Below are 57671 nucleotides of genomic sequence, written 5' to 3' on the forward strand. Positions count from 1 at the left end.
CTGCTGCCCCACTTGTTCCTGAGGAAGATTCAGTACTCAAAAAGCCTCCAAAAGTTGAATGAAACTTTGTGCTGAGCGGCTGATGAACATACAGCCGGGCTGGTTCTGATACACCAGGTTCAGGTCTCTATGCAGCCTGGGGTACCAGTGGTTAGATTACCAGGAATATGAGCTTATAAACATGATCTGTATCTTGTTTTACGATATTTTCCTGAGCCATCTTTCATGGCCATAACAGCAGGTACATGCCGCTACAGTTAAACCCGGCCTAACAGTTTTCAAAGCAGCTGCGTTTGCTGTTTTGCATACAAGACGGCCACCTGAGACGGAGCTGATACGGGCAGCAATATTGAAGTGCCTTATGGCACAACCGCTCTCCATACATAGTCGTCCTTTTGCCTGTGCCGAAGCTGGCCTGATGACATAAGCGTCATAGCCTGATCTGCAAATCATTTATTTAAAGCAGTCAAACCGGCCATGGATTGCTCATGCAGCTGAAACTCCCTGCAATGGCTGGGTCTGGCAGATGCTCGACCAGGCCATGGCTGGGTCTGGCAGATATTCGACCAGGCTATGGCTGGTTCTGACTGGTGCACGACCTGGCCATGACTGGGTCTGGCAGATGGTCGACCTGGCTATGGCTGGTTCTGGCAGATGCTCGACCTGGCCATGACTGGTTCTGGCTGATGCTCGACCAGGCTATGGCTGGTTCTGTCTGCTGTTCGTCCTGGTCAGGTATGGACCTGGATGATGTCCTGCACTCTTGATCGCAATGAGCATATGTCAAGTCAGGGCGGCATATTGACGCCATTACTCATGACAGGCTCTGCCCTGATTGTTCCTTATTTATACGTCTGGTTCACATGTCTGTGGATATCTGCGGAATGGAGTGCGGATGCTCAGCAGGAAGGATGTTTGGCCAGCCATGCTGTGTCTGGCTTTGGGTTTGATGAATCATGCAGCTCTGGCAGCTGTTACAGCATTGGCTGGAGTGTTTCCGGGTATGGGCTGTGAGTTGCAGTGCCGATGCAGTGGCTCTGCAGTTGTGCTGCAGTACGCATCATGTCCGGTGGTAGACAGTGAGTAAAGTCTTGCAGTAAGTTCAGTGAGTATGATCGTGCAGTAAGCATTGATGCTGTTTAATAAACGCACAAATTTTGGGATGTGAGCTGACCTTTTCAGGGCAGGTGCCATAAAAGTGGGCAATTTGTGCATTTGCAGGTCTTTTGCAGATAAAAATACGCAGGCCCTGCAGGAGGAGGTAGGCTCTGTCGCTTTATGCTCATGAAAAGCCCATTTACAGGCTCTGCGTCTTATGAACTTGTGATTAAATTTTGTACCATGAGGCCTGTTGCCTGCCTTCCGGGATACTGCTGTGGAGTATTGGGCAGGTACTGTGGGTATGGGGCACCACAATCCTGATAAACAGGCGCTGTGTGGAGGCCTGGCCTGATGGTGTGGCAGCTGCGGGCGACTGGCAGTGCCGGGGCTGAGCGAGTTGATGTGCTTTGTTCATTTAGGGAGCGGTCACGTCTTGACTGTCAGGCCGTTCAAACCTAAAAATAAAAGCATTCAGCAACAGCCAGCTGGCTGTGCTCAACGTTTTTCATGGGATTTTGTCCCTCAGACTGACTCCAGATCAGCATTTACTGATTCTGACTTGTTCCGAGGCTGCCCTACAGACGCATATAAGGCGCTTTCTGCTGGACAGATTCAGTTGTCAGCCTCGTGGTCACATTGCATAAAAAGGGTTTTTCATGAAGTTTTTCACCTCCAAGACCTTACTTGCCGCTGCCTTATCGGTGGTATTTGCAGCCGGCACTGTAGCCTCAGTTGCCAACGGCGCTCCAATGTCCCGCAAGGCTGAAGACAATCTCTTCTACGCCACCTCAACTGAGCCATTAGGCCTTGATCCTGCTCTGGTTGATGACAACGACTCAGGCAACATGAATATCAACATGTACGAGTCACTGCTCAAGTTTGAGCACAACGGTACCGGCATTCTGCCAGCCCTGGCCAAGAGCTGGACCATCAGTGACGACGGTCTTGTTTACACATTCAAGCTCCAGGAAGGCGTCAAGTTCCATGACGGCACCCCATTTAACGCTGAGGCCGTAAAGTTCAACTATGACCGTCAGAAGCCTGAAAACCGCGTAGCCAAGATGTCCTACGCCGAGCTGGTTCTGGGCAATGTAGTTGAGACCAAGGTGGTTGACGAGTACACCGTTCAGATTACCTTAAAGGAGCGTTCTACTCCGTTCCTGCGCAATATGGCCATGGCCTTCGCCGCTCCTATTGCCTCCCCGACTGCTCTTAAGAAGTTCAACAACAACCTGATGGAGAACCCTGTAGGTACCGGTCCTTACAAGTTTGTAGCCTGGGACAAGGGCCAGCAGCTGATTGTTACCCGTTTTGATGACTACTGGGGCGAAAAGCCACCTGTACAGAACATTGTTTACCGCATCATGAAGGAAACTGCCGCCCGTGTAGTTGCTCTTAAGAATGGTGAGGTCGACATCATCAACGGTCTCGATGCCAACGTAATTGATGAGATCAAGAAGTCCGGCAACAAGGTCTTCGAGACTGAGGGCAATAACACCAACTATATGGTTTACAACTGCCGTGACGGGTACATAACTGCCGACCGTGATGTCCGTGAGGCTATTGCTCAGGCCATTAACGTTCCAGAGATGGCCAAGTCTCTGTACAAGGAGTACTCAACCCCTGCTCACTCCTTCTTCCCACCTCTTCTTGAGGGCTACGACAAGAACAATCAGGCCCCTAAGTACAATCCTGAAGCTGCAAAGAAGACTCTTGCCGCCAAGGGTATCAAGGAGCTGACCATTCTGACCTACTCCAACTCCCGTGCCTATAACTCTGTTGGCGGCCAGGTACTGGCTGAGGCCGTACAGAATTACCTGAGCAAGGTTGGTGTAAAGGTCAAGATTGACGTATACGACTGGGGTACCTTCAGGGCCAAGATCTTAACTGACAAGTGGGATCTTGCTTTCATCGGCTGGATTGGCGACAACGGTGATCCTGACAACTACATCAACATCCTGGCCTCACCTGATCCAATTGCCAACCAGGGCTTATGGCAGAACAAGGAGTTCATTGACATCATTAACAAGGCTACCAAGGTACCTGATGGCAAGGAGCGTACTGCTCTGTACAAGAAGGCTGATGCCGTTCTGTTAAAGGATGTAGGTGTTCTGCCAATCTCCCACGCCAAGACCATGGCTGCCTACCGTCCTGTAGTTGAGGGCCAGATCATTCACCCTCAGGGCCATTTCTACTTCACTGAAGTAAGCAAGAAGGCCAAGTAATCAGTCATAACAGGCAAGCCTGGACCATACAGGGCAAAGTCTTATGACCGCCCACGGCCAGGCTCAGGCACAGTACTGATTAGCCGTCACCTCACGTAGGCTCACCTGCTGTGAGGTAAATTAAGGAAAGTCCCTGCATGCTCCGTCATTGCAGGGACTTTTCTTTTACTGCGCACCACTCACACTTCACTGCCAGGTCCTGCCCTGTCCCGCAAGGTCGTGCCATGCCCCGCAAGGTCCTGCCCCGCAAGGTCCTGCCCTGCCCTGCAATGCACTGACATCGCGGGCCACCACCATTGGCTGGCACAGGTCGGCGTCCGGCCTGCCACAGCTCAGGCTATTACAGGATATTGTCGTGCCCCCAAAACTGCACCAGAATCCCAGTCAACCGCTGTAATTCTCCTGTTCTTTACGCTTTCACCTGACGATACTGCCTTATCCCACGGCCCAATCCTGCACTGTACGCTGTCAGCACCTGTCCTTTACTGTGCAATATCAATCCATGCTGCCTGCTGTTAAGCACCTGCCTTAACTGATGCACTCATGAATTTATAGTCTGCAATTTTAATAATTACTCTACATAACAATTTATCTTGTGCCAGTTTCTTACTATGCTGGCATGACTTGCAGTGTAACCCCCTCCGCGCTGCCGCAGAGACTGAAGCAATATCATAATTAGCAGCGCCCGCCCATTATCACTATCATTCACGTGATGGTGACAGTACATACTCACAGAATGTAAACTGTCAACAGTCTGTCCGCATGAATAATTCAATTATGCTTTACATAATCTTTAAGACAGTAAAATCTGTAATGCTGCAGCCCGGATATTATTTAACATGGCCGGGCAAAGCATTGGTGCTTAATTTACCGGCCGATCCAGGCTGACCTGCTCTCCTACCTGCCATAACCACCCCCGTACCTATACCCATCCCCATACCCGTACCCCTGTCACTGTTTAAGGACCATGTCAGATCAACTTGTACTTTCATCTTAATTGCAGGCAGCTTTGTCTGGCCTGTTCTTGAGTATGTTCTGACACTGTCTGACACCCGGCGTTATATTGAACTGCCGCTCAATGACGGATGACAGAGACTTGCAGTCCCATACCCGGAAGCCATATATGTCAGCAGAGGAGTTTACTGCCCCACAAACCAGCTCGTGCTGCTGCTGATTTAATCTGCTGTTTCTTCCTGGAGCAGGGTCAGGACTGAGTGCCTCAAATCACCTTTCATCAGCAGTTTTAATCAGCGGTTAATGGCGCCGGTACTCGCCCCACTGCGCAATGGCTGCTCTTTATTATGAAAGTCCCCCGGGCTGGAGGATAAGAATGCGATAAACATCGCATTTATGATCGGAGCACGATTTAAGATATAGTGGCATCGATATGCCACTAATATCCCACTCCACCTGCAATTTAGCGTGCTAAGTGCGCACCTCTGGATGAAAGTGCCGTGCATGCGACACCATATATCAAAAAGTTGCCATAAATGCCGGTGCTACGCAAGTAGCATTCTTGATAAACCCCATAAATATGGGGTTTTTGCTGGTTTCGCCCCAGAAATTATGGGCGCAGTAAATCTAAGGACCTTGGTCCCCATAATTGACATTTACGCCTTTAGATATAAGCGGGAAGTCCAGCTATGGACTAACCCGCTCTATACAAGGAGCGGAGCTTCATCCTTTACCGAAGATTCAGTCAGATCGGAATTCCAGCCCCCAGAGGCTGCATTGTTGGCCTGCTTTGGCTTGGATTTGGTACGCCTGGATGTCCTGCTCATTTTGGAGGAGATAACTACAGCCGAATCATCTTCCCTTGCAAATAAAGGAGACAGCTCGAAAGCATCCTCTGCATTAGCAAACTCGTTAATTGAGCTCTCTGAGGACTGAACTGATGAGGCATCAGATTTGACTCTCGGGCCGTCGGCAGCTTGAGTGGCATCGACTGATGACTCATCAGCTGACACCGCAGCTTCAGCAACCAGAACACCGGCAGCTTCTGTGGCATCGACTGATGACTCATCAGCTGACACCGTAGCTTCAGCAACCAGAACACCGGCAGCTTCTGTGGCATCGACTGATGACTCATCAGCTGACACCGTAGCTTCAGCAACCAGAACACCGGCAGCTTCTGCGGCATCGACTGATGACTCATCAGCTGACACCGTAGCTTCAGCAGCTGAGATGTTGTAACACTGACTTGATGAAGCTGAGCTGGTTGACTCGTCTGAGAAAAGTCCATCTTCATCAGGAACCTCAGGTTTGGTCATCTTGTAAGGCTCGCCCGAGGCCATCATTGCATAGGCAATACGGAGCAATTTGTGCCCTAAGGCTACTTTGCTCTTCTTTGCCCCTCTGCGATGACACATGTTTTTGAAAAAACCGCTTAAACGATGGTCTTTAGATTTGGCAGCTGCATGAGCTGCCTCAATCAGGGCGTTTCTGATGTACTTATTACCCTTGGTAATACCAGTCCTGTAGCGAACGCCTGCAGACTCCTTATTGCCTGGGGCAATGCCTATCCATGAGGCAAGGTGATGTGAGGTTGGAAAATTAGATTTCCAATCAACTCCCAGTTCACTGATGAGGACCTGAGCAGTCCTCTTGTTAAATCCAGGAATAGTCATCAAGAGAGAGACCTGGACTGAAAAAGGCTCAAGAATGTTATCAAGCATTCTGCCAAGTTCTGAAATTTGACTGGTGATTAAGTCATATTGAGTGGTAAGATTATAGTAGAGCTGCTTGGCTACTATTTTCTCTGGACGAAACTGAACTAACTTAAAGATCTGTTCAGTTGGAAGCTTTAATCTTTTTCCGTTCTCTTCAATGAAGGAGATTAAGGTTTCACCAGTCATGCCGCTCAAGGCAGCACGGATGATCATCCTTGCTGCCTTACCATTCACATCAGAAAAAGCAACAGAAGCCTTCATACCAAGCGCTGTAAGCTTATTGTGCATTCGGTTACTACACCTGCTTCTATCATGAGTCAGGGTATGAATGTGCCTGCTAAGCAGCCTCGTCTCTCGTACTAGTGGTTCAGGAATATAAGACGACCTGAACATACCCAGCCTGCCGACAGTAGCCAGATGAGCAGCATCAGTCTTATCTGTCTTCCTTCCTGAGATTACCTTTACAGCATGTGCATTCAGGACATGTGATTTAGATCCTAGCCCTGCATCCTCAAGCTGCTGATATAAGTTGAACCAGTAGACACCGGTCGACTCCATGGTGATAACTTCAGGGTTCTTACAAAGGATCCAGTCAACAAGCCTCTTGAGCTCATCCAAATCGGCCTGTGTGGTCAAAATGTCCTGTTCAATGGTATTAGTGCTTGAATCTGACTTTTGATAGACAGCAACCATCTTATTGTTGTGGACATCAATACCAACTGCAGATGCATAAGATGACTCAAACAAAGCATGATTACTTGTATTCTGCTGACTCGCATAGCAGTCAGAGACAGCACACGGCATCTCAACAGGCGCAAATGTGTCTGGAATAATAGGCACATCGACGTTCATAAATTCTCCTAAGATTATGGAAATGAGCGCGCCACAAATATAAGCAGAAAGAGTTGCGAGGAAGATGACTTATTCCCTAAGTTAGCTACGCTAATTTAAAGAATGTTCGTTTTATTATACGGGCTGTTCCCGGAGCTAACAGAAGAGCTGCCAGGCTCCCAATCGTGGATTCGACAAACCCTCTCTTCAATTTTTTGTCGTGATCTTTGTCACAAAAAGAAACCGAAGTTCCTGAAAAGACGCGCTCAAACATTGAGGAGATTATTACACCCGATTTAAGTACTTAGAACAACCTAAATGAGAGAAGAGTGTGATGATTGATGTATTGATATGCGACTAATTGTTGGGCAAAAAAAATGGGGCAGCTGCTCACGGCAGTCGCCCCGGTCACCCAGCCATGACTTTCATGTATCGTTGGGTGTCTTAATAACGCGATCTGATATCGCATGTCGTTCTGAATTAATACATACTGATTTTTTGGAAATGCCTCCCAGTGTCCTGTTTACTATCGTGGCACGATAAACAGCTTTGCTTTCTATGTTGGCACGAACAAATCCATTCCAGTCGCTTTGAGTTCTGCCGGATCGTGAAAACCTGCAAACCTTCATACTGGCTCTCACAACTATTCATGACTGCGCTACAGGCACGTTATAGTGCACCTGAGAACCGTCATGAATCTGAACTGTGATCAGTCCGGGCAATGACTCGTTCATGTTTCAAACAACTTGACAGTACGGGTTGCTATCCACGGCTTCGACAGTGCTCTGGCCAAAGCTCTGTCCAGGCTCATCCATAGCGCTGACATGGCTCTGTTCAAAGCTCTATCCATAGCGCTGACATGGCTCTGTCCAAAACTCTATCCACAGCGCTGACAGGCTCTGTCCAAAGCTCTATCGCGTCGCGTCAATGGCACTGTTGCAAGGACAAGGCAGGGCGCAGAGACGATCTCAGCACGGGGCACTGTCTATGCAATGGAACGCTCTGATACCTGTAAGCTTATCCATGCAGCAAAAGCAGAGCCCTCACCTGCATAAAGCCAGTGAGGGCCCTGTTATGAGTAAATAAATGAGCTCTAAGCTATGCTGGAAGCGTACGCTGGGTCAGTCGCTGCCGTATCTGAAGCAAACTGTGAAACCACAGGTGGAGCTGCATCATGGCTTGAGCTGGCTATGCCACGGAGAACTTACTGCGGGACCTGATAGCTGGAGAGCTCCTTTCTGAGCTTTTCATAGTTCTGCTCGGCCTGCATTTTCTTCTCAAAAAACTCAAGGTTTTTATGAGTCTGTTTTGGCGGATTAGACTTTCTGAGTGTCTCTGCCTCGCGCTCAGCCATCTGAGTACGGGCAGCAAGGTCCATAACCTTGTCAAAGAGATCCTGACTGACAAAATCTACACGAGCAGCCTTGAGGCAAAGCAAACGCCACAGCTGTTGTGGAGGCTGGTGCCATGACTCCAGCCCCAGCCTGTCGTTACTGGCATAATCACTTATAAGCACTCCCTCGCCGTACACAGCTGCCAGCCTGCTTACTCCCGTCCCCCTGATAACAAAGATGGTCTTAACCCCCTTTTCCCATTTATCAAAACAACGGTCCAGCAAAGCTATGCATTTGTCAGGAAGTGCAGCAGCCAGAGGGATAACCTCACAGATTATCAGACAGCCATCAGAACCACCCTTGCTGGCCGGAGTACCGAACATGGCAGTTATTGATATCCGCTCAATATTGCTCTGCAGAGTTGAAGCATCTCTGGTAGAGACAGCTGAACTGTGACAAAAGAGCGCCAGATCCACCTGAGGTCCCTTGTATATGGCATTCACAGGCAAATTATTCATAGTAAGCTCCTTATTATGTCCCTGTCCTTTGAGGCCAGCATATATGGGGTATCAATACCTGAGAGTATATCAGCCCTGTATGTGATGAATAATTTCTAAAGTCTTTTGTACATACAACATTGTACAGTGCAACTGTGGCTCTGCACCATTGCAATTATGCAATTATTGACAGTTACAAAATTGCCCCGATCTGGCAGGTATGACACAACAGACGCAGACCATTAAGCAGAATCAAGCATCAGCAGGCATTGTTATACTTAAGTCCTCAAGGGCTATGACTGTCCGTGACAGGAGGCAGGCCTGACGGGCTATGACTTTCCGTGACAGGTGTCAGGCCTGACGGGCTATGACTTTCCGTGACAGGTGGCAGGCCTGACGGGCTATGACTTTCCGTGACAGGTGTCAGGCCTGACGGGCTATGACTTTCCGTGACAGGTGGCAGGCCTGACGGGCTATGACTTTCCGTGACAGGTGGCAGGCCTGACGGGCTATGACTTTCCGTGACAGGTGTCAGGCCTGACGGGCTATGACTGCTCGGGACAGGTATCAGTCCTGATTGGCCTTATCAAGCAGCTGGTTGAAGTTTTCAACCACGGCAAAACGTATCCTGTCTGACATGGAGTTGAAGAGCCTGTCGGCACACTCAATCTTCTGGCGCTCTACCGGTCTTAACTGATCCAGGGATACACTGCCCTTGGTTTCAGCTACCAGGCGGAAATGCTTTACCTGATCGCGGTCAAAGATTACGGCCCAGTCAGGAGAGTAATCACCGGCCGGAGTAGGAATCTTGAACTTGCGCGGCAGCTTGGCAAAGACACATACCTCGCGGGCATCATCCATCTTGAGCGCAAAGCGCTTTTCCACACTGTTTTCAGACAGGCCGTCCACTACCAGCACGTCAGTAATGTGCTTTCTGGCCTTGATGTAAGGGGTATCGGCCTTGATCTCGCAGTCGAAGGCATCGTTAATCATGGCCATGATATTGTTGCTTTTCAGATCATCTGTCTGATCGATGAGCTCATAGCAGATATTCTCTACCTGCAACTCCTGCTTACACATGCTGACAATCTGGCCCACAGCGGCAATGAAGCGCTCAGGGTTGACGGCAAAGAGACTGAGCTTTTCCTGGCTCAGGGAGTTAAGTACCCGGGCTGCGGTTCTACGGGTAACTGCAGCCGCCCTGGCCACGTCACCCACTATGTCGTACTTGACGCCGGTAGTTATGTGGCGCGCGTCAGAGCGCTGGTTGGAGCCGCGTCTGACAAAGGTCTGAGCATCAACCTGGCTGCCCTCTTCAATCTCAAAGCTCATCTGGGCTATTTCAAGGCCCTTGTTGAGCTGCTCCACAGCATTTCTGATCAGCACCTCGCTGTCATACTGAACTGTGTAGTAATAATTGCGGGAAATCTCCTTCCAAAGCATCTGGAAGTCAGGATTCTCGACATGGCTGTTGGTCCTGACATGAATGGTGGCCGAACGGTTTTCGTCGCGTACTCTCTTCTTAAGTACTTCCTCAACCTCCCAGGTAGAGCGGGCTGTCTGGACCATCAGTTCTTTCAGATGGGCCATGTCCTGATCAAGCTCAGGAACCTGGTTGTTCTCAATGGCGCTGCGGAATGCATCAGTAACCATGCCCTTGCCATCAATGAACTTGTGGGTGCGCATCCAGCTGCGCAGCATGTCAGCCTCATCCTCGGTTACCTTATGCTCAGAGCCGTCAGCAAGCATTACAGTCTTGCCGGTAAAGCTGTCGACAGTAATGGCCTTAGGACGGTCACGCAGCCCCTGAGTGGTTTCCTCCTGCAGGCTTCTGACAAAGTCCTCATAGCTCTCGTTGGCTATGACGGTAAGCAGGTTGACCTTGTGGATATCATCACCCAGAGCTTCGTAATCCATTCGCTCGCCGAGATTGTTAACGCACAGACGCAGACCACGGCCTACCTCCTGACGCTTGCTTATGGCGGAGTTGCTCTGACGCAGGGTACAGATCTGGAAGACGTTAGGATTGTCCCAGCCCTCACGCAGAGCCGAATGCGAGAAGATAAAGCGCACCGGCTGCTCAAAGCTCATCAGCTCTTCGCGATTCTTGAGGATCAGATCGTAGGCGGCTATACGCTCCTTGTCAGTGTCGGACTCGGTCTTCTTTTCCCTGGTATCGACAAATCTGTTGAACTTGTCTACGGAGAAATAGCCATTGTGAAGTTCTGCGGCATGACCTGAGGTGCTCTTAAGATAGTTGTAGTAGGAGCTTCTGGCTGAGCGCGGATCACTGGCACCTGAGTGCTCAAGTTCGGCCAGCTTGTCCTTTGTAAGGAACTCATACTCCTCTTCAAACATCTGAGCCAGAATGCCCGGATGAGGGTTCTTTTCCTCATCATAGACTCTGTAGCGCACTACCTCATCAATGAAGAACAGGCTCAGGGTCTTGATACCCAGATTGTAGAGCTCTTCCTCTCTGTTCAGATGTGAGCGTATGGTCTCGCGGATCTGCAGACGTTGCATGCTGTCAAGGTTGCTGTCACCGACCACCATGCCGGCTGAAATGACACGGCCGTCACTGAGGGTGATGCTGTTGGTGACGGCATCAATTGAGCTGATGGACAGCCCCTTGTACTGATTGAGTTTGTTAGACTCATCATACAGGCTGTCTCTTTCCTCCATGCGTCTGCGGGTACGCTTGATGCTGCCGTCCTTGTTCCTGGTCTCAATCTCTACATCGGCATAAGGTGGCCTGTCAGTAGAGGTAATGACACCGCCCATGTAGATATAGCCGTCAGAGCCGGTCATGTTAAGGGTCTGGAAGCCCTTGACACTGATGCGCTTGACCAGCTTCTGAGCATAGGCATCCACGGCATCAAGCGAGTAGATGCAGTTGTGCTTTGTCTTGTGAGTTGCCGAGTAGTTTATGGTAAACAGCGGCCTGAACTGTCTGATGCCTTTCTGGGTGGCCTTGCCGTCAGCCTTCTGCGGCTCGTCAATAATGACAATTGGTCTGGTGGCGGCCAGCACATCAATAGGCCGGTGCGAGCCGAACTCGTCACGCTCACTGTAGATAATGAGCGATGCCTTGTTATTAACCTTGGTCTCATCCATACTGGAGGCAAAGGCATGGGTGTTGATTATCATGACCTGAATGCCCGAGCCCTCGGCAAAGTGGCGCAGCTGGTTGAGGTTGCCTGAGTTGTAGACAAAATAGTTGGCTCTGCAGTGGTACTCCTCAAAGAAGTGCTCACTGAGCTGCTCGAAGCTGCGATTTGTGCCCTCACGAATGGCCAAGGTCGGTACTACGACCACAAAGCGGCTCCATCCATAGCGGCGGTGCAGCTCGAAAATGGTCTTGATGTAGACATAGGTCTTGCCTGTACCTGTCTCCATCTCTACATCCAGCTCACACCAGCCCATGGAACCGTCACCATACAGCTCCTTGCTGGTCAGCAGACCGGAACGTTTCTGGATGGCATTGATATTGGCCAGCAGCTGCTCTCTGGTATTGGGGCCAAGATCAAGATCAGCATTGGTCTCTATGAGACTCATCTGATCGCAGACACCCATATCAAAAGCATCGGGAACAGCACCCGCGCCGAGATTTTCCTTATGATGCTGACCTGCAAACACCTCGGCTGTGTTGTTGACCGCATCAGTCTGATACTGCTGTTTCTTGAAGATAAGTTTCATGATTATTCCAATCCAAAGCGCTTTGAATACAGGCTCATGCCTGCTGCTCAGCATATGTGCCCGACGGGCATGTCCCTGCAACCATAAAGCAGCAGGAGCAATGCGCCTTATGGCGCAGCCCGGTACTGCCATGCCTCAAAGGACACGCAGCCGGGCAACAGTAATGACCTAAGCCATTACATGGTCATTATGATTCCAGCCCAATGGTCAGTTACCACTGTTCTGACCAGGCATGGGGCCGATACCTCTGTTCCGGCCAGGCCGGCCATGCCCGGCCCAGCATGGGCATAGCCCGTCATGGACATGCCTGGGGCTCAGATAACTCTGATCTGGCTCATAGGGTTGACCGCCTTAAAGACCTGCATGATGTTGTCGGCAATGATCATTATGATTCAAGCCCAATGGTCAGTTACCACTGTTCTGACCTGGCATGGGGCCGATACCTCTGTTCCGGCCAGGCCGGCCATGCCAGGCCCGGCCCAGCATGGGCATAGCCCGTCATGGACATGCCTGGGGCTCAGATAACTCTGATCTGGCTCATAGGGCTGACCGCCTTAAAGACCTGCATGATGTTGTCGGCATCGGCATCAGATCCAAAGGCGGCATCGCACATGACAAACCAGTGCGGATTGAGGCCGGCTATGGCGCGGGCGGCCTCAACGCTGACCCGGTCATCAAAGCAGGCAGCCAGATAACCGCCGTCCACCACATGCACAGTATGGCCTGCAAGGTTCCTGACCTCAATTGACGACGACAGCTCAATGCCCAGATCGAGCATCACCTGAAAGAGCAGGTCTTCACCACTGCGATCTTCCTTGATGTTGAACTCGGAAAAGCCAGGCAGGCTCACTTCGTCAGCGCTGTAATAAACGTCCATCATGTTGGAGCTGTCGAGCTTGAGCACACGGAAACCTGTATCCAGGTCCCCGGCCATAAGCCCGGACTCTGCCTTAATTGCAGCACCGGCACGGCGGATACGCTCCTTGCCGATTTCACAGATGGTCTTATAACCGGCATTGAAAGCATCCTTATTAGGATCAGTTAGTTCTTGAATCTGAACCATGATAAATTTGCGATTACCATTGTCCTCTAAATTCTTCTTCAGAACAGCATGAGCTGTACTAGAAGAGCCAGAGAAGAAATCCACAATCAACGCCTCAGGATCGTTTATCGCATCAATAAAGTACAATATAAGATCTGTTGGCTTAGGAAAGTCAAAAACTTTAGCATCGAATAGTGAATCGAGCTCTTTTGTGCCAGCGTCAGAACCCTTAATGTTATCGGGCAAGTGAGTGCTCACCGCATTCCGGCCGAAACGCTCTCCATACTTAGCTTCATCGTCTGACCTCCAATATCGCATTAACGGCTGTTTGGAGTTAAGGAAAGGGTAATCGCCAGGAAAAATGATTCTTGAGTTGAGAAGGTAATCGTTCAACGTGTCCTTGGTAATTCGCCAAGTTGCCTTAGGATTAGGTTTGTATACAGCGCCATTTTTTGGATCAACAAGATCAAAGAAGCTGTTAGGACGCTCAAGAGCTGTCTTCTGCTGCTTTAAATCATGAGTTCTCCAAGGACGTCCCGGGAAGTCTGGCGACTCGTAATACTTTCTTCCAGTCACCTCCTTGCTTGCCCTGAACTTGTCAGACTTGGCAAAGCATAGTACCCACTCATAGTCCTGGGACACACCAAATGGCACATCTGATTTAGCAGATCTTTTGCGCCAAGGGAAAATTCCAACGTAATTGATATCACCAAAGACCTCTGAACAAACTTTCAATAAATTTTCAATCTCATGATCATCAATTGATATAAAAATCACCCCATCTTCGGACAGAAGCTCACGAGCAAGCCTGATACGCGGATAAATCATGTTCAGCCAGTCACTGTGATATCTTCCATTGGAGTTGGTGTTTTTCACCAGTCTCACCCCTTCTCGGCTGAATTGGCCTGTCTGCACAAGGAACTCCTCTTTATCCATATAGAAGTCATCCTTGTAGACAAAGTCGTTGCCAGTGTTATAGGGTGGGTCGATGTAGACCATCTTTACCTTACCGGAGTAGCAGTTGCGTAAGACCTTGAGTACCTCCAGATTGTCTCCCTCGATGTAGAGATTGGAGGTGGTGTCAAAGTCCACGCTCTCGTCACGGCATGGTCTTAATGTAGCAGATGAGGGTTGGTTGGAGAGTCGCACAGCATCCATCTTGCCTGGCCATGTGAACTGATAACGTTCAACATTTTCCGGGATGCATTCTGGCGAAAGCTCTATCTTGAGCTTTTCAAAGTCGATACCGCGCACCAGTTGACCGTCCTGGTCTCTGGCCTCGGTAATACAGGAAGGGAAGTGTCGGGCAATGATGTCAATGTTGGCTGCTACGCCGTCAACTGACTGCATCAAGAGCTTATCCATGGAACACCTCCATGGTCAAACTCAGGCAGTTGACTGACTTAGAAGAAGGTGTTACCCCCCCCCCGGCAAAACTAAAACAAACAGCTTATTTAAGCCGTTTTCAATAACATTAGACATCATTGTTACCCTGAAATCGGATGTGGAACGATATGGTGGCAAGACGGCGTCATACCGCCATGCCATTTTGAGTATAGCACCCGTGATCCGCTACCGTCCATGCCTACAGATAAGGCATTTCCCGAAATCACTCTTCCCGTAAAGCTGCATGGACACTGCCATGCGGCCGCAGCTGCATTGATAGGAGCTCAGCTGAGTTTCCTTGTATTTGTGCCTCCCTGAACCGGCCGGGAGAGCTAAGCAGGACTGTGCCTTGCTGCAGCAGCTCCAACGGCGATGTTCAGACAGTTTCCTTGTATGTGCGCCTCCCTGAACCGGCTGGGAGAGCTAAGCAGGATTATGCCTTGCTGTAGCAGCTCCAACGGCGATGTTAAGACAGTTTCCTTGTATGTGTGCCTCCATGAGTCTGGTCAAATGACCTTAATCTGTGTTGCTCTACTTAAGCCTGAAAATACCTGCATGATGTTGTCAGCATCTGCATCTGAGCCAAAGGCGGCGTCGCACATGACGAACCAGTATGGTTTGAGGCCGGCTATGGCACGGGTGGCATCCATGCTGACTCTGTCATCAAAGCAGGCAGCCAGATAACCGTCGTTGACCACATATACAGTATGGCCTGCAAGGCTCCTGAGCTCGATTGACGACGACAGCTCAATGCCAAGGTCCAGCATCACCTGAAAGAGCAGGTCCTCGCCGCTGCGTCCTTCCTTGATGTTGAACTCGGAAAAGCCATTGAGGCTAACCTCGTCAGCGCTGTAGTAGACATCCTTCATGTTGGAGCTGTCGAGCTTAAGCACACGAAAGCCTGTATCCAGGTCCCCGGCCATAAGCCCGGACTCTGCCCTAATTGCAGCACCGGCACGGCGGATACGCTCCTTGCCGATTTCACAGATGTTCTTAAAACCAGCCTCATATGCCTTTTTGGCATCATCTTTTTCAGGAACTACAGCCTCAGGGATCTGGACCATTATGAAGCTGAGCTTTGAGCCGCATCTGGCGTTTACTTTCATGACAGCATGAGCGGTTGTGGCCGAGCCGGAGAAAAAGTCCAGTACTATGCCCTCCCTGCAGGAAAGGGCAAGCAGGTGCTCTATGAGCTTTACCGGCTTGGGATAGGAGAAAGGCTTGAAGCCGAACAGATCGCTGATGTCTTTGCCACCATGGTTGGTTCGGCCATATTCTTCGCCTATCAGCAGACTTCTCTGAACCGCACCCTCCTCACTATAGTAGTTTTTGGTATAGACCTTTCCATCCTTGAACACCAGTAAATCGTAGTCTGCCTCAACCTTTTCCTTTGACCAGCGCCAGTACGCCTGTTTGCCCTTGACCGTTCTTGGGCTGTAAACCCTGCCATCAGGGCCGGTAATATCAAAAATCAGAGTTGGACCTCCACTGATGGAGGTCTTATCAAGAGTAATCAGACCATAGTGGCCATATTCGTCCTTTTCGGGGTATTTCTTGATGTCCAGCTGGCTGGTTTTGACAGGGAAGAGCTTCACACATTCAATGTTCCTGGCCACAACCAGAATGTACTCATGCTCAACAACAACATTGTCTGAATCATTGCCGCCTCCCTGCTTTTTCTTCCAGATCAGGCGGCTGACTATATTCCCCTCACCAAATACCTCTGCACAGAGCCTGCTCAGGTTATCGCTCTCATTATCATCAATCGAAATGAACATGATGCCATCTTCAGTGAGCAGCTCACGGGCCAGCTTCAGGCGCGGATAAATCATGTTCAGCCAGGAGGTATGAAAGCGGCCATTGGCGTCGCTGTTAACCACCCTCCGCTTACCGTCTGCTCCAAGCTGACCACTTTGAATAAGGAAATCCTTGCGGTCCATGCTGAAGTTATCTTCGTATAAGAAGTCTTTGCCGGTGTTGTAAGGCGGGTCGATGTAGATCATCTTGACCTTGCCGGCGTAGGTGTTGCGCAGGACCTTTAGTACCTCCAGGTTGTCTCCCTCGATGTAGAGGTTGGAGGTGGTGTCGAAGTCTACGCTTTCTTCACGGCATGGTCTTAAGGTCGCCGCAGATGGCTGGTTGGCAAGGCGGGCAGCATCCATCTTGCCAGGCCATGTAAACTGGTAGCGCTCAGCCTTGTCCGGAATACACGATGAGGAAAGCTCGGCCTTGAGCTTTTCAAAGTCGATACCGCGCACCAGCTGACCCTCAGGGTCGCGTGCCTCGGTAATACAGGAAGGGAAAAATCTGGCAATGATGTCGATGTTGGCCGCAACGCCGTCAACTGACTGCATAGAGAGCTTATCCATGGAGCACCTCCATGGTCAAACTCAGGCAGTTGACTGACTTAGAAGAAGGTGTTACCCCCCCCCCCGGCAAAACTAAAGCAAACGGCTTATTTAAGCCGTTTTCAATAACATTAGACATCATAGTTACCCTGAAATCGGATGTGGAACGATATGGTGGCAAGACGACGTCATACCGCCATTACTTTTTGAGTATAACACCGTGTTCCACCACCGTCCATGCCGATATATAAGGCATTTTCCCAAAGGCGTATTACCCGGTCACATACTGCTTGTCACCAGGTCACATACTGCGTGTCACCCGGTCAGCGCTGCGGCCGTGAGCCCATGGCCCCTGGTCAGGCTGACTGGTCACGGACACCAGGCTGCAGCTGCACTGTTGCAGGCCGGACTGGACTCAAGCCGGTCCGGGCACGACCTTGCAGGCCAGGCGGGCTGGGACTCGGGGCTCAGCTGAGTTTCATTGTATGTGTGCATCCCTAAACCGGACAGGAAAGCATCAGAAGGACTGTGCCCGCTGGCTTGCTCATACAGCAGTGTTGAGGACTGTTTCCTTCTGTGCGCATCGCTAAGAGCGGTCAGATGACCTTGATCCTGGTTCCCTCGCTGCAGCCTGCAAATACCTGCATGATGTTGTCAGCATCGGCATCGGAGCCAAAGGCGGCATCGCACATGACAAACCAGTGCGGTTTGAGGCAGGCTATGGCGCGGGCGGCATCAACGCTGACCCTTTCATCAAAGCATGCAGCCAGATAACCGTCGTTGACCACATACACAGTATGACCTTCAAGGCTCCTGACCTCGATGGACGACGACAGCTCAATGCCCAGGTCCAGCATCACCTGAAAGAGCAGATCTTCACCACTGCGATCTTCCTTGATGTTGAACTCGGAAAAGCCACCCAGGCTCACCTCATCAGCGCCGTAATAGACGTCTTTCATATTGGAACTGTCAAGCCTGAGCAGACGGAATCCGGTATCAACCTGTGACAGGCCATTATGGTCCCCAGCCTGCTGCCTGATTACGTCACCGGCTCGACGGATACGCTCGAGGCCAATCTGGCAGATATTGTTATAACCTGCCCTGGCGGCCTCTGACTTTTCATCGACCTGAGCTGGCAGCTGAACCAGAATAAAGCTTCTTTTGCCGCCATCTTCGCTGTTAAGCTGCATAAGAGCGTCAGCTGTGGTAGATGAGCCGCCAAAGAAGTCCAGCACAATGTCGTGACTGTCAGTCATAACAAACTTCATAAGCCATTTTATAAAGACATCGCTCTTGGGATTATCAAAGATCTTCTTACCACCGAGCAGATCTTCCAGTCTCCTGGTGCTGGTACGACCATCCTCAATATAAACACTGCGGCAGCGGGCCCGTACCGTCTCGATACGCTTCTTGATACGAGGCTGTACAGTATGGTCGGCGCCCCAGTAAACAAGCCCCTGATCCTCGTACTCCTCAAAGGTCTTTAAAGGCCAGCGCCAGCCATTGGCCGGAGTTGGGCATGGCTTGCCCGTAACGGGATGAATAATCTCGTAGCGGTAAGGACCGGGACGTGTGTCTGAGGAGTTTTGCGATATGGAAACTACACCCTGCTCATCAACAACGTTGTAATGAGTAACACCCTGCAACTGGCTTTCGTTCTTTTTGATAAAGGCGCGAAGCCTGTCCTGAATTTCCCTGACATCACTGCATGAGCTCTTAAGACGCTGATACTCATTCACAATGAGCTCCACTTCAGGAGATGGTGCCGTCCATGACGTCAGTGCGCTCTTATTGCGGGCATAACAAAGACAGTACTCATGCTCCGTTGTGATCATGGTAGGGTTGTTATCAGTAGCTGTTTTGAGAATGAGCGTGCCTACCAGATTATCTTCACCGAAGATCTCATTGCAGCACATCTTGAGACGCTCCACCTCATGCTCATCAATGGCTATGAAAATAACGCCATCATTTTTAAGCAGCTCACGGCTGATCTTCAGACGTGGATAGATCATGTTAAGCCAGTCAGTGTGATAGCGGCCATTGGCAGTGGTATTGCTGACCAGACGGCCACCAGCTGCGTCTATCTGGCCGCTCTGCAACAGGTACTCCTCCCTGTCCATGGCATAGTTGTCCTTATAGATGAAATCTTTGCCTGTGTTGTAAGGAGGGTCGATGTAGATCATCTTGACCTTGCCGGCATAGGTGTTACGCAGGACCTTTAGCACCTCCAGGTTGTCACCCTCAATGTAGAGGTTAGAGGTGGTGTCAAAGTCCACGCTCTGGTCACGGCATGGTCTTAATGTTACGGTAGACGGGTGATTGACGAGACGGGCAGCATCCATTTTGCCAGGCCAGGTAAACTGGTAGCGTTCTGCTTTTTCAGGGATGCATGAGGAGGAAAGCTCGGACCTGAGCTTATCAAAATCGATACCGTGCACCAGCTGACCGTCTGAGTCACGTGCTTCGGTAATACAGGCAGGGAAGTGTCGGGCAATGATGTCGATGTTGGCTGCTACGCCGTCAACTGACTGCATTGTGAGTTTATCCATGGAGCACCTCCATGGTCAAACTCAGGCAGTTGACAGACTTAGAAGAAGGTGTTACCCCCCCCCCGGCAAAAATTAAGACAAACGGCTTATTCAAGCCATTTTCAACAAAATTAGACATCATAGTTACCCTGAAATAGGATGTGGAAAAATCTTCAGTTAAGAGCCCTGCAGGCACTACGGTCTTTTGAGTATAGCACCCGTATTCCTGTGACGTCCATGCTGACAGATACCGGACTTACCTGCGTACATGATGTTTCCTGGTATCAGAGCACCTGGCCTGGCACTGGCCATCGCCGGAACATATGCAGTATGCCTCTGATGCAGGACTATGCTGAGTTATCAGGCTAAGAGCCTTTGCTTGTGGTCTATGCTGAGTTTTTGAGCGATGAGCTTTTGCCTGTGGCTTATGTTTATGGATTACGTTATGTGATTATGCCCGGGGATAATGTTGTCAGGTTATCACGCTCTTTGCCAAAGCTTTGGCCTGCTTGCACAGCACGATATGGGCACAGCACGGTATGGGCACTTTACTGCCAGGCAACTGGTCTGGCACCCTGCCGGCAGGAATAAAAAAGCACCCTTAGCGGGTGCCTTTGTTTAACTGTTCTTATATTCATCTATGGCCTTCTTGAGCTCCTTTTCAAGCATGTGAGGAAAGCCGGTTACCAGCAGTGGAGGCCGCTCCGATTCAGCATAACAGGCAAGATATGATGGCAGACCCGTTACCATGTCAGGTGTGAGACTGGAGTCCTTTAAGAAAAACAGATAGTGATCGCATAATATGTCACCGGTATAAATGGCCGATAACGGCTCATGGACCAGCTCTTTGAGCTTCTCTTCGTAGTATTCAAGCGGTACTTTTGGCATAGGCATTACTTTCCAAAACAGTTTATAGAGACCACATTGCATAACACGGTATTGCAAATGGTTTTTCTGAGTATAGCACCACTGTCAGAGCATCGTCCATTCCTAAATATAAGCCATTTTTTAAATGATTGTCACTCGGTCAAAAGCATGTAAATGCAGTACTTTCTACTACATTAACCTCCTTCAGTTCAGCTCACTTCACTTCACTTCACTTCAAAGGTTATTTTCCTGCCTGGAAACTCAAAAGCATGCATCATTGTGTTGAATGCTGTCGTGTCTGTGATTGTGTACCATGTTATTTTCCCCAGGTATCTTACCTGCCATTCTGTCCAGCTCGTTCTGTCTGAAAGCTGCCCTGCTCTATAAACTGCGTTTATCAGTATGGCTTTGAACACCTCCTGAGCCGACAACTGTACTTTAACCAGGCCATTTTGCTCTTCATCAGGACAGGGAAAGGGCCCCTTTCACTGGCAATGTCTTACTGTTTCATAATGCTCTATAAAGTATTATGAATATCGTCATAACCCCTCCCAATGCCGCCATAAATGCTACCCTCAAGTCTGCACAAAAAGACGATGCACAGGTTCATCATGAGCCGGTGCATCTGCAGTCCTGTGTAGCAGCTGTCCTTTACTTGAGCGAGGCCACGCTGTGATAATGGCCGACGGCCTGGAGCTGTTGGCATCACTGTGCGTGCTGCGCGGCCCTGGCTGCGCGGCCGGGCTGGGAGCTTTTCCCGGTGCAGCTGCCCGTGTCGGACACAATAAAGCCCCTGAGGCGGTAAGACGACAGGGGCTTTATTACTGGACATGGGAGGAGCGCATGGCTGTGGCCGTGGCCGTAGCGGCAGTCGTGCTGCAGTCGTGACTGTTGCGGCAGTCGCGCTGCAGTCGTGACTGTTGCGGCAGTCGTGCTGCAATTGTGCTGCAGTGCGGGCGCCCGCTATGGCTGAGCTTCGCTGCCTTCTTCCTCTTCTTCGGTTACGTCCACATAGTCAGGTCCATCAGGATTACGGTAGCCGTGGTCAAGCTCCGGACTGGTTACCGATACGCCCTCAATCCATACCTGAGAGCTGATGGAGTCACCATTGCGGTCAATGATGGTAATGGTGTGAAAACCGTTATAGCGCGGCTCAAAGTAATCAAGCTGTGGTACCAGATGATCATTTACCAGCATGAAATAAGGTGCAACACCACCGCTAAAGACCACATTAACGCGTCTACCACTGCCAGGAGACAGGCGGGTACCATCTGTAGGGAAGGTAAAGGTCAGTGGCAGCACAGGTTCAATGGTGTGATACTCCCCACGGCCTGATGCACCGGTAATGGATGACACGCCAGGCAGGTATTGACCTGGTGCGCCTGCACCGGCCGCAGCTGCGGCCGGTCCAGAGGCTGTGTTCATGTGACCCTGTTCGGCACGCCATGGCTCACCACTGCTCTGACTACGGCGGGTAACCAGACCAAGACGGGCAATGGAGACACGGTCAAGACCAGCCGGAGGAGTTGAGCGCAGGAGCACATCATCAGCTATACGGCGCTTGAAGCGGTCGTGAGAGGTAAGACGGCTCATGATCTCAAAGAGCAGAGGCGCAGCATGGTTATAGCCTGTGTAATTACCGGCCGGGTTGCCATCAAGACGGCCAGTCCATATACCAAGAGTGATGTTATTACTTGAGCCTACAGCCCAGGCATCACGGTTACGGTAGGAGGTACCTGTCTTGTATGAAATACGGGCAGCTGAGCGGTAATAGGCGCTTTCAAAGCCCGTTGGTGCCGGAGTACCCTCAAGCACATTGTAGACAGCACGGGCAGCCGGTGCCGAGAGCAGATGCTGATAATGCACATGAAGTCCGTGAACCACATAATTGCTGCCCGGTTCAGGGGTTGCGCCGGAAAGTGCATTTACCTGAGACAGGCTGGTGGTCGGTACCTCCTGACGGGCGGCGCCTGTTGAGGCATCAGCAGTCTTACCGGCATTGCTGGTATGGGACAGACCGGTATCTACGCCCTCACCATCCTCTGGTGCACTTGCCCGTCCCTCAGACACTGAAGTTGCAGCATTACCTGAGGACATGGCGGCAGCTTCATCTTTAAGGCGGTCAACCTCTGTTGCTGCTGTGGGAGCCTGTGAACCCACAGGAATATCGTGTCCGGTAACACGTGCAGCAAGTCGCCCCAGTGGGGCACGCGAGGCATACTTGTGGAAAACAGCTGAGCTTGGACGACGTGGGCTCAGCACGCGCAATGGTGCTATGCCGCCATCATGGGCCAGTGAGGCATACAGCTGAGTCAGATCAAAAAGCGTGATTCCGCAGCCACCAAGCACTACTGACAGGTCAGGCTCTGCACGGGCAGGCAGTACCAGTCGACCGGTAACGTAAGAGCCCGAGCTGTCAGCTGAATGCACATCAAGACCGTTTTCCATGCTGTTTAAACGGTTGATAAAGTTGTAAGGACCAATGGCACGCATTACCTCTACTGCTGGCAGGTTCAGCGAGGCCTGCAGTGCCAGTGAAGCGGTAAGCTCGCCATAGAAGCGGCGGTTATAATTGCGCGGCTGATAACTGTTATAAATGCGCGGGGCATCAAGCAAAATGGAGTTAGGGTGTAACAGGCCACGTTCAAAGGCCATGCCATAGGCAAATGGCTTGAGAGTGGAGCCAGGTGAGCGCAGAGCCAGTGCTGCATCCACATAGGAAAGATCCCTGCCCAGTGCGCCCACATAGCCCAGTACCTCAAAGGTATCGTTATCAACTACCACCATGGCAAGGCTTTCCTGTCCGTCCTCACCTACATAGATTTTGCGATACAGGGCAGCAGCATCAAGAAGCACCTTCTGAACGCGCGGATCAATGGTAGTGTAAAGCTCACGAGGCAGCGGGCCCTTTAAGGCCGCATCACTGCGCCCGTTTTTACCGGCTGCTCCTTCATGGATGCCGCCTCTGCCAGCATTGCCGGCCATATCACCATTGCCATTGACCTCATCCCTGCTACGAGCGCTCAGGTTGCGCTGATGTGAGAGCATGGCTACGGTTGCATAGGCCTCAAGAGCCTCGGGGCTTAAGGTCAGACTTAAAGCAGGTGCGCCTTCAGCTGAGGCCATTCGGTTTCCTGAATTTAAGTGACTGGCAACCACATCATAAATGGTCTCATCATTGTTCTCACTGTTAACCTGGGCATTTTTCGCAGTGCGCAGGCTGACACCGGTAACAGCATCATGCTCACGCTCCGTATCACTGTTACGTGCCTTAAGGTCATCGCTATCTGCTGTTGTGGTGCCGCCTGCTGCAGCTGTTGTGTCGCCGCCTGCTGCTGCAGCTGCAGCGCTCACAGGGCGGCCATTTTTCAGTACATGATCTTCAGGACAGGATGCAGCACGGGCCGCCTCGGAAACATCCAGAGCTGCTGAGCTATTACCGGCACCAGCCCTTTGAGTCAGAGCTGCATCTTCCTGTGAAGCCGCACCTGCTGCTGCATCCCGGGATGATGCAGACACAGATGATGCAGCCATAAATGACTCTTCCCTGGATGATCCTGTGAGCAGGATACTGCTTTTAGTACCGGATGATAGCTGAGAGGCCTGGGCATGAGCGGCAGAGTCCTGAGTGCTGTCAGTAAGCGTGAATCCTGCCTTAGCCAGCAGAGCTGTCAGGCTGGAGCGCAGCGCCTGAATTTCCAGAGTCTGCAGCCGACCGTTGAAAATACTCTGTCCCAGGTAGTAGCCACTGTCAGGCAGAGGGTGACGTACCTGACTTACAGGCTCGGCTGTGGCAAATTCGAGAATGTCCCTTTTGATAATGCCATCCTCAACAGCCTTTTTGAGCACTTCATTGCGATAGTAGCGGGCTGATTCAGGATGACGGTCAGGGCGGATTACCTCAGGGGAGCGTGGCAGGGCTACCAGCAGGGCAGCCTCTGCTGGTGTGAGTCGACGGGGACTGTGGTTGAAGTAAATCCATGATGCTGCAGTAACACTCTCAATATTGCTGCCAAAAGGAGCCAGGGTGAGATAGATAGACAGCAGCTGCTCACGTCCATAGTAATGAGTAAGATAAAGGGCGCCCAGAGCCTCTCGAACCTTTGACCATAAGGAGCGGTCTTTAGGCTCAAGCATGCGGCAGACCTGCATGGCCAGAGTAGAGGCGCCTGATACCGTGCGCCCTGAGGTGATATTGGACCACAGGGCACGGCCCACTGCCAGCACATCCACACCGGCATGGGAGTAAAAGCGCTCATCTTCAGCGGCTATGAGCATTCTGATATACAGCGGGTCGACATCTGATCGGGTGGTGAGAATACGGTAGTAATCACCACTGTTCATTGAGGTGTAAATCAGATTACCGCCCTTGTCATAAAGACTTTGCGAGCGATCGTAAAAGCGGCTTAAATCAGGGGCACACCAGTGCATCATGCCGTAAAAGCCACCAAGGACCACAACGCCTGTAAGAGCCATGCCACCGATGATATTGCGCAGCGAACACCAGCGGCGCTTTCCAGCATTTCCGGCTGTCTTTTCGGCTCTGTAAGCGCTGTCCTCGTTATCATCTGCAGCAAATGCTGCTAAGGCAGCTGCTGTCGCATCAGTCTTATTGCCAGAGCTGCCAGCGGCTGATATATGGTGTGGCTGGTCACGTCGACGGTGACGGATACGCCTGCGAAAAACTGCACGCACCATGTGGGCATAGCCACTGCGCTCAATCTTCGCCTTACCATGCACCTGTACAGCATTGCCTGTACTGGTGTCAGTGCCGCTGTTACCCTCAGCCCCGTCAATGGCGTCAGTGCCGCTGTTACCCTCAGCCTCGGTAATGGTGTCAGCGCCGCTGTTACCCTCAGCCCCGGCATTGCCGTGCTGCTCAGTCTTGCCCGCTTCTGCACCTGCACCTGATGGGCCTGCAACTGAAGAACAGGCAGCGCTTCCTGCGCCGGTGGCGTCGGCACCGACCTCTGTACTGTCAGTATCAGGGGAATGAGAAGATGAGCTGCTGGAGTTTACCTGTGATGGGGTGTGCTGCCTGCCACTGAGCGTGGAAGCCTCTGGAGAGCTGGCAGTGGGGCTGTTATCAGCACTGTTGGAGGTATCTGAAGTATCTGCACCTGGCGCAGCTGATGAGGTGCTGTCGGCAGTGCTGACAGTGCCTGAAACAGTTTGAGATCCGGCAGTGCTGTCATGCTGTTCAGGGTGCACTGATTCAGGGGCATCAGAGCTGATGCTGCCCGGCTGCACATGGTCCTGCTGGGACTGGGAAGGAGTTGAAGCGGATTTTTTATAATCAGTGGACATACGTGAGGTATAGACCTTTTGTAGAGCCTGACCCTGAAAAGGGCTCTGCGGCACTGTCTTGTGTTCCTGTTGGAAATAAGAAAGACTTCAGACAGGGGCAGAATCCCGCCTGCAATAAAAACTGTCATGCAACTGGGAAGGACATCACACCCTGTATTGCTGACCTGAGTAATAAAATATTCCTGAAACGCCAATTATAAGGCATATGCCCCCTGAGCCCAAATGCCAGGCTCAGGCACGGCAAGTCAGTTAACCTGCCTTACATGTCCCTGCCATTACAGCTCAGAGAGCCCCTGCCATGACAGCTAAGGACAGACCATGGAACTTGCAGCACCATGCTGCCCGCGCAGGCGCAAGAACGGCCCATGTGACACTGCAAATCACAGCTGCGGCAGCTGCCTGAGCTCAGGCCCCGGGCTGCTCAGTGCCGTGTAAGTGATCCCCTCACTGGCCTGGCCAGGCCAGGTCAGGTCAGGCCATAGCGACCCAGCCTGCTTCGCCACTCCCTTAGGACAGGCGTGTGAGCTCAGGCCCCCAAGGCCTGGTCAGGCCATAGCGACCCAGCTGCCAGGCACGCAGGCAGGCAAGGAGCAGTAATAACTGATAAGAGCGCTGTCGACTGTTATTGAGGACAGTCGTAGCGCCAGGCCATACTGTTCTGACGCAGCGGCATGATGCACCTGAAAGTGCGCCTTACCTCATACCGGCATATGCGCATGCCGGGTGGCCATTATGGCCCGGTAGTGCATACATGATTGCGGCTTGCTGCATGGCGATGAATGAAGCCGACGCGGTCAGACACCGGCGCAAGGTAGAAATGTGCAGGTATGGAAGCGACCTGCTGACCTCGGAGCTCTGCAGGGACAAAAAATAAGGGCCTTATGTCCCTGGTTCTCACAGTGAACCAGGGGCAGAAAGCCCTGTGAATTTCAGCGCATTATTTTGCCTTGCTGTGCTGCAGCCATGAGCGTGGCCAGCGGCTGCAGCATGGTAAGCCGCTGCCGTGAGTATGGCCAGCGGCTGCAGCATGGTGATTAGCGGGCTGAGATTTCAATCTTCTGAGTGCCCATGGAGGTACCGTACCAGCCCGGATCACTTACTACCTGAACCATGGTTTCACCCTGTCTGAAGCTGCCGCTGTGAGCTGCACGCAGCACAACAAACAGTGACCAGTTATCAGGTACATCCCATGAACGATCGGTTGGGTAAATGGCTACCAGCTGATCATCTCCTGTCTCCACTGAGGATGGAGTAAAGAGACTTTCATTTTCACTGCCGGCTACAGCAGCTGTATTATCCTCAGGCTTGAACAGTGGAGCAAAGACAGGATCTTCCTTGTCCTTAAGGGTACGTACATACTCAAAGCCGGCTGGAATACGGGCGCGCACTATAGTTGGTGATCTGACTGAAATATCAGGATCAACAAAGACCTCCATGAGAACCTCCTCATTAGGACGGAACTCATAGGTGCTCAGATCAACGGCACCACCACGGGTCCAGTAGTTAACTGTGACACCAAAGCCCTTGTTGGCAATGACTCTGTCTTTCTTTGCTGTTCCCAGAATGGAGGTATTGGCAAAAAGCGGACGCTCAGTGCGGTTGTAGATGGTCAGAATACCTGGCTCAACACCGTAAAGCGGACCTGCGGCACTGGCCGGGGCATCAGCTGAAGTGGCAGAGCCCTTTGCGCCCTTGTCATCCCTGGCTGCCTTGCTATCCTTTGCTGCCTTGCTGGCACTGTCTGCCTTAGCAAGGGCCTTTTCAGAGGACTGATCAGCGTTCTTACCAGCCTCATCAGTACCGGTCTCAGCGGTTGCACCTGCGGTGCTGCCATCCTTAGCTGACTTGCCAGAGTCAGGCTTGTCACTCTTGACTGGAGTCATCAGTACCTTCATGTCTTCGGCACTGAGCAGAGCGGAGAAGTTGACGCTCTTGGAGGATTCAGCTCCTGGTGCACGACCACCATCATCACGGCCGTCAAGGTGAGCTGAGGCGCGCATCATGGCAGCCATGGTCATGGATGACAGATAGTCAGGTGAGTTCCTGAGCTCATGCAGATTGTCCACCAGTTGCTCTACCAGATCGGTGCGGCCCTGTCTGACGGCGGCATCAATAACAGTAAAGGCAGCCTCACGCAGATTCCAGTGACCGTCCACGGCCAGCTCGGAAACAGTAATTACCCACTCTAACCATGAGTCAAGGGTGCGCTTGCCGCTGTCGCGCTTGTCATCGGCAGTCTGCCAGCGCATCAGGCCTTCAACAGCCTTGTCCAGAGCAGCCTGAGCACGGCCATTGTCGCCCAGATTTACCAGAGTGTTGGCAAGGTGAGCCAGCTGCTGTGGACGCTCGACTTTGTCAGAGTCAAGCAGCTGTCGTACATCAGCCTGATTGACGCTTTCACGGCGTGACAGAACCTCGTATGCATAGACAGCATTGCTGTCAGGATCAGAGGTAAGACCGCGCAGCATGTTCAGACAGTTCTGTACTGTGCTGTCATTAACCTTAAAGCCCAGCTCATCAGCTCTTAACAGCAGATCAGCAGCATAAATGGAGTCATATACAGACGGGCCAAAGGTTCCGCTGCTGCGCTGCTGGGCACTGATACGGAAGATAAGGCTCTGGATGTCATCATTGTACTGACCTTCGCTGGCATACAGAGGTGCAGCTGCCTGAGCCTCCTGGGCGGTATTTGCTGCAGCTGTGGCCTCAAGGCTTTCATCAGTGGCGATGAAATCACGGCCATAGAGCAGCTTGCCCTCAAGAGCGGCACACAGATCACCAAGACTGGAGCTGCCCTGCTGGTTGAAAGAGCGGACAAAGGCCTCAGGATTGACATCTGGCAGCTGTGACCAGGAAATCATACCGGCCGACATGTCTCTGAACAGACTGCCTACCTTGATAGTTATGCTCTTGCCAGGCTCAATATGACGTACCAGACTCTTGACTGATGGCAGAACAGGCTCAGTTACCTGAAGCTGGTAGCTGTCCTTGAAGTTGAAATCAGGGTTAATGACCTTGAGATCAATGGTACCGGTACCGGTATCAATGGCCTTGATATCAAATGGCTGATCTTCACGAATGCCAGGCTTGAGATTGCTGACAGTCTGAGTGGAGCAGCGCACAGCACCAGAGCATGAAATATCAACCTTGAACTCGGTATTGCGGGCCTTGAGATTGTGCAGGTTCAGACGTCCTGACACTGTGTCACCAATATTGAGGTAACGTGGCAGACCAAGGGTAGCTACAGCCTTGTCGCGCACGGTCACATCCTCTGAGTCAGCACCGGTGCGGGAGTTGTCCCAGGCTACGGTCATAACCTTGAGGCTGCCGGCAAACTGAGGTACGTCAAAAGCAACCTCAGCCTCGCCACTGGCATTTAAAGGCACAATCTTTGAGGCAAGGGCAATGGTGCGGTATGGAACATTTTCCATGGCAGCAACGCCACTTGCTTTGGCCATGAAAGCCTCATCACCACCGTCATAACCCTGACCGCGCTGGCCCGGATCGGTCATGATAAGACCGTATGGATCACGTAAAGACACATCATAAGCACGGTCTTTCATGAACCATGAATTTGGATTAGGAGCCTTGTAGCTGGTAAGGCTTAAGATGCCATTGTCTACCAGAGCAACACGGGCCCAGCCGCCTGAACCGTCAGCAGGTTTCACATCGTTGCCGGCCTCCTGTGCTCCCTTGCTTTCCTCAGGCTTTGCACCTTCAGGGCGGGCAGTAATCTTAACCTTGAGCTCTGACTGAGGTTTGATTTCATCAGGAACTTCAGTTCTGACCTCCATTCTGTTGCCAGTCATATCCATATTGAGATCGACCAGACCTACAGCACGTACTGATCCCTGCTGATCTTCATTAATTGGAGAGAAAATGGACAGCAGTGCGTGACCCTGAGGGTAGAACTCATCAGTGATCTTGACCTTGACCTCATTGTGGCCCTTGCTGATACGGAAAGTCTTGAAGGAGCTTATGCCCTTATTGCCCATGGCAAGGTTGGCATAGCCGTCAAATGGACTGTAGAAGCTCAGACGGGCCTCATCGCCAGGACTGTATTCCTTCTTGTCAGCAAAAAGCTCAACACGATCAGGGGTGTCAGCACTTCCCGAGCTCTTGAAACCCTTGATGAAGTTCAGGGAAGTACGGCTCTTTTCAGACTCCAGCTCCAGAACGTAGGAGCCGTCATCAAGAGGCAGAGTAATGGATGGTGCATCAATCTTCTGATTGTCTACCTTTACTGTGCCCTGGTTTACCAGATTGCGGCTGAAGAACTGGACGTAACGCCATACACCGTTTTCAAAAACGTAGTTGTAATCAACATACTGACGGTAGACGAAGTACCTGACGTCCTGAGGGAAGGTCGAACCGTCCTGCAGATAGGAGCACAGAGCAAATGCGGCATCACTGTCTGATACAGCCTTGCCGGCCTCGGATGCACTCAGCTGGCGCACGCCAATAACCGGACGGTTAAAGGCAATCTTGAAATTCTTTTTGGCATTGACAGCCTGGCCATTGGTATCAAATACGGTGGATTTGAGTACGGCGCTGCGTGGATAGTCTGCATCAGGTACAGTCACAGACTGCTGGAGCACACCCTCAACATCGGTCTTGAGATTGTAGAAAGTAAAAGAGCGGCGCAGTGACTCATAGGTGCTCTTGTCCGGACCGAAGTGGAAGCGCTTGAGATCCTTGTTACGGGCAGCATTGGCAGCTGACGGCACAGGGTGTTCATCAGGATAAACGTCCAGAACCATATTGCCATTGAGGCTTGAAGCAGCTCCGCCATAGTTGAACATGGCACGTGCTTTCATTCTGAACGGTACATTCACGCCAATGACGCTGTCATTGTTGACGATCTCACCCTTAATCTGGGCAGGTACGTAAGCTCCAATGTTAAAGGCAGTCTCACTGAGCTTCTGTTTGCCCAGGGAGAGCACGGCAGTGTAGCGTCCGGTAGGGGTACCTGACGGAATGTCAAAATCGTATTCGTAACCACCCTGATGAGAAATGGACAGCAGAGTCTTGTGCACCTCACTGCCAAGAGAGTTGTACATGGTAAGGGTAAGAGGAAGAGACAGGCCCTCAAGGCGGCTGTTACGGACCAGAGTAGTATAGTGAATGGTTTCACCAGGACGGTAGATACCACGCTCAGTCCATGCATAGGCTGAATACTTGCCCGGATCAACAAGGCCGGTATTGTCCTCAAGATAGAAAGGAGATGACTGCAGATCTACAAGGTAGAAATCCTTGTCTGTGCTGACACGCAGCAGGGAAGGAGCAAGTGACATCTTGCCAGAGGTGAGCTCACGGCCAAAGCGCACTGTGCCTTCCTTGTCAGTACGGGCCTTGCCCAGCACCTCGCCATTGGTGGCTACCAGCTCAACATCGACATTCTTGAGGCTCTTTGCTGAAGTCAGTGAGCGTACCGAGGCGAGGATACCGTCACGGCTGCTGTAGGTGCTGACACCAAGATTGGTAATGACCATGAAGCGGGTAGTGAAAGGCAATACGCTGTCATTGAGCATCTCCCAGGAAAAACCTGAGGAGAAATCAATACGCGGATCAGCAGCTACCACAAAGTACATGCCGTCATCGGATGATGAGACAAAGTCCTTGAGAGATACCTTGATCTCCTGAGGCTTGTTGAGCATCTTTTCAGGAATGCGGGCACGCTGAGCCTCAAGGACAGCATCAGCGGCCTCTGAAGAGGCAGCTTCGCCAAGGTCGGACTGGGAGGCAAGACCAGGATCAGCTGTCATTACCGGTACGGTCTTTTCAGCTGCAGCCTGGGCTCTGATAGCCTTATGGGCAGCCCTGATCTTCAGATCCATGATGTCGGTTGAAGAACCGTCAGAAAGATCAAAGACACGCTCGTAAACAGGATGGAAAGAGTAGTTGAACAGCTGGGATGCATTCCAGAAGCTGACCTCATTGGTCATGAGATCGCTGATGCGCACATCACGCAGACTTGCTGCCGGGATGCGGAAGATGGCAACCTTGACGGCCGGCTGATTGACTGTCTTGATGGTAAAGGAGCTGTTGTGACCACTCTTGGGCAGAATGATGTTGTAAGGCATGCGAATCTGAGGCATGGCATCAGAGATGGTGAACTTTGAGGTGAAAGTCTCATTGAGCCTGTCACCGCTTGCCATACGCAGGCCTTTCTTAAAGCGCAGAGAATAGCTGTCGCCGTTGTTGAGATTGCCTACGCAGAGAAGATCGTTAACCACGCTCGGAGCGCCGTCCATGATCTGACCGTCTTTGTCACGCAGCTCAAGATAGCGGCTGAGATTGTCAATTTCCGAGGAAACAACATGACGGCCATTTAAAACAAAACACATACTGGCAGGTACTGTGTTGCTCTTCTCAATAGTCCTGAGCACGTTCACATTAGGCTCGGCCAGGGCCTGTCCGCACAGGGCGGTGGCTGTCATGGCACCAAGAGCCAGAGCTGTAGCCCTGGCCAGCCTGCTGGCAGTCAAACTCTTAGATCTCATCCATCTGTCCTCTGTCAATCAGCACATCCAAATCTAACAACACAACTGTTCTGTCCCTGCACGGCAGTTTTCTGTCAGGCAGGGACAGAGCAGTCACATAAGCATGTAAGGCCAAAGCCTCAAAATAAAAACAAAGTCATGCCAGGCCATGCAATCCAAAGCACCTGTCCCGGCCCCCATGCCCCCGTTAATTGCGCTTCCCAGGTATTCTCAGGCCGCACCACTGATGCTCCAGGTGCATCGCAAATAACATGCATAAAACCCGCCGCCCTTCAGGGCAGCTGCAGCGGTGAACAAAACACAAAAGCATTCATCCAGCATGCCATGTATACGGTCACAACCTGCATACAGGCACAACCTGCATACGGGCACAACCTGAATACAGGCACGACATTCATACAGGCACGACATTCATACAGGCACGACATGCATACGGGCACGACATGCATACGGGCACAACCTGAATACAGGCACGACATGCACACAGGAGAGACATGCTTACGAAGCATGGCCTGCATTAAAGGCACAGTCTAAACCGAACAAACCATGGCCCAGTAGCGATTACCGGCTGCATCTCAGTCCAACACCGTCCTGCCATAGGCAGACCGGGTGTGAGTTGCAAAGAACGCAAATGTCCTGTACCCCACAAAAGCACAGTGCCCCGTCGCCTGCACTGCCCCCAGTACAGCTCTGGGGCACACGATCAGAACCTGAAGCAGACAGACCGTAAATGAGCATATACAAACAGGCTAATATTGAGCCCTGTTGCAGCGCAGATCAGCTGCCAGAATGGAGCTGTAACGGGACGGTACACCACGCTCTGATAACGGCTCAGCGGCATGAGCGCAGCGTAAAGACACTTGCATGGCATTATATCAATTGCAATCACAGCTGACACTTAGCTGACTGCCGCTGGTGCCCGAAAATATCCCCACGAACATGCCTGTTTTCCAGCCTGCACTGATTCCACCTGCAAGGCCATACCTGCCCAACTGACACTCGCCACTGTGAAGGCTCTCCTGTACAGCCATAAATAATGAGGTAATGCAGCCTCGACATCCACGGCACTTCACCAGTACAAGGGCTATGTTTACGCGATGCAGAAAGAATGCAATGGCGAACATGCCAATGCCAATGAAACGCAGCGGCGAGCACCCCAATGCCAATGGAATGCAGCGGCGAGCATAGCAATGCCGATGTAACGCAGCGGCGAGTAACCTAATGCCGATGGAATGTCGCGGCGAGCCCCCAATGCCGATGTAACGCAGCGGCTTTAATGCGGCAATGCAGTTAAGTTGCCTGCATACCAGCTATAACCCATCAGAGCTATGTTCCGGAATTAAGCTCCGGTCAGCATATGCTGCACACCAGTGGGTTCGGCCTCAGGACTGCTGTCCTGTGGCTGGAGCCCTTATGCATCGAAGTTCGCTTATTAACACAATAAAAATGACTGTGCTTTTGTCGTGTGAATGCGTTTTACTGAGTCGAGCGCCATAACGCACCATTTTGAAGCAAATGCATGACTAGATATGCATTGTTGCGGTGACTGGACTGTTTTTCGCCGAAATTCCGTCACTTTTTTGAGGTTAACAGGACCAAAATATGTGAGTGATTCCGCATTTTTTCAACGAAGTAATGGCGTTTATCCTTGCTGAATCTAAAATGCTGATATCAGCTGCTCTAGATATTGAATTTCCGGTACAGCAATACCATCAGCAGGACAGACATTGTTAACTGTTCGATGTCAGCGCCTTAACTTCCTGCTGATCTGTCCCGTACAGCTGTTGCGGTTAAATACCCCGGCACAATGCCATTATGTAAGCTTCAGGCCGCCCTAAACAGGCAGTCCTTTGTCGACAGACTTAGCCTGCAGCCTGCAGCTCAAAAAACACCATTCGTATGGTATTCACTACTGCGCCGGTCTGATTACTCATCAATCCATGTGGTGTGAACAGCAACAGCTTTTGGGAGAACAGATATGGCTCCGCACCAGGCACAGGGTATCGTGTTCCACGTGCCCGGCACCGGGTATCGTGTTCCACGTGCCCGGCACAGGTACCGTGTTCCATGTGCCCGGCACCAGGTATCGTGTTTCATGTACCTGGCACAGGTATCGTGTGCCATGTGCCCGGCACCAGGTATCGTGTTCCACGTGCCTGGCACAGGTATCGTGTTTCATGTGACTGGCACAGGTATCGTGTTCCAGGTGGGTGACGTGGGCAGCATGTTCAGGTGCCATGTACCCGGTTCGGCGTATCGTGTTTCAGCTGCATGGCGAGCTGCTTCACGTTACCGGCGGGGAGTCATCAGGGAAACATTGCCTGCATATGCTGCCAGGCAAGACCATTGCTGACACAAAAGGTAAGTGAGCGCCCCCACATTAGTCTGCAGCTAATCGGAGGATTTAACGCAGTTTTTCTGCAGCTCTCAGCTCTTTGACTGCTTCCCAGTAAAGAGCCCCATCCTTAGGCCTTAGCATTGAGAGTATCTGCTTAAAATCAGCAGATGTGATGCTGCCAGCCTTAAGATTGTTACCGGGCGTCTTATAAGCTGAACGGACGCGTATAAGCCGGCTGTGCCGCTCATAACACAGACTGAGTGCGCATATTTTCAAGGTATCAGCACAAGCTGCAACAGCGATACTTACAGGCATGTATCTCGAGATAACAAGTGGTGTGTTTATTTCAGCGGTGCTATCCTGAACATGGCTTTTTTATGAGGATAGTTACTCTTAAACGGTAGCATACGGTTCCGCAAAAGAACCGTATTACGCAGCCAGTGTCCACAGAACCATACTGCGCTTTTCTTATGCGGATACTCTTATGAGCTGGTTGAATCTTTTCCGTAAATGCAGCATTGGAAAAGCAAAAGCAGCCTGCACAGGAAAACCTGATTGGTCATAAATTTTTGAAGTTAAAGTATAATTTTTTAACATTAAATTTTGTAATTAAAGCAGATGTCTGTTGTGAATTGCTTTAGGTAGTACTGTTAAGTAAGTATAATTAGGCAATCGATATATAAGTTATTTTAAAATAAAACGGTGTGGGGCCGCCTCCTGTAACAGGGAGGCGGTCTTTTTTTGCCTGTAAAACAAGCCTGCAAGCCAACAGGCAAAAGGAGACAAAGCTCGCTCAATGATCCTCACCGCCTGGCACCTGCATTCCCCCTTCTCACCACTGCAAAAGCGCAGGCGCCCGAATGACAGGCCTCAGAAGCATCATAAGCCTCAGAAGGTTGCGGTCCCCCGAACACTGTCACATTCACTGCCGCTGGCACTGCCACTGCCGCTGCTACTGCAAGTTACAGTACCTGTGCATATGCCTGCTCAGGCGCCATGCAACACTGAAACAAGGCCCTGTTATAAGACTTAAGTTTTGGCCACTTTACGGTTTCATGATGCGCTGGCCGCAACGAGAAACAGCGCTCTCCTGATATACCAGGCACCCCTTTATCCCTGCAGCCCCTACACTCTGTTGACCGCCTCTACGGCATGGCCATGTTGCTATGAATGCGATGGCTATCCTGTGCGCTTGTCATACTGGCAGAACATCAGGGGATACAGCTCATGGGATGTTGTTAAGGTTTACGAACACTGTTCCTGATTCTGGTATCAACTGCCTGTATCAGAAAATCTGGGAAAAGCAGAGCTGCGTTCCTTGAAAACTACCTGGTATAAAAACATTGGCAGCTTTAAATGCCGTAAATATGGGATTTATGGCAGGCATCTTGGCGGGATTTCAGTCCTGATAGCAGCTTACGGCCGGGACATGGCCATGGCTTGGGTCCGGCTGACCAGGCAAAATAACAAGAATCAAGACATTTGCGTGATCAAATTTTTGGATCACTGCTTATATGCCCTGTAAATAATTGATTCTGTATTTAGCCTTGATACATAACTTGATACTGCAAAACACGTCATACAGCAAATGATTCTTATTATCACTTTTCTGATAAATGGCCTGTTTATGCGCCCTTTACGCGAGCGCAAAGGTTTAACATTGCCTTTTGCGGTCACGTGTTCCCCGAGGGCACTGGTAATTCAAAAAATTAATGGTAATATAGCCATCACTTTCACTATTGAATGGTTTGGCTGACCCAACAGAGGCGGTCGCAACTGCACAGCAGAGCCTGTTGCATACAGCTCCCGGTTTGAGACCAGCTGGTCAGCCAGACATTTTAGTGACCATTATTAATGCAGCATAAGACTGCAGCCTTAACTAAAGGTGCCTTAATACATAGTTAAAACTGTAATGGCGCTTAATCAGCATCATGCTCCGAATTTTACGCGGACTACAGCATGACTGAATATCAAACGAATTTATGGCAGTACCTGCATGAAAATCCTGACTGTAAGCATATGCTGCCAGGATTTTCAGGCTCAAAATGAAAACGGTTACAAAATTATGCTGCTATGCCATACAGGCACAAAACTCACGAGCGGTTCTGACCGACTCTACATACAATAAGCAGGATACGCCAGGTTACCAGTTTACAAAATGCGTATCTCACAGTCCTGCAGAGCATATGACAGGCCTGATCATGCCGCAGGCTATGCCCTTTGATTTGAATGGACAGCATCAAGGAAATGCCCTTGACTGAAATAAAACTGTCAAATATGTACAGAATATTGTAAAACCCATCTAATAAGGGCTTTATATAAACATAATGTCTTCTTAACCTGCCTACATAAAGTGCAGTGAGCACCATTAACAAACAGTCAGACAGATAAGAAACCACTCAAACGTAAATCGTGAAACTATTTCAGAAGTACTTCAGATTACGTTACGAACAGGAGATGATAACGTTACCACGCGCATAACCGCCTTTTTATAAGCCTCTTTATCAGCTGCTACGAACATCATGTTCTTAGTCAAATGAAAAACGGATAATGAGACTGATGAAAAAATGTTTCACTTTCTTACGTACACGGTAAACTGGCTACGCCAGCTGACACCACGACGCTGATGTAAATGCACAAAAACAGCATTTACGGCAGCAATTATGTGATGCCACATCGCAACTTGTTAGCTGAGCTTTGTCTGTCTACATGCTAACGGTTAAGAAATGCAAGCTACTTTCATCAAGTCAGGTGCCGCCCTGCTGTGCGCTACCACCCTTCTGGCCTCTGTAATTACCGCTCCAGCCTGCGCTGCCGCTCATAAAAACGCTGCCACTGCATCAGCACAGACGCAGTCTGCAGTACAGTCCCAGGACACCCGTGTTCAGGAAGCACAGTCTCTGCCTCTAAAAGGTCATATTCTTGAGGCTGGCGTAGCCATCGCACCACCATTTGTCATTGCAGACAAGGGCTTTAACAATCTCAGTGGCATTGATATTGACCTCATCAACGAGCTGCAGAGACGTACCGGATTTGAACTCTCAGGCGGCCGTATTCATCTGATGAACTTTTCAGAGCTTCTTGATGTAAGCGCTTCAGGTGCCCTGGATATCACAGGCGGAGCTATTTCCCTGTCTCAGGAGCGCGAAGGTAACTACAGATTCTCTGATCGTTCCTGTCTGTCCAATGCCGTGGCAGTTGTCAGAGCTGACTCCAGCATCAGCAGCCTTGATGATCTGAAAGGCAAGACTGTAGCTGCCGAAGTTGGCACCACCGCTCAGGACGTACTGCCGGGTGAATATGCCAGCAAGGTAAAGATGCGCGAAAGCGCCACCAATTTCATGCAGTTTTATGATGTAGCACGCGGCCATGCCGATGCGCTGGTAGCTGACCACGCTGTTGCCATAGACTATATCAACTACTGGAAAGACGCCGGTCTTAAGATTGCCTTTGAGCTTCCGGAGAGTTTTTCCTCAATTGGACTGCTTTTTAAGAAGGACGACATGGTCTCTGCCGAACTGGCCCGTGCTTTCAGTGCAATGAAGCAGGACGGCACTGTAGACGCGATTGTCGACAAGTACATTCCAGAATATAAACACTCAGGCAGCCGCCTGGCCGGCAACTACTGAAAAGCCCGGCAGGCCCGGCTTGACAGGGGAAAGCAAAGCAAGGGCAGCATGCCCGCCCCACAGGCCTCCTGAGAAAAACCGATACCTTTTGATGTCACAATGGCCCGTCCCATGGACGGGCTGTTTCCTGTCTGCAGCACATCAAAACTACCAGTTCTCACTAACCATCCCAATATCCGTCCCCATCTCCCGTCTCCACAAACCATCCCTCTCACCACTTACCTTTCACCTCTCACCTCTCTCTCTTCCCCATTCACTTTTCCTGTCAGACTTCCCTGTTTCATCCTCATCATCCAACCATCCTCCCAGCTGATAAACAACAAAAAATCCTGGCGCCCCATGACTATGCCCTCTCTTTCCATATCACTTCCCATTGAACTTTTTCGTCCATAGCCACCATCAGGACATCCTGCCAGGCTTTACAAACCGGATTACAAAGGGTTTTGTGAAAGTTCTTTAAAACATATCTGCTCTGTCAGACTGACCTGAAGCTTTAATCTGCTCTGACCTGAATACATGTATCCATGAGGCTTTAACCTGCAGGATTGAATCCTTCAATCCCCGCATCCCTTACCCTGCCATACAGACAACAATTCAAAGCGGAGCTGTACTGTACTGTTTTGCTTTATAAAACCATACATAAAGAATACAGGGTCACACAGCTCAGCTAAAGCACCAGGCCGACCTGTACGGCACAGTGTTTACCTGAACACACCCTTGCAGACATTTCTGTAATTGATATAAGGAGCATCAGATCACACTCTATCAGCATATTGTCTGGTATTAATCATGCTCGCTTACTATGGATGTCATGGGGAATTTGGTGCACTTTGCTGCAGTTGCCATAAAGCAAAAGAGCAGCTCCCAGTAAATTTACTGTTTGCTGCTCTATTATCAGGCAATTTGCTCTATGTTTTGTAATGCATTAAGCAACCATGGTGACCTGCAATGTCAGGACCTGCTTTATTGCCTGTACCTTTAGCTAAATGCTGGAAGATAAAAGCTGAAAAGCTGTGCGCCACGTTCAGCTGCCAGGTTGAATTAAGGATGGGCAATAATGTCCTTTGTTGTCCTTACTCTTCATCGTCATCATCATTGCTGTCAGGGCTGTAGAAAAGAATCTCATCCCAGTCAACATCCAGAGCCTCATCAATAGCTTCGGATGCACCTGTCTCCTTGAATGTCTTAAGCTGCCTGATGCTGTCTTTCAGATAGGCATTGAAGTCCTTGAAGATATTTTCATAAAGGTCATTGAGCAGGAAGGCAAGGAACTCAAAGCCATCTTCATCATCCTCAGACTCTTCAAAATCGTAATCCTCAGGATCTTCCATCTCAAAGATTTCAGCCGTTTCAAGCTGCACAGTAGCATTCTTACCAGCCCACTTGTCCAGAGCTTCATGAGCCTGAGCACAAAGCTCGTCGTACTTCTCCTGAGTAACAGCTCCCTGAGACAGGCAGCGCTCATAAAAATCAAACAGACGCTTACATCCTTCGTCAAAATCACCCTCAAGGGCCAGAGGAACCTCAGCGTCCCAGATGCAGGACTTAACTTTGCGCACCCTGGAGCTGACCATAATCAGCTGGGTCATGCTGGCCTCATACGGATACTCACAAAGTCCAGTGCTTTTACCATCCTGAGTACGTACATAAAGATAGCTGCGGTTGCTCATTCAAAGGCTCCTTAAATTTAGCGGAATACAGAACCTATTATACCCCGCCATGCCTGCTGAATATTACTGGCCGTCACCCCATAACACCCAGATATGTCGCAACCACCACAGCCAGATATGTGGCAGTAGCCTGGCAGCAATCCATAGCCATTTGCTGTGCAGCAGGAACAGCCCTGACTCAAGCCTGAGCCAGATGCTGCGCTGCAGGTGGAGGCCATGTTCAAGTCTGGATCGGCCTATTGCTGCAGGTTGTCGCCTGGCTAAGCTCTGGGTCAGTATCGGTGCTTCAGTACCGTCCCTGCGCAGCTATGGTACAGAGGCTGCGCTGCATGCGGTGGTCTGGTTCAACTATGGGACTGTGGCGGTGCGGCTGGTGGTGGCCGGGTTCTACTATGGAACTGTGGCGGTGCGGCTGGCGGTGGCCTGGTTCTACTATGGAACTGTGGCGGTGCGGCTGGCGGTGGCCTGGATCAACTATGGGACTTGGGCGGCGCTACAGGTCGTGGCCTGGTTCAACTATGGAACTGTGGCGGTGCGGCTGGCGGTGGCCGGGTTAAAGTATGGGCCAGGGGCGCGATGGGGCATGGTCGTGCTCAAGAATTACAGGTGCTCTGCAAAGCCTGCAAAGTACGCAGTTTGCCAACTGTCAGATACTGTAAGATTTAAGAGATTATATTCGGTTAATTCAATATGAATAAACAGTTCTGGTTTCTTCGGGATGCTGTGTTCAGGAGTGAGTGCTGGATGTGGGAGTACGACCATGCCCGGCTGATCAGGATATTGTCAGCCTCAATGGTATATGTGAAGGTGTATGTGATGTGAGATGGATAAAAGCTTTGTCATTATGCATCACCAGTGCTGACCCGCACTGTGAGTGACCTTTTGATGTGATGTTTTGGCCTTATGTCTGTCTGATTTAGATGGGGCAGGCCTTTAGCCGCGCCTGACCCACATAAATGTTTATCCAAGGTCGATTCTAGATAAGAAAAGGATGCTTTTCAATAAAGAAATATCTATGTTAGCGGACCTTTTTCCTTTATTGTGCACTCAGTCAAAAATATGTATCCATGACCATACTGGTCAACTGCACAAATTTCTTATTTTGCAAGTAACGATTATGTATTACAATCTGCACCGCCTCCATTGAAATAGAGCACCAGTTGAGGCTCACATTTCTGGCGTATCCAGTTCGCTGCCCGTGTGGATCATTGTATGGGCTGCGAGAGCTCAGGCAAGGCCTTTGACGCTCTGCCAGTACGCTGACAACAGCAGCTGTAGTTAGCATGTGTTACAGCGCTGTCATATGACTTTATCAGTGGAGAGCCACATAATCTTATTACTGATCAGCAAAGCGCCATGGTTTGATAACTTTTCCGCTGTGCTGACAAGCTGATTTCAGGAGATCAGCATTATTAAGCTGCAACTGTGCAGCTCATGCTGTTCATCCAGAAACTGAACCCGACCTCCAAACACTGATGGACCTGCGGCACTGCCGGACAGAGATACTGTCTGCCGCAATGCCATCATCCTGCTCTAAAACTGCTCGGGCTTCAGATAATCACTCAACATATGCGACCCTAACCGGTCGCATAAGGGAGAGACTGCACAGCAGTCCTTTTCATAACAACAGCAATGCTCATCTGACAGTATCGGGCAATATCAGACATACAGGCAAATACTCTGGTTATTACCGGCTGACTGGCATATGCAAGCAGAAGCGCAACAAGGTCACCTGAGCTTTCCCTTATCCCACAGCCAAAGTCCCTGGGATACCATGGCATGTGTCCTGTGTTGTTAAAATGTCTCTATGAAAACCACACATCTTTTCCGCCTGGCTACGCTTTTTACCCTCTTTGGCGTCATGATCTATATGTTTGATCCTGACTTTGACATTATTGAGGACTCCCTGTACTCCCATCATACTCACAATCTGATGGACACATTAGAGCAGTTCCTGGATATCCTTGACTGATCGTAAGTCCTTATCGGCCCTCCCTCCCATGCCATGAAATGCCATGACATACCTGCTGATTTGACCATATCTTATATCTGACAGTCCGAAACCTCATCGGCTCATAACGTCAGTAACTGAGCGCATCCCATCCAAGGCCCCCTGTTGCGTCTGTCCTGATTGCAAAGGATTGCTCAATGCATCTGGATTAATTTCGCAATTATCCTGACCAGGCGCGTGTAATATGTCCTCCGGGCACTGCCCGCTGACCTTTGGCCACTGGCGCTGGGCATTGTCCTGGGCATGGGCATTGTCCTGGTCCAGGTCATAGCCATAGTATCGACCAGCATTATGGCCTCAGTCCTGGCCTGCAGCAGGGTATGTCCTACTACAGGTCTTCAGTATTCTGGCTCTGGCTGCAATCACCTTTTGCATCACAATTGATCATTGATAATCTTTGCCGCAGCATGTGATGGCTTTTTTGCTATAATTTAGCGTCCGTTCGCATGAATATGCGATTTGTGTACAGCTTTGTCTTCCTTGCCTGAAAGCTCAGGTGCAGTACGCTGCCTCATCATATGAATATGGCCAGAGGCCAGACACCTCACCTCGGTCACACCTGTACGGAGTACTGCTCACATATCCATGGCCTGTCAGCGGTACTGGCTGAACGAGCTTGACGGTATTTTGTGATGATCCTCTTCCTGTTTTGATGCATGAACAACAAGCACAACGGAAAGTATTGCATCTTTGATAGCAAGGGACATCCACCATATAACTGATATTTCTCCGCTATAACGTTTACTGCTTGAATATTTCACGTTTAGCGGGTATAAAAACCATAATGCACACGCGTAACATCGCACAACTTTCCCGGTCATATACACCTGGGAACAAGGTGCAATACTGCGCGACAGCATTAAGGCGGACTGCCTGTATTCATTGCCATATTTGCTTTACACAGCTGGCAATGACTGTTCCGCAATGCCCTAATCTTAAACATAAGGTGTTTCAGTACACTGTGTCCATGAGCCGCTGCTCTCCTGTCCAGATATGTCGGCAAATCTCTCCATGAGCGCTTTTATCAATGTAATCATGCATGCCAGAACAGCACTTTAGCACCGCTGTCTTTAACATGGTTATGACCTCACGGAGGTATCCGTATATGTGACCATTTTACCGGGCCGCATGGCAGGGCCTGTCTGCATGTCGCTCTTAAGTCACACTGCTGCATACTTTTGTGAAGCCGATAAAATTGCCCGGCTGTCAAAAGACAGTAATCTGGATACAGTTCCAGTAAGCCAGCAACGGAGGCAGTGCATTATCTACGCTTTCCTGAAGCCTCAGGAAAAATGCTCTGCCAGTTTTCAGCACCCGTAAGTCGGCTTTTATCAGTGCGGCCAGTATGGCCGCCCCTACAGACACTGCTCTGGCATTGGAGAAATGATTGTGAATATTCTAGTCAAGAGCCTGCGCTCTTTTCTAATCGTAACTGGCACCCTGTGCATTGGTTTAACGTCAGCCATATCCGCCGCTAATGCTCAAGAATCCCTTGAACAGGCTCAACCCTCAGACAATCAGTATATTACGCAGGACAGCACCGCTCTGAGTACAACAGAGTCAATTCCAGATTCAAGTGCTGAACTTGCTGCCTCCCTGGCCTCAGGAGGAAAAGACCTGCTGGCTCTGGTAGCTGCTTCAAGCCCTGATGATCTCGCTGCCGGTCTTAAGGAGCCACCAGCTGTGGTACATATGCCGGCATCAACCCTCATCCCTGTATCAAAGGGCAGCCGCAGCAAACGTCATGGCTCTCAGCCACTTGCCAATGTTGAACTGTCTGTGGCTTTCTCAATTGCTCCGCCTTTCGTTATAGTTAACCGTAACTTCACTGATCTTGACGGTATCGACGTTGACATAGTGCGCGAGCTTCAAAAACGTACAGGCTTTAAACTCAAGAGCAACCGCTTTGATCTGGTGAACTTTGGTCAAATGATGGATATGGCCAAAGAAGGCAGAATTGACATCAGTGGCGGTGCAATCTCCCTTACAGAAGAGAGAGGCCGTATCTTTGAGCTGGTAGGTCCTACAGTATCTTCATCTTCAGTAGTAGTGATGCGCAACGGTTCCACTGCCAGCACCCTCAATGACCTCAATGGCAAGAGTATTGCCGCCGAGGAAGGTACTGTAGCTGGAGATTATATCCCTGAGGGTTCTGGCATTCACGTTACCATGCATGGTACCCCTACCAACTTCATGGCATTTTACCGTGTGGCAGCAAACCTTTCTGATGCCATGATTACTGACGGACCTGTAGCATACGATTATGTCAGGAACTGGCATGGCGCCCGACTCAAGATTGCCTTTGCACTGCCTGACTCTGAAGGACAGATGGGTCTTATCATGAAAAAAGGAACCCGTGCCACAGAAGTTCTGGTAGATACCTACCATGACATGCTTGAGGACGGAACTGTCAGAAAGATCCTGCTCAAATACTTTAATGAAAAAGATGCTGAGCAGATTGCACATTTCAAGATCATGGCTCCTTAAGAGCCTTCAGCACATCTGCCTGCAACAGGCGATGTCGGCACCACAGCTTGCTGACTTAACATAGTCAGATGCCATATTTACCAGCCCGGACATTTCCGGGCTGACTGCGTCATTGCTGCTATGCTGCTTTGTCTGCCCCACCTGTCTTTAATATCAGCAGGCAGCTTTAACCACTCCTCTGCAACCATATCTCAAAGCCCTCCAGATATCCCTTTCCTGCCTGACTAAGCCGCTTTCATACGGCCATGGCAAGGCACGACATATTAATCCCTATAACCTTATGTAAAGCGACAGTCAAAGCCGCCTTATGAGCCCTGTCCTGAAATGCAATGATGCTCATTTTCCAGTGCATTGCACTGCCGTGCTGTGCACCTTCACTAATTACCTCTGCCTGTTCATATCCAGGAATTTCCTTCCTTTCAGATGCACTGCCCAGTCATGCACATTGCTAATGACCTCTGTATGTTCATATCCCGGAATTTCCTGCCTTTCAGATGCAATGCCCAGCCGTGCACCTTCACTAACTTACATCTGCCTGTCGATATCCCGGACTTTTCTGTCTTTCAGATGCATTGACTGCTGTTGTCCTTTTGTAACCTTATAACAGAGAAATGATCACTGTCATTAAGGAAAGTCTTACCCCCACAGCGGCATGAGGTCAGGCGCTTATGGGGCCAGTGCGTACATGAAGCTATGACGTGCATGAGGCCTCACATCGTACAGCATTATAATGTGTGGCAGCACTGTGATGCTGATTTTACATGTCAGTCAGAAACAGGACGGACTTAAAGATAAATGGTTTTATACAGCATGTTCTGGAACCTGATGTAGGATATGTTCTTCGCAGCTTTGCTGATATGACAGTTTGAATGTCAGCGGTTATGAAGACTGGCCATCTGATTCACGGGCGTTGACAGCTGCAGGTCAGGTGACGGCGGCACAGGACGCTGCTGATGTCATGTTAGCAACGGATCACCGTGCATGACGTGCATGATGCGCATAAGCTCGAATGTACATTGCAGAGCAGTGCGGTGCGGTGCAGCGCAGTGCATTGCAGTGCAGCGCAGTTCATTACCTGCAGGACTGCATATACCTCTTGTCTGGTGCAGCTACAAAATGGCTTTCATTTGAGCTTTAATGACTGTTTGAATATCGCAAGGGGGAGCATCGATAATTATTGCCGTAATATCGTCATACCTTGCCGCAGTGATGCGTCGCCCTGGAAGCTGCTGCCATTACCACAGAATTATGTAAAAGCACTTATCCATAAAATAACGGGCTGCAATGCTTTTATCTGTTAAAATGTTCTACCGTGATGCAAACATGCACACTTCTTGCACTGTATTGTGCGGCAAGGCATTTCGTACTTTGAACAGACACTGTTAAAGTCGAGGAAAATATTAACTTTTCTATCTGTATGCCTTAGCTGCCGTAGAGCTGACTCCCTCTGCTGACAGGCTAAAGCCCGGAGGGTAATTAAGACAGACTTAAAGTCTGTATTGTTGAGTGCTACGGTTTTTATCAAGTGGCTTAAAAGCCACATAAAACAGTTTCATACCTGTTGTGACTGTCATTTCACTGATGATAAGGACACTTTACTGTCCGTATGGTACGACCATACACCATCGCAGTTGCGCATGCTTCCATATCTGTTTATGGTCATGCTGCTGAACCGGTCATACAGAACAGATTATGGAGTAACTGGAGCCTGATAAGTGACTGCAATTGCAGTTACGTCAGGGTCTGTTTGTCTTCTTATTTCATTAACCGTCTCGGGCGGCCTCCCTCCTTGCATACATGATATGCATGCGCAGCATAAGCTTTTGCTGCAGAACTGAGCAGGCCGCTTCTGCATATTATCCAGCAGTTTTCCTGTGCGATCCCTGGCTTGATCATAGTTTTTCAGGCGACAGAGATCAGGGCTGTCCAGGTATGGAGGCCTGTGCTCATAAATCTGTTCATGGCGGTGCAGCCTTATTGCTGCAGTGCATGGATAAAGGCGGTGGCGGGCCTGCGGGCCCGGGAGGGAAGCCTGCCCAGCACCTCGGGAGTCATGGCTTCATGACTGATGCCGTAAGGCGCCAGGCTTAATTACAGGTTTCCTTAGCCGGAATCCTTTCGTGCTCTATTAGGAGAGATATCGTGCAAAGTTGGAACATGGGTTATGACACCGATACAAATTACAATTTCGGTTACTTCAGTCAGCTCAACCCATTAATCTTAAAGTTCGTCTTCCTTACTCAGCGTCTGGCCTTCCCTAAGCTGGGACCGGATACCACTGCCTGTGAGCTGGGCTTTGGTAACGGTATCAGTGTCATCATGCATGGTGCAGCTACCGATGTTAAGTGGTATGGCACTGACTTCAATCCATCCCAGGTAAACTTTGCCCAGCAGCTGGCCAAAACAGGTCATGTACCTGTTGATCTTCGCGATGACGCCTTTGGCGATTTTGCAAAGCGTGAAGACGTTCCAATGTTCGATTACATCTGCCTGCACGGTATCTGGTCCTGGATTAACAAGGACAATCAGAACGTAATCGTCGACTTCGTGCGCAACAAGCTCAAGGTTGGCGGCGTGCTGTACGTCTCCTACAACACCTCTCCAGGCTTCAACTACATCGAGCCAATCAGAAACATCCTGGACAACTATGCAAACTTTATTGCTGATCCAGCTCTGAACCACGTACAGAAGGTAGCTCCAGGTATTGAGTTCATCAAGAAGCTGCTTGAACTCAAGCCAGGTTATGTAACTGCTGCTCCATGGGTAGAAAAGCACTTTGAGCAGAAGATGGTAAGTCAGGATCAGAACTATGTAGCCCACGAGTATCTCAACGGCAACTGGTTTGTTGAGCACTTTGATGATGTTGCTGCCAAGTTTGAAACTGCCAAACTGACCTATATCTGTCAGGCCCGCCTGTCTGACAATGTCGATGACATGAACCTCAAGAAGGAAGAGCAGGAAATTCTGGCTCCTCTCAAGGGTACTCCTGTCTATCAGGCAAGCTATGACTATGTAACCGGTCAGCAGTTCCGTTCCGACCTCTATGTAAAGGGCGCTCTGCAGTTAAGTGAAAAGCAGTTCCAGGAGCAGCTGGATGCTACCCACATGGTGCTGATGGTCAACTTCAAGGACGATGATTTCACCATCAGAACCCGTCTGGGTACCGACAAGGTTGACATGAGCCGTGTACGCAAGATCATTCACTTCCTTAGTGACTACAAGGTTCACAGCTTTGCCGAGTTGCGTGCTGAGCTGGCCTTTGATCCTGATGCTCCGGCTCCACAGGGTGACACTACCGGCCGTATTCCACAGGAAGAGCTCCTTGACAATCTGGTCTATGCTATCTGCTCTGGCCTGGTAGCTCTGGCTGTAGATCCTGCCACTATCACCAACGAGGTCAAGGAACGCTGCCTCACTCTGAACGCCAATATTCTTCAGGGTTATCAGAAGCACTCCATTGCTTTCCTGAGCTCTCCTGTACTGGCTGGCGGTCACTACGTTGACGACATCACCAAGATCATGATCAACCTCGTTCAACGCATCAAGGGCGTAACCGAGGAAGAAATCACCCGTGCCATTCTCTCCATTGCCGGCGATGATGTCCCAATGAAGCTCAAGGATCGTGAAATCACCGATCCTAAGGAAAAGTACGAAGTTGTTCGTAAGCAGGTTCACCGCTTCATGACCTTTGATCTGCCAAGCTTAAAGAGGCTGATGGTTATCTAAGCCTGACATGGCCCTGAGCGGCAGCAGCTGCAGCCTGAAGAGGCTCAGTGCTGCCTGATGCTTCGCCATGAAGCAGCTCAGGCACATGACAGCAGTCACGGTCTGAAGGGAATCGGCCCCCTGATATAAGGCCAAAGCAACATGCCAAGACATGCCATTACATTACATTACATGACATGACATGACATGCCGTGAACAACTGCCTGCAAAAAGCCAGATATGCCTGATTTCAGGCAGCTGCACTGCAATACAGGCGCAGGCACGACAGGGATACACATATTTCCTGACTTAAGTCAGGCATGTTTGACATGCTACTGCTGCCATATCCAAGGGCGGACAGTTATATTCAGAGCTTATGGACAGCCAGGCTGCCTGCGGTCTGAACTGACTTCCGTGAACAGAATTTCATACGGCTTTACAAAGCTTTTTATGTAAGGCTGTCACAGTTAAAAGAGATTTTCGCCATGTCAAAATGGTCTTCAGAATTCTTATATGACCTTCCTTGCTCCTACAGCTACTACAAGGAAGAAAACCCTCTTTACCTCAAGCACCTTCTGACCTCCAAGGGCTTCTCTTTCCCAGATATTGAGAATGGTAACGCTCTGGAAATCGGTTTTGGCAAGGGCATCAGCATCTCCATGCATGCTGCCACCTCCACCACTAAGTGGATGGGTACCGAGTTTAACCCATCTCTGGTTAACACAGCCAAGAGAGTTGCCAAAGAGTGCAATATCGAAGCAGAGCTAACTTCAGAGTCTCTTGAAGAGTTTGCCCGTCGCACTGACCTGCCAAAGTTTGACCTTATCTGTCTGCACGGCGTATGGTCATGGATTTCTGCCCGCGACCAGGAAACCATTATCGACATCGCTGATCGTCACCTCAAGGATGGCGGTATCTTCTACGTTTCGTATAACTGTACTGTAGGCATGATTAACTTCGAGCCTGTGCGTCACCTCATGCACATGTACAATCAGAAGATGAACCCTTCCAACATGGCTGATCATGAGCGTCTGAACCGTGTTGCTACCTACCTGCTGCCTATCGTCAGAGCCAACCCAAGCTTTGTGGTATCTCAGCCTGACTTTGCTGAGCGCATTACCGCTGCTCTGGCCAGCAATACCAATGAGTTCTTAAGTGAGAATCTCAATACCCACTGGTCCATGTCCCACTTCTCCGACATGTCACACCGTCTTGAGCGTGCTGACCTGGGCTTCATGTGTTCCGCTCTGGGCAATGATAACCTTGATTTTGCCAATCTCACCCCTGAGCAGATCGAGTTCATTGAGCCACTGCTTGGTACCGTGATGTATGAGGACACCCGCGACTTCATCGTCAACCAGCGTTTCCGTCATGACATCTACGTCAAGGGCGGTATCCCTCTGTCACCTAATGAGTACCTGGCCACCTTCCGCAGCCTCAACATCCTCATGATTGATCCTGCTGACAGCTTCAACTACACCATCACTGGCCGCAATGGCGAGGTAGAGCTGGACAAGGCTGTATATGGTCCTCTCATCGAGATCCTTGCTGACAACGAGCCACACAACGTTGGTGCTATTCTGGACATTATCCTCTCCAGCAACCAGGAGCTGGCCTTTGATCAGGTAGCAAATGCCATTAACACCCTGGTATACGCCAACATCTGTGCTCCTTGCGTAGCCGCTGAGTCTGTAGACGAAGAGAAGATGGACCGCTGCCGTCGCTATAACTTCAATACCATTGAGAACTACACTGACAGCCCAACTGTCTTCATGTGCTCACCTTTAACCCAGGGCGGTATTGCTGTTGATCCTCTTCAGGTCAAACTGCTGGGCATCTACCTGCAGAACCCTGAGTGCCACGATCTGGCTCTGGTTGAAGCCATTCTTACCTTATGTGTATCAGGTGAGGTTAACTTCAACAATGACGGTCAGGCCCTGAGCGAGGACGAGCTTATCAATGTAGTAAGCAACTACGTCGCTAACTTCAAGGCTGTCATGCTCCCTTACTACAAGAAGCTCATGTTCTTCTAATAAGGCAAATACCAGATATCAGACCAGCCCCGCAGTCGAACTTCCCGGTGCGGTAACAGGCCTGGTATCAGACGGCCCGAGTCCCGCTCTGGCCTCATGAACAAAGAGCCCGCACCTGAGTTTTACTCAGGGTGCGGGCTCTGTGCATTTATCCGCCATCAGTCACAACACTCCAGGCCACAGTCCGGACCAGGGCCAGGACCAGATCCCACTGGCCTCATGGCCATAGGCAACGGGTCTCATGGCCATTGGCCACAGGACTACGGACATACCCCATCCTGTCCGGTCAGACCAATTGCAGTGGCTGACCACCTCAGGGCATATGCCCAGCCAGAGGTCTGCGAGAATGTCATCCAGCTGGCCCCTTTAGCCTGCTGCGCGCCATGGCTCCCCCTCAAACTTACCTGCAGACATCACTGCGTCCACAACCTCATCCGCATCCGAACTACCGCAGTCAGCGGAACCATCGCTCCCCACACACCAGCACCAGGATATCAGGCAGCATACGCACGCAACTGCCAGCAAAAATCAGGCAAGGCCCTTTCTCATCTCTGCCCTGTTCTGTTAAAGCTGCCCCCATTCACAGGCAACGGACCATGCACCCTCCCCAGATATGCCATCAGACAAAACAGTCTGGCACTGTACTGCGATGCAATGCACCGCACTTCACGGCACAATGAGCCCCGATCTCTCCTCCACCAGTCTTCACAATTAAACTCTACCAGAGCATGATAATTCTTCACTCTGCAGATCTTGCTGACACCTCATTGCTAATCTCCATATCCCACAGAGTATTACTCAAGAGTCAGAGCATCAGTAAGAAGTCACTTATCTGCGTATACATGAGCAGTGTATTTAACGCAATCCAGGACAGGAGTTCGTGCATGAGCACTAAGGCCGGCATGCAAATGCGCTTGCAATTGCGCATGCTCATGCCAGCCCTGTCAGTGAGGGCTTTTCGTATGTTGTGTATGCAGGCCTTATCATATTCAGTTTTGCAATCGTTTGCATTATATTTAATGTAAATGATATATAAAAAAAGACGATTTTTAACATCTAGTGCAGATATAGTTCTGACGTAACTATCGCTACGACAGCGCGTAAATAACCTGTTTAGATGCAATCGTTTGCAAGGCCCGTTAAAGATAACAGCAGGGATAAAAGGCAGATAGAACAGTCCCTGCTCTCATGGATCTGAGCTGATATTTCTACGCCTCAGCAAGGATCACACAAACTGGACTCATGGTTAGCGCCTGAGAATGAACACTGAACAGCCTGATGCATGAAGCATAAGCTCACCTCAGCATAAATTCGGCTCGCAAGTCCTGCATGAGCCCGCTGTACCCAGTGTTGCAATCTGATGCATCCACAGTGATGCAGACATAATTGTATGGATTGCCTGTACCGAATCTGCACGGTTAAACAACAGATATGACTCGTAATATCTGTTACGCAGAAAGATTTTTAATCCTATGTTTCCACGAATCGAAGGCCCGTAACTCCTGACCGAGTTGCGGGCCTTTTTTATGCTGCAACTCCAGCCGATGACAGTCCAGACGACCGCCTGATGGTAGCGTGTAGCTGCAGCTTATTGACGACTAGCCCAGACAGCTCCTCCAGGGATGGCCATAACGTGAATATCCCCAGCAAAACACCGTCCATGCCTGTGAGCTCAACAGCAAAACACCAGCAAGGCGATATCAGGCTCCAGCCAGGCCTGATGACAGGGTCATAAGACAAACTCCATAACATGTCGTTGGATATATGTGTTGAGGCCTGCCTGTTGGCACATGATGATGCAGCACGGTATTTGGCACCAGATGATGTACAACGGTATGAGTCATGACAGCCTGCATATCAGCCCCAGCAATGAATCAGGAGTCAAAAGCATGGTAAATGAACAGGAGGAGCCATACCCTGGGACTGGATATGGACAAATCTATGCGCCACTATAGCATCCGGTGCGAGCGCCCCAGCACGCTCCAGTGCATGCCCCCATCTACACTCCAGTTCATGAGCCATGCACACTCCAGTGCATACGCTCCAGCACACTCCAGTGCATGTGCCCATCTACGTTCCAGTTCATGATCCCCTGCACGCTCCAGTGCATGCGCTGAGGCTGGCACAACAGCAGTATACCTGCCTGCACATGGTAGCCTGACGGCTCCTGCGGGGCGGCAAGACTGAAGGAGCAGTTGTAGCGTGTATTTATGCGGTGGGCAATGCATTGTGGCCTCCATAGAAGCACAACCCCATTGAACGCTTAAAACACGCAGACCAGCGCTGCGTACTGGCTGCATCTGAGCTTAAAACTGTGATACCAGCTGGCTGGCACTTGCTGTTCAAAATACGGTAAAGATTACAATGCGATCAGAGCAATGCTCATAAGTGGCTGAGCAATTTGATGCTGAAGTGTGCTGATTGCAGAAATATACTGCCGCATAATTTGTTTTATAAAGTGCAGCAAAAAGGGGACAGCCATTGGCAGTCCCCTTCATAATCTTCACAACGCAGTCTCAGACCACGCCATAATGTAATTTGTTACTACTTAATAAAGGCGCGAGCATAAGCTACGATAGAGTCGGCAATCTCCTCAGTTGTGCCCTTATCAGAACGGATCATCAGATCGTAGTTTTCCTTGGCACCAAAGGTCTGAGCAGTAAAGTGTTTGTAATAGCTGGCACGCTTGGCATCTTCCTTGTTAAGGTCAGCAAGGCTCTTGCCCTCATAAACAGTAGCTGCACGATGCTCACGGAACTTGTCAGAGGCTCCGATGAACACTGTCAGAACATTACGCTCATTGTGCAGTACGAAGTCAGCACAGCGACCCAGGATAACGCAGCTCTCATGGCGGGCCAGACGGGCAATAACGCCAGCCTCAGCTTCAAAAATCTGCTGGTTGAGCGGCTTCTCACCACGCATACCAAAGGAGAAGAAAGGAGTGAAGTTCATGCTGAGAGGAGGAACTTCACTTTCGAGTCTGAGGAGCTCTTCCTCAGTAAGCTGATCGATTTGCAGCTGCGCTGCAGCAATGTGAACGAGCTGACGGTCATACAGATGTACGCCCAGCTTCTGAGCCACCAGAGTGGCAATTTCACGGCCTGCAGCACCGTACTGACGGGAAATGGCAATAACGATATTAGACATAATAGACCCATATTTCTAAATAGAAATGCAAATCCAGGCGCAAAGAGTCTCCACCACTCCATGTCGCAGATCAGTACCATTATGTGAACTGTTTTATTCTTCGCATCCCTATGCTCGTCTGCTCACGATCACAGGGACCTGATGATTTATGACATACGTCTACAGCCATGAGCTGACGCATTTAACCTGTTGCATACAGGTCTCATGTAAATGATTCAATCACATGTGACACAGGTATACAGACTGGTTTTTGCCATGATCTCTGAGCTGAAATAACCTGTCATCAAACAGATTCACGAATCGACACTGCTGTGCCGACATAACAGGCTGCATCATGACCAGGCACTCTGGATAGCCAGAATAAGCTGATAATCACGCCACCTGCATTGTACTGACTGTCTTATACCGGTTTACGACCGGGCCTTTATACCCTGTTGGCCTGCCGGTATCGCAGCTGTTCAAGAAAGACAACATACCATGATTATGCTTTATAAAAGCATACGGAGTGTATTAATTAAGAACAGCTCTTGCTCTACTAATTGCACTGATTGCAATAACGATCACTGTATGTTCTTAATCTTAACTCAAAGAACGCATTTTTGCATCAGGGCCATCATCTCTGACTGGCTCATATTGTCAGACCCCCCTCCCAGGCCTGACAGCCACCCAGACGTATCAGACATACAAAAATGGCCTGTATATAGCCTTTACAGGCATACCAGGCCATTTTACCCATACAGGAGGATGCTTAAAGCTGCCACCTCAAATGCAGAGGCAAAGCAAGAAAGAGCTGTATCCTCTCTATACAAAAATACGATATATAAGCCATAAACAGCCCAGGTCAGTTTTATCAGAAGATCAAATGTACACTGAATTGACCTGACATTATTCATATTTAACCAGGACAGTTAAAGCTGCCTGTTGCTCTAAAATAATGCACTTTTGCAGCAACAAAACCAGGCCGCTACGCCCCCACAGACAGGCTGCTCAGACTGGCTGCGCAGACATGCTGCACAGCTCATCTTAACCACATTGAAATAACTGTTGGCAACTTGAACTGACTCGCCTACGCCTGTGGCGCATGGCATAAGCCCAGACAAGTTACAGCTCCTCACCCAGCCCCTCATTAAAGAGGCGCCAGAGCCCAGGAATGTCAGCCTCAGCGCCGTGCCTCAGAAAAGGATATGTACAAACTCAAAGTCCTTGTACATGTCGAGGCAATGCAGTTGCAACAGTATCGGCGCCGCTACGCACTCAAGCAAATGGGCTGAATTGTCTAACAAAAAAACATAACCTCCAGGCAGACAATATAATTTACAAAACATTATGAAACACATCATGTACATAATCCTGGCATAAGTACCCAGGGATATGTTTCATAATTTGTCTGCTCTTTAAGCCTCGCTTCTGCAATATTGCATGCTACCTTTACAGACGCATGCAATGACATATGGCAGAACATACACTGCGCAAGCCTGCTGAGCACCAGATTGTCTTATGTACAAGCTTCCCGGCACTAAGGCAAATTCACTACAGCACCTGAGATCAATTTGCTCTTACATCACCATGATGCCAGCTCGCTCAAGGGAGGTAAATTAAGCTTAGTGCAGATCTACATTTGCATTGACGGAACGCACTGCCCTTTCTGCCCAATACTGTATTTACAAGGCTGCTCTTACACCCATTGCGTAGCCAGTAACTGCCATAAAGACCAACGGAAACAACGGCTCTGTCACGTGCTCAGAAAGCTGCCATGGCATGCGCCCTGACTATGGGTCATGCCCTGTATAGTTTGGCTACAGAGCTCTTGAGTAATAGCGCACATCTGGCATAGGGTTATGGTAGTAAGGAGCACACTGTACAAAGCCATTGCGCTCATACAGGGCTATTGCAGCTTTCAGAGGCTCAATGGTATCAAGCACCATTTCATCAAGGCCTTCGTTGCGGGCAATGGTGATAATTTCCTTAATCAGGGCGTCACCTGCGCCACTGCCACGGAACGATTCCTTAACATACAGTCGCTTCATCTCGCAGGTGCACTCACTGAGCTTCTTATAGGCAACCATGCCCATAACCTCACCTGAGTCAGCAAGAGCCACCAGAAGGTGTCCGTTTGGCTCACAGTAACGGGCCGCTACATCTGCCAGCTCCTCCTCAAGATTCTGAAAACTGAGGTCTCTGTTCAACCACTGGACATAGTCCTTAATCATGACTTTTACCTCATCGAGGTAAGGGAGGCCGTCAACAATCTTCACTGTGTACTCCAATATCTCATCCTGCCGGACAGAAACACTCTGATCATTACCTCACTGTATATATCTGCAGCTCACCAGATAGCTGCCCCATCAGGCCAGCAAACTGAGCCAAAGAGCTGCAGAGCTGCCACATCAGGCCGAATAGCAGGTCCATCAGGCGGATAAGCTGCTCACACCAGATAAAGCGAAATGCCATGAGCTTTTTAAGCAATATGCTCGACAGCATTGCACCACCCTCTCTGGACCTTTAGTGCCTTAACATGTTCAAACAGGCATGTTCAGGCAAGCTGTCGCTTGTAAAAGGCTTCACCCAGATACCGGAGCAATGCAGGGGGCAGATCAGTCAGTGAGGTTGTTAAGGGCCGATATTACTCCCTGGGTTAGCTGCATACAATATGTGCATCTGTTTGATGCACCGAGCGCTCTCTGCTTAATCTGATGCTTACAGTGCTATTACAGTGCGCTAATAATCTTTATCTACAATTGCGGCTGACCGCAGGTCCGCAAGTGCTTAATTGACCGACTGTTTGCCACTGTGAGCATAGTTATACATCCCCATTGAACACGGGGTCACACACTAAATGCCCCATAAGTATGCATTTCATGCAGATTTTTTACTGGCTCTTACAAGTGTGCACCAAAATGATAGCTTTTATTAAGCCCAGTTGGATTATGCCGCCGGGCCAAATACAATGCCCGGGTAATTTTTTCAGGCCCGTTATGCCCATGCAGCACGAATTGTCCCATGCTGCCTTACTTTCAGGCCGGTTAAAGCTCTTCTGCCCCGAAGTAAACGTTGCCACATGTTCATGTAAGGCAACCACAGCTTCAGGCTCTGCTTAGCGAGCTCTGCCTTCATGCAAAGCATGTAAATGCCCCAGTCCTGAGCACGACAGGACTATGCTGCAGGATCAATATCAGAGTGCAGGCTCAGGTATGAGCTTCTCATGAAGCCCATTTGATCTGTTCAGCAGGCACCATAACATGGGACATCAAGTCTCCGGGAGCAGGCAAGGAGTAAAAGCTGCAGAGCTTTACTAATGCAGTCAGCAGAAGCGCTGACCGGACAGGGCTACGGGTGGAATAACTCAGTTTAGTCAGGACAGGATTGACCAGATGACAGATAAAACAGCAAAGCAGAAACACGTATTAATCATTGATGCCGGCATCGAAGGTGCCTTTGCCAAAGGCGAACTTAACCACTCATTTTCCGCCATTGCCTCAGAAGTTCTGCAGGAACGTGGCATGAAAGTAGACGTGACTCTGGTAGAAAAGGATTACGATGTTACTGCCGAGGCTGACAAGGTACTTGCCGCTGACTACATCATCGTTCAGATGCCAGGCTACTGGATGGGCGGCCCATGGCAGCTCAAGAAGTACTTTGATACCGTTTTTGGTGATCGTCGTATTTCAGGTGGTGGTGACGGCCGTCATCGTGACAACCCTGAGTCCCGCTATGGTACCGGCGGTCTGCTCACAGACAAGAAGTACATGCTGTCATCAACCTGGAATGCCCCTCTTCAGGCATTTACTGATGCCAAGCAGTTCTTTGGCGGCATTGGTATTGACGGTCTGCTCGTACCTTTCCACAAGACCTTCCAGTTTGTCGGCATGAGCCCTCTGCCGAGCTTTACCGCTAACGACATCTACAAGAACCCAAGCATCAAGCACGATCTTGCCCGCTTCAAGGAGCACATCGAGCAGCACATTGTCTGATAACAGCTGCAAGAGCTTACATCTTTATTCCGGCAATTCTACAATTATCTCAATACGCCCTGTAAATCGTTATACAAAGCGTAATAATGGCAAGTGGTGAATGAGCATGATAATGGACATCACAGCACCATAACTAAATTGCCAGATGATGTAAACAGTGCTCACAACAGGCAACAAAAAGGGCCCGTAACTGACTTTCAATCAGTTACGGGCCCTGTTGTTTTCAAGATCACGGCCATCCTGTCCCATAAAAGTACACTGGCCCCTGAAACACCTGATGCATCACCCTTGCCTTCACCTGATGCAGATGCAGGCTCATATACGCTAATTTTGAATCTTTTGGACC

20 protein-coding genes are annotated in these 57671 nt (G+C 50.1%); 8 read left to right on the forward strand and 12 right to left on the reverse strand.

Going from position 1 to position 57671, the window contains the following annotated elements:
* Positions 1-1757 precede the first annotated feature (1757 nt).
* Positions 1758-3326 (forward strand): ABC transporter substrate-binding protein, encoded by a 1569-nt coding sequence (locus tag MXE39_RS00005; RefSeq protein WP_246979053.1) that lies wholly within the window; start codon positions 1758-1760, stop codon positions 3324-3326.
* Positions 3327-4984: 1658 nt separating this feature from the next.
* Here MXE39_RS00005 and MXE39_RS00010 read toward each other — a convergent pair.
* From MXE39_RS00010 to MXE39_RS00050, 9 genes are all read right to left on the reverse strand, one after another.
* The gene (locus tag MXE39_RS00010; protein ID WP_348647452.1) at positions 4985-6847 is read right to left on the reverse strand and encodes an IS110 family transposase; all 1863 of its coding nucleotides are present in this window, start codon (positions 6845-6847) and stop codon (positions 4985-4987) included.
* 1183 nt (positions 6848-8030) lie between these two features.
* Positions 8031-8678: a hypothetical protein gene (locus tag MXE39_RS00015; RefSeq protein WP_246977321.1), complete on the reverse strand. Its 648-nt coding sequence runs from the start codon at positions 8676-8678 to the stop codon at positions 8031-8033.
* A gap of 546 nt (positions 8679-9224) precedes the next feature.
* Entirely contained in the window at positions 9225-12353 is a 3129-nt protein-coding gene (locus tag MXE39_RS00020; RefSeq protein ID WP_246977322.1) for a DEAD/DEAH box helicase family protein, read from the reverse strand.
* Between the two features lie 517 nt (positions 12354-12870).
* Positions 12871-14760 (reverse strand): site-specific DNA-methyltransferase, encoded by a 1890-nt coding sequence (locus MXE39_RS00025; protein ID WP_246977323.1) that lies wholly within the window; start codon positions 14758-14760, stop codon positions 12871-12873.
* 527 nt (positions 14761-15287) lie between these two features.
* Entirely contained in the window at positions 15288-17150 is a 1863-nt protein-coding gene (locus MXE39_RS00030) for a site-specific DNA-methyltransferase (RefSeq protein WP_246977324.1), read from the reverse strand.
* Between the two features lie 575 nt (positions 17151-17725).
* The gene (locus MXE39_RS00035) at positions 17726-19678 is read right to left on the reverse strand and encodes a site-specific DNA-methyltransferase (protein WP_246977325.1); all 1953 of its coding nucleotides are present in this window, start codon (positions 19676-19678) and stop codon (positions 17726-17728) included.
* A gap of 597 nt (positions 19679-20275) precedes the next feature.
* Positions 20276-20545: a hypothetical protein gene (locus MXE39_RS00040; protein WP_246977326.1), complete on the reverse strand. Its 270-nt coding sequence runs from the start codon at positions 20543-20545 to the stop codon at positions 20276-20278.
* 942 nt (positions 20546-21487) lie between these two features.
* Positions 21488-25831 carry a transglycosylase domain-containing protein gene (locus MXE39_RS00045; RefSeq protein ID WP_246977327.1) on the reverse strand — a complete coding sequence of 1448 codons (4344 nt, stop codon included), beginning with the start codon at positions 25829-25831 and terminating at the stop codon, positions 21488-21490.
* Between the two features lie 1034 nt (positions 25832-26865).
* Positions 26866-32334, reverse strand: coding sequence for an MG2 domain-containing protein (locus MXE39_RS00050; protein WP_246977328.1), 5469 nt, complete (start codon positions 32332-32334; stop codon positions 26866-26868).
* 5064 nt (positions 32335-37398) lie between these two features.
* On the opposite strand from MXE39_RS00050, the gene MXE39_RS00055 reads away from it, so the two are divergent.
* The gene (locus tag MXE39_RS00055) at positions 37399-38301 is read left to right on the forward strand and encodes a transporter substrate-binding domain-containing protein (RefSeq protein WP_246977329.1); all 903 of its coding nucleotides are present in this window, start codon (positions 37399-37401) and stop codon (positions 38299-38301) included.
* Between the two features lie 1073 nt (positions 38302-39374).
* Here MXE39_RS00055 and MXE39_RS00060 read toward each other — a convergent pair.
* Positions 39375-39971: a hypothetical protein gene (locus MXE39_RS00060; protein WP_246977330.1), complete on the reverse strand. Its 597-nt coding sequence runs from the start codon at positions 39969-39971 to the stop codon at positions 39375-39377.
* 334 nt (positions 39972-40305) lie between these two features.
* Here MXE39_RS00060 and MXE39_RS00065 point away from each other — a divergent pair, with 334 nt between their 5' ends.
* From MXE39_RS00065 to MXE39_RS00085, 5 genes are all read left to right on the forward strand, one after another.
* On the forward strand, positions 40306-40665 hold the full coding sequence (locus MXE39_RS00065) for a hypothetical protein (protein WP_247073680.1): 360 nt from the start codon (positions 40306-40308) through the stop codon (positions 40663-40665).
* A gap of 1113 nt (positions 40666-41778) precedes the next feature.
* Positions 41779-41943, forward strand: coding sequence for a hypothetical protein (locus tag MXE39_RS00070; RefSeq protein ID WP_246977331.1), 165 nt, complete (start codon positions 41779-41781; stop codon positions 41941-41943).
* A 1428-nt stretch (positions 41944-43371) separates the two neighbouring features.
* Positions 43372-44469: a transporter substrate-binding domain-containing protein gene (locus MXE39_RS00075; RefSeq protein WP_246977332.1), complete on the forward strand. Its 1098-nt coding sequence runs from the start codon at positions 43372-43374 to the stop codon at positions 44467-44469.
* Between the two features lie 2142 nt (positions 44470-46611).
* Complete coding sequence (locus MXE39_RS13040) at positions 46612-48195, forward strand: class I SAM-dependent methyltransferase (RefSeq protein ID WP_246977334.1); 1584 nt, start codon at positions 46612-46614, stop codon at positions 48193-48195.
* 464 nt (positions 48196-48659) lie between these two features.
* A complete protein-coding gene (locus MXE39_RS00085) occupies positions 48660-50207 on the forward strand; it encodes a methyltransferase regulatory domain-containing protein (protein ID WP_246977335.1) in 1548 nt (515 codons plus the stop codon).
* A gap of 2544 nt (positions 50208-52751) precedes the next feature.
* Here the strand turns inward: MXE39_RS00085 and MXE39_RS00090 are convergent.
* Both MXE39_RS00090 and MXE39_RS00095 read right to left on the reverse strand, forming a co-directional pair.
* Positions 52752-53354, reverse strand: coding sequence for a cytidylate kinase-like family protein (locus MXE39_RS00090; RefSeq protein WP_246977337.1), 603 nt, complete (start codon positions 53352-53354; stop codon positions 52752-52754).
* A 1796-nt stretch (positions 53355-55150) separates the two neighbouring features.
* Positions 55151-55621: a GNAT family N-acetyltransferase gene (locus tag MXE39_RS00095; protein ID WP_247073682.1), complete on the reverse strand. Its 471-nt coding sequence runs from the start codon at positions 55619-55621 to the stop codon at positions 55151-55153.
* A gap of 1104 nt (positions 55622-56725) precedes the next feature.
* Between MXE39_RS00095 and MXE39_RS00100 the strand changes: the two genes are divergently transcribed.
* On the forward strand, positions 56726-57325 hold the full coding sequence (locus tag MXE39_RS00100; RefSeq protein ID WP_246977340.1) for an NAD(P)H-dependent oxidoreductase: 600 nt from the start codon (positions 56726-56728) through the stop codon (positions 57323-57325).
* The last annotated feature ends 346 nt before the right edge of the window (positions 57326-57671 follow it).

The organism is Anaerobiospirillum sp. NML120511, from assembly GCF_023050955.1.
Classification (GTDB): domain Bacteria; phylum Pseudomonadota; class Gammaproteobacteria; order Enterobacterales; family Succinivibrionaceae; genus Anaerobiospirillum.

Excerpts from the sequence above, each read along its gene's own strand:
- MXE39_RS00005 (WP_246979053.1), top strand. The coding sequence starts at position 1,758 with ATGAAGTTTTTCACCTCCAAGACCTTACTTGCCGCTGCCTTATCGGTG.
- MXE39_RS00010 (WP_348647452.1), bottom strand. The coding sequence starts at position 6,847 with ATGAACGTCGATGTGCCTATTATTCCAGACACATTTGCGCCTGTTGAG.
- MXE39_RS00015 (WP_246977321.1), bottom strand. The coding sequence starts at position 8,678 with ATGAATAATTTGCCTGTGAATGCCATATACAAGGGACCTCAGGTGGAT.
- MXE39_RS00020 (WP_246977322.1), bottom strand. The coding sequence starts at position 12,353 with ATGAAACTTATCTTCAAGAAACAGCAGTATCAGACTGATGCGGTCAAC.
- MXE39_RS00025 (WP_246977323.1), bottom strand. The coding sequence starts at position 14,760 with ATGGATAAGCTCTTGATGCAGTCAGTTGACGGCGTAGCAGCCAACATT.
- MXE39_RS00030 (WP_246977324.1), bottom strand. The coding sequence starts at position 17,150 with ATGGATAAGCTCTCTATGCAGTCAGTTGACGGCGTTGCGGCCAACATC.
- MXE39_RS00035 (WP_246977325.1), bottom strand. The coding sequence starts at position 19,678 with ATGGATAAACTCACAATGCAGTCAGTTGACGGCGTAGCAGCCAACATC.
- MXE39_RS00040 (WP_246977326.1), bottom strand. The coding sequence starts at position 20,545 with ATGCCAAAAGTACCGCTTGAATACTACGAAGAGAAGCTCAAAGAGCTG.
- MXE39_RS00045 (WP_246977327.1), bottom strand. The coding sequence starts at position 25,831 with ATGTCCACTGATTATAAAAAATCCGCTTCAACTCCTTCCCAGTCCCAG.
- MXE39_RS00050 (WP_246977328.1), bottom strand. The coding sequence starts at position 32,334 with ATGAGATCTAAGAGTTTGACTGCCAGCAGGCTGGCCAGGGCTACAGCT.
- MXE39_RS00055 (WP_246977329.1), top strand. The coding sequence starts at position 37,399 with ATGCAAGCTACTTTCATCAAGTCAGGTGCCGCCCTGCTGTGCGCTACC.
- MXE39_RS00060 (WP_246977330.1), bottom strand. The coding sequence starts at position 39,971 with ATGAGCAACCGCAGCTATCTTTATGTACGTACTCAGGATGGTAAAAGC.
- MXE39_RS00070 (WP_246977331.1), top strand. The coding sequence starts at position 41,779 with ATGAAAACCACACATCTTTTCCGCCTGGCTACGCTTTTTACCCTCTTT.
- MXE39_RS00085 (WP_246977335.1), top strand. The coding sequence starts at position 48,660 with ATGTCAAAATGGTCTTCAGAATTCTTATATGACCTTCCTTGCTCCTAC.
- MXE39_RS00090 (WP_246977337.1), bottom strand. The coding sequence starts at position 53,354 with ATGTCTAATATCGTTATTGCCATTTCCCGTCAGTACGGTGCTGCAGGC.
- MXE39_RS00100 (WP_246977340.1), top strand. The coding sequence starts at position 56,726 with ATGACAGATAAAACAGCAAAGCAGAAACACGTATTAATCATTGATGCC.